The sequence below is a fragment of the Ideonella sp. genome (assembly GCF_041918995.1).
Lineage (GTDB): Bacteria > Pseudomonadota > Gammaproteobacteria > Burkholderiales > Burkholderiaceae_C > Ideonella.
The window spans coordinates 54,693-110,125 of the sequence record NZ_JAYRUN010000014.1 but is presented as its reverse complement, the minus strand read 5'-3'; the positions used below and the strand labels follow the sequence as shown (position 1 = coordinate 110,125).

Sequence of the window (55,433 nt, the reverse complement as noted above, 5' to 3'; positions counted from 1 at the left end):
CGCGGCCGAAGCCTCCGGGCAGCGCTGGCGGCGCGGCGAGGCGCTGGGCCCGCTGGACGGCGTGCCGGTGACGCTCAAGGAGAACATCGCCACGCGCGGCATGCCGGTGCCGCTGGGCTGTGCCGCCACCGAGCTGGTGCCAGCGGCCGCCGACGCCCCACCCGCCGCGCGCCTGCGCGAGGCCGGCTGCGTGCTGCTGGGCAAGACCACCATGCCGGACTGGGGCATGCTGTCGTCCGGCCTGTCCAGCTTCCACCGGCTGAGCCGCAACCCGTGGGACACGCGGCTGAACCCGGGCGGCTCCAGCGCCGGCGCCGCCGCCGCCGCCGCCGCCGGCTACGGCCCGCTGCACCTGGGCACCGACATCGGCGGCTCGATCCGCCTGCCCGCCCACTGGTGCGGCATCGTCGGCTTCAAGCCCAGCTGGGGGCGGGTGCCCATCGCCCCCACCTACGCCGGCCGCGTGGCCGGGCCCATGGCGCGCAGCGTGGCGGACGCCGCGCTGGCCATGTCGGCGCTGAGCCGGCCTGACCCGCGCGACGCCACTGCGCTGCCCGCGCAGTCCATCGACTGGCGCGCGTTGGAGCTCCCCGACGCGCGGGGCCTGCGCCTGGGCGTGTGGCTGGACGCGGGCTGGGGCAGCCCGCTTCAGCCCGCGGTGCGCGATGCGGTGCTCGCCGCGGCAGCGGCCTTCGAGGCCGCCGGCGCGACGCTGGTGCCGGTGGGGCCCTTCACCACCCGCGCCATGATCGACGGCCTGGACCGCTTCTGGCGCATGCGCTCGTGGCTGGACTACCGCCAGCTGCCACCCGAGCGCCAGGCGCGGGTGCTGCCGTACATCCGCCAGTGGATCGCGCGCGGCGAGCAGCTCAGCGGCGAGGACGTGTTCACCGGCTACAGCCAGATGCTGGCCCTGCGCGACGCCGGCCAGGCGGTGATGCAGGGGCTGCACGGTCTGCTCTCGCCGGTGAGCCCGGACGTGGCCTTTCCGGCCACCCAGGCCAGCCCGCTGGACGACCCCGAGCGGCCCTTCGAGCACATCGCCTACACGGTGCCCTTCAACTTCAGCGAGCAGCCCGCCATCGCGGTGCCGGCGGGCGTGTCGCCGCAGGGCCTGCCCATCGGCCTGCAGATCGCCGGGCACCGCCACGACGACCTGGGCGTGCTGCGCCTGGCGCGGTGGTGGGAGTGCCTGCGCCCTGCCCTGCCGGCCTGGCCCGCGCCCCCGGCGCGTGACGGGGCATCCGCTACATTGCGCCCATGACGTCGCCGACGGAATCGACCCGGCTCGTGGACCCCCGGGGCAACCGCCTGGGCACCGCCTCGCACGAGGCGGCCGACCGCGTCGAGTCCGCGCTGTGGCGCATGATGAGCTTCTACGACGCGCCCATCGCCGACCTGGCGGCGGCGCGCGAGGCCGACCCGCGCTGGGCGCTGCCCGCCACATTGCTGGCCGGCCACCTGCTGGCCCAGGGAGAGCCCGGCCATGCGCAGGCGGCCCGCGCGCTGCTGGACGAGGCCGAGCCGCTGCTGGCCGGCGCACCCGAGCGGGAACAGGCCCACCACGCCGCCCTGTGCGCCCTGGCCGACGGCCGCTGGCAGCAGGCTGCCCGCGCCTGGGGCGAGCTGCTGCTGGACCATCCGCGCGATGCCCTGGCCCTGCACTGGGCGCATGCCTGCGACCTGGCGCTGGGGGAGACCGCCGCCCTGCGGCTGCGCCCCGCCCGCGTGCTGCCCGAGTGGGACGAGGCCGACCCGCTCCACCCCTGCGTGCTGGGCCTCTACGCCTTCGGCCTGGCCGAAGGCCACCTGTACCCTCAGGCCGAGGAAGCCGGCCGCCGCGCCCTGGCCGGCGATGCGCGCGTGCCCTGGGCCGTGCTGGCGGTGGCCCAGGTGATGGACCGGCTCGGCCGTTTCGAGGACGGCGCCGCCTGGCTGCGCCAGCACCAGCCGGGCTGGGCCGACGGCAACGACTTCGCCACCCACCTGTGGTGGCAGATGGCGCTGTTCCGCCTGGAGGCGCTGGACCTGCCCGGCGTGCACCGCCTAATCGACGCACACCTCAGCGGCGCCGCGCTGCGCACGGCGCGCGAGCGGCTGGACGCCGTCTCGCTGCTGTGGCGCATGCACCTGCTGCAGGAGGACGTGGGCGCGCGCTTCACCGAGCTGCTGCGCGACTGGCCACTGGACGACAGCCACGCCGGCCACCACGCGCTGGTGGACCTGCACGTGCTGCTCGCCCTGCTCGGCGCCAGCGAGATGGTGCGCGCCGAAACCTGGGTGGCCCGCTGCGCCGAACGCGCCATGTCGCCCGAGGACGCCCGCCGCAGCAACCACGCCGTGGCCCGCGAGGTGGGCTTGCCCATGATGCGCGGCCTGCTCGCCCAGGCCCGCGGCGACGCCGACGCGGCGGTCACCGCCCTGCACGGCGCCCGCCCCCAGGCCTGGCGCCTGGGCGGCAGCCACGCCCAGCGCGAGCTCATCGACCAGACGCTGCTGGCCGCCAGCGCGGCCGCCCACCACCGTGCCGTGGGCCGCGCCCTGCTCAACGAACGCCGCATGGCCAAGCCCCTGACGCCCCTCACCCGTCACTGGGTCGAGAGAATGGGGGCCTAGGCAGCGCGTCGGCACCGCGCCGGCGCTGCCCCCACCACCGCCGAGGAGGGCCGCCATGCTGCTCGAGGGATCCTGCCATTGCCGGGCCGTGCGCTTCCGCGTCGAGTCGCACGAGCCCGTGCCCTTCCTGCGCTGCTACTGCTCGATCTGCCGCAAGACCGCCGGCACCGGCGGCTTCGCCATCAACCTCGGCGCCGACCACACGACGCTGAAGGTGGAGGGCATGGCCCATGTCGCGGTCTACCGCGCGACGATGGACGACGGGCGCCAGAGCACCGGCCACCGCCACTTCTGCCGGCAGTGCGGCACCGCCCTGTGGCTGTGGGACCCCACCTGGCCGGACCTGGTGCACCCGCACGCCGGTGCCATCGACACGCCGCTGCCCACGCCGCCCTCGGTGACGCACATGATGCTCGGCTCCAAGGCGGGCTGGGTGCAGGTACACGCCGAGGCGGGCGACGTCTGCGTCGACGCCTATCCGGACGAATCGCTGGCGCAATGGCACCGGCGCCATGGCGTGGAGAGCTAGCGAGGCCGCCACCCAAGGCCGACCGGCGAGGCGCGGAGTGCATCGTCCACGGGCGCAAAAAAGCCCGCTCGGTGGCGGGCTGATTTGCGGTACCAGGTGCTTGTCGCACTTGGTTTTTATCTTGGTGGCCTGGGGCGGAATCGAACCACCGACACGCGGATTTTCAATGTCCCCTCGGAGCTTGGGCGATCAAGCACTTAGCTGCAGCTCCGCCTCCACGATCGGCTGGCTTTCGGCACTCATGCCCTACGGGAAGCTCCCCCTTCACTCGCGTGGTTTTGTAGACCACTCTCCGAGCTACGAACGCGACAGTGCACAGGCGAGGCGGAGCAATGCGCTACTGGTGGGTGAACCAAAACCAGACCTATCAACATGAGGTGCCAGGCGGCTACCTTTGGTCTCCGAAGACGATCAAGGGCGGACGAAGGCACTATTTCTACGACACGATGACTCAGGCGTTGCCTGGAGACGTTGTCTTCTCCTTTTCGGACACCTACATCAGAGCGATTGGGGTGGTGCAGACTGCTGTCGCTACTGCTCCGCGGCCAACCGAGTTCGGCAGTGCCGGCGCTGTGTGGGCCGATGAGGGGTGGTTCCTTGCCGTTGAGTTCACTGAGCTGACAAGCCCAATCCGCCCGAAGGAGCACATTGCGTTGCTGCGCCCACTGCTGCCAGGGCACTACTCACCGCTTCAAGCCAACGGGAACGGCAATCAGGTTGTCTACCTCACCGAGCTTCCTGATCCACTTGCTAGCGCTCTAGCTAAGCTCATCGGCCCCGAGTTCGAGAGCGCAGTCAAGAGAGGTCAATCGACCGACCGTGACGCCGAGGACGATCAAGCAGAGCGCGTCCTAGAAGCGCGTAAAGACATTAGTGCAACGCAGAAGCTGCAGTTGACCAAGGCACGCCGCGGACAAGGCCTGTTCCGGTCACGGGTCGAACTGATTGAGTCTGCCTGCAGGCTCACCGGAGTCGCTGAGCATTCGCACCTAAGAGCCAGCCACATCAAGCCATGGCGCATGGCAACCGATTCGGAAAAGCTCGATGGAAACAATGGGCTGATGCTTGCCCCACACATCGACCACCTCTTCGATCAGGGGTTCATATCGTTCGCTGACGAGGGTGGCTTGCTTGTATCGCCGCAGCTCAGCGATGCGATTCAATCGGCATGGTCTGTTAGCCAGCCAGCGGTGCCTAAGCCCTTCAATGCCCTCCAGCGTGTGTACCTTGACTTCCACAGAAGGACAATCTACCGAGCGCTCTAGGGCAGCAAGTCACCTTGGCGGGGGCTTGGCTAGGAGTCGGTGGGCAGCGCGGTGACAATGCATGCTTGCGTTGCCCATGTGACGCGCGTACCCCTAGGCAACGATGGTGCAGACGCCAAAGTCAGAGACGCCCGACCGACAAGCCAATTCGGCCGACACCAGTGACGCTGCGATCGGTCGCCGGCTTCGCGAAGCTCGCGATTCCAGAGGGTTCACGCAGCAGCAGGTCAGCGCTCGGTCGAAGCTGATCGACCCAGAGGAGAAGGGCGTTTCGCGAACAGCACTCATCGGGTACGAGGCAGGAACCTCTAGGCCGGGCACACGAGAGCTTCGCATCCTCTGCGAGACGCTGCATGTCACTCCCAATGTTTTGATCTACGGATCAGAGCAACCGTTCCAAGCCTCCCATGTGGCGCTTGAGGGCCTTCGCGACCGCCGTCGCCAGCTCATTCAAGCCCTTCAAGTCGCGTTTGTCGTCATGGCCCTTCGCGACCATGAAAAGGACGCACTGTTGAGCGTTGCCCTTTCCCTCGGCGGGCATCACCTCGGTGATGAAAGACTCTCCGGACTTCGAGGAATGGCCCTCCTGCTGTCAACCAGTGTTGAAGGCGAGATTCGCTCGTTCTTCGAGGGCGTGTCAGATACAGAGTTCGACGCAATGCCCCTCTCCGAGATCGCGCAACGCCTCTCCCGCCAGCTGAGCATGAACATCGGGACTCGCCTGAGGTTCGACGAGGATGGCGACATCATCGGTGGCGAGCAGACGTACCCTGACCCCGAAGGCTAGCAAGGAGCGTAGCGCCAAAAGTTTATAAACTCGACATTGCTGTCGAGTTGGTGTACCTTTTGGGTAAAAACTCCGTATAGTTGCTCTGTCAAGTACAGCAACTTACGGAGTCTTAATGTTCGACTTTTCGAGTCTGTGTCTCTCGCCGGATCAATGCCGGGCGGCCCGCAGCTACTTCGGATGGCCGCAGGCCCGTGCCGCCGAAGAAAGCGGCCTCCCCATCCATAAGCTGAAGCGCTTCGAGGCAGGGAACTACATCCCTGACAGCGAATTCCTCGAAGCCCTGCGCACCTTCTACGAGTCGCGCGGCTTCACCTTCGACGACACCCCCGCACCGGGCGCGAGCGCCAAGAGCGCCGGCCAGGTCTTCCCCGCGGGCGTCGTCGGCGACGCCCCGGCCGCAGATGGTGCCAAGCGCTACCGCGAGCGGGCCGGCGCTGCCCGTGTCCACCACATGCGCATTGCCCTGCAGGACGAGGGCGAAATGGGCCGTGCCCTCGATCTGATCGAGGACAACGAAGAGAAGCTGGCTGAGCTGCTGCGCACCCCCATCGAAAGCGGGTTCTTCGGCCTCTCCGAGGGCACCAAGGCCCGGCACGCCGAAGCGGTGCGCCTGCTGGCGGAAAACGGCATGCTCTTCGCGCGCCTCTTCGGCCGCGAGCTGGGCGGAAAACCGGCCGTCAAGGCGCTGCACGAACCCCAGGAAGCCACCACCACGGGTGACCTGCTGCGCGCGCTCCAAGCCGACGCGCATCTTGTGGCAGCCGGCGACCCCGACGCCAAAGAGCGCCGGAAGGCTCGCAAGCCTGCCGCCAGCCTCGCCGAAGCCCTCGGCCTGAACTGATCCACGCCACCCCGGGAGGGGCTAGCGCACCGCATTCGCCGGCCCTCCCACCGATTGGGAACCCTCGCCATGAACGCCACGTTCAGTCGCGCCGCCGCATGGGCCGCGCCCCTCTTCTCTCACCTCCATGCGCGCCAACATGGCAGCGGCAAGCAGACCCACAAGCTGCCGCCGATGCCCTGCGTGCTCTGGCTGCCTGACTACTGCGCATATGTGCGCTCGGTGAACCTGCTCAATGCCAGCTTCACCACCAGCAGCCATGCGGAAGGCGCGATGCGCCTCGCCGAAGACCAAGCGCACGCCGTGGGACAAGACCTCATCGCCACGACCGGCGTTCGGGTCCAGTTGCGCGCCTTCAACCGCAACCACTGAAGGGCCGCCATGCAGACCACCCCTCAGACCATTCCTGCGCACCTGCCGCGCTTGGCCGCCCGCTACGACCTGTCAAGCGAAGACCTGGGCGATCTGGCCGAGCGCTGTGCCGCGCGGGTGCAGCGCCTGGCCGATCTGTGGGCGCACGCCGACACGCCCCCGAGCCAGGTGATGCGCACCCTGCGCCGCACGGCGAAGCGGCATGGCATCTACATGCCGCACAAGGAGGGCGCCGCCGAGTGCATCAACCGCATGTGCGACTCGGCTTGGTGGCGCCGCGCCCTGCGCAAGCGGTTCCGCGCCGTCGAGCTGCACGCCATCCAAACCGGCGCGGTGCATCGCCGCGCGTCCCCCTATGTGTCAGCGAAGGCTCTTCGACGCCATGAGCTGAACGCCTCGCGCCTGGCGGCACAAATGGACGGCCTCGAAGCCATCAACCAGACCACCGGCGAAGCGGTGCCCATGACGGAGCTGATCGAGGCGAGCCTCGCGAACCCGGCGAACCGCCGTGCGGCCCTCATGGCGCGGATCAAGGGCATCGAAGCCAGCGCGCTCGCCAAGGGGCATGTCGGCCTGTTCCTCACTATCACCTGCCCCAGCCGCATGCATGCCCGCCACGCCAAGAGCGGGGCCGCCAATGAGGCGTATGACGGCACTTACCCCGGGAAGGCCCATGCCTACCTGGGGCACGTGTGGGGAAGGGCCACGCGCCGTGCGGCGCACCTCGGCTTGATCGGCTACGGACTGCGCGTTGTCGAGCCACATCACGATGCGTGCCCGCACTGGCACCTTCTGGTGTTCACCCCGGCCGACCAGGCCGACGCCTACGCCGCAAACCTGCGCGCCTACGCGCTGGCGGATAGCCCTGATGAAGCCGGCGCGCAAGAACGCCGCTTCACCGTCGAGCGCATCGACCCGGCCAAGGGCAGCGCCGTGGGCTACGTGGCGAAGTACGTCTCGAAGAGCATCGACGGCGAAGGCGTCGAGGGCGACACCGAAAGCGACAGCGATGGCCGCAGCGCCGCCCGTCGCCAGGTCGCATGGGCGCGTACCTGGGGCATCCGTCAGTTTCAGTTCTTCGGCGTGCCCCCAATCACGCCCACGCGGGAGCTGTACCGCGTCAGCGCAAAGGGCTTGCCCGGCAAAGCACTGCCCGAGCTGCACCAGGCCTGCAAGGCCAACGACTACGCCGCTTGGCTGGCTGCGGTGGAGGCCCACGGGCTGCGCTTGGGGGTGGACTACACCGAGCGCGACAGCACGCGCTACCGCGGCGAGGTCACCAAGGCCATCAGCGGCCTCACGGTCGAGGGCGGCGACCTGGCGCAGCCGCTTTCGCTCACCACGCGCTGCGACACCTGGCGGATCGAGCCGCGCTCCAAGGTGCAGCCGCCCCCTTCGGAGCCCGCCGGCGCAGCCGGCGTCTTCTCCCCTTGGACTCGATTCAATAACTCCGCACCCATTGATGCGAAAGGACTTTTCCCGCGCAACGCACGGCGGGCGAAGTCTGAAGAGGGGGAGGAAAGGAACGAGACAGCGGTGAGAGGAAGTGTCCTGCACCGGGCACCGCTACCCGGTGCAGGACGAGGCGATTGGGAATCAGCCAGGCCGGCAGCTTAGCCGCTCGCCGAGCGCAGGCAAGAACCTTGATAAGGCGAACCCGTGTTGAACCGACTCCCCCGACAGGTGCCCCGACTGTCGACCATGCTGGAAGACCTGGGCAACCCGACCGCGCAGCAGCTTGCGCGAGCGCTTGGAGTGACCACGCGCACCGTGCAGCGCTGGCACGCCCTGGGCGAAGCGCCACGCCCCGCCATGCTGGCCCTCTTCTGGCTGACCCGTTGGGGGCGCTCGCAGGTGCACTGCGATGCCGTCAACGACGCAGCAGTGCAAGCGGGCCTGGCGAAGGCGCTACAGCGCCAGGTCGACGAGCTGCGGCGGCAGGTCGAGCACCTGCGCCGCATCGGCGACTTCGGCGCCGCCAACGACCCGGCGTCCTCGTACCGGCCGCCGCCGGTGCCCACACCTGATCCGCCCGGCGCAACCGCCGCTGCCACCCTAGTTCCCCCGGAAAACCTCGCTGAACCGACCAAAGAAACCATGCCGATTACCCAGAACAACCGCACGCGGTGCCGCCGTATACGTAACGTGGAGGAACCGGCCCGAAAGGTTCGGGCCAAGCGTTGGCAGACTTCCTGCGGCTTCCGACTGATCCGGGTCTACACGGCCGATCACAACGCCGGCCTATGGGTGACCCACATCGCACGCAAGCGTCGGGAGTGGGTCCGAGCGCCGGGCGGCAAGCGCTTTGCGCTGCGCGCGCGCCGACTCAAGCTCACCGAGGGCCGCAGCGCATGAGCTCGATGTTCCTCACGCCCGAAGAGCTGACCGAGCTGACCGGCTTCAAGCAGACCAAGGGGCACATCCGCTGGCTCGACCGCTACCGCTGGGCCTATGCGCTGTCGCGTACCGAGCAGCCTCGTGTCGCACGCGACTACTACCTGCAGCGAATGGGCCTGCGCCGCCATGGACCCAGCGAAGCCGAACAGGCTCGCCAGGCCGCGAGCCTGCAGGAACCCGACTTCTCCGCACTCGACCGACTCTGAACATGGGCCGCAAGCGCACCACCAACAAGGGCCTTCCGCGGGGCCTACAGCTGAAGAACGGGCGGTACTACCACGTGACCACCGTGGCGCCGCGCAAGTGGACTTCCCTGGGGCCAGACCGTGCGAAGGCGCTGCTGGAGTGGGCGAAGCTGGAAGGCACAGAGCCTGACCGGAGCGTGAAGACCTTCGACGTGGTCGCGCAGCGCTACGAGCTGGAGGTGATCCCCACGAAGGCCCGCCGCACGCAGATCGACAACTTGAAAGAGCTGGCACGCCTACGCGCCGTCTTCGGCCGCGTGCTGGTGGAGGCGATCAAGCCGCACCACGTGCGCGCCTACCTCGACAAGCGCGGGCAGACGGCCAAGGCGCGTGCGAACCGCGAGAAGGCCTTGCTAAGCCATGTGATCAACAAGGCCCGCGAATGGGGCTATACCGATGCGCCGAATCCCTGCCAAGGAGTGAAGGGCTTCAAGGAGTCGGGACGGGACCGCTATGTAAGCGACGCGGAGTTCCGGGCGGTGTGGGACAAGGCGGACCAGACCCTGCGCGACGCGATGGACCTCGCACTGCTGACCGGCCAGCGGCCGGCGGATGTACTCAAGATCAAGCGCGAAGACCTGCGCGACGGCGCGCTGTGGATCGTCCAGAACAAGACCGGCACGAAGCGCGCCATCGAGCTGACCGGCGAGCTGGCGAAGCTCATCGAGCGCATCAACGCCAGGCCGCGGGACCGCCTGAGCGCATTCCTCGTTCAGGACGACGATGGGCGGCCCCTGGGCACCTTCGGCCTGCGCTCACGCTTCGACAAGGCCAGGTCGCGGGCAGGGGTGGACTTTCAGTTTCGAGACATTCGAGCTAAGACGGCAAGCGACACCGGCGACTTGGCGCACTCTCAGCAACTACTGGGGCACAAGAAGCGCGATATGACTGAGCACTATGTCCGAGAACGAATCGGGCAGCGGGTCGCGCCTCTGCGGTGACTGGCACCCCTCGACACTACATGTGCCCTTTTTGTTCTGCCTTCTTCGCTTCGGCCAGAGCAGCCATTCTGCCGAGTCTCTCCTTCTTCTGCGCACGAGCCACATACCACTCTTGATCCAGTAGGTGGATGAGGTCTAGCAGTTGAAGAGCTTCGCCGGGCTCAATGTCGACGATGACATTGATGTCGCGCTCAGGATGAGCACCAATGTTGCCCACGCTCTTAACCGCCATCATCGCCGCGTACACGTCGGGGTCGCACTTCGGCTCAATTTCTCTCAGTTCATCTACCAAGCGCGACTTGGAGACGCCCCAGAAGTCTCGGATCATCCCTTGCAAGGCGCGCCGCGCAAGGGTCGCGGAAGCCTTGGGGCTGAGGCTCCGAATCAGGTAGGCCTCTCGATAATCCTCCTGCACACCTTCAGGGACCGACTTGGACAGGGGAGCAGCCGTGGACGGCAAGAAAGTGAAGGAACCAATGCCGGCAGGACGGTCCAAGTCGAATTCGACTCCGTCCGCGTACCTGTTCCCTCCCATCCCCGCATACTTGATCGACCCGTGGTAGGCGTAGACAGAGAGAACGTGCTCGCGACACTTTGCGTTTGGGCACCTGACCAACTCCGACATACCGAGGAAGCCGTCGTCTTCCTTCTCCTTGCCTTCACTCGTTCGAGCCCAGAGCGCCCACTCCTGACGCATGAGGTCGGCGCGGGATAGGGTTGAGTGATGCCCGCACACTGGGCACGTCCAGTTTTCTCGTTGGCTCAATCGACCCCCTTTGTAGAAGCTGGAGCTGATTGTAGAAAAGCCCCGGGTAGCGAACTACACGGGGCTTCTACGCAAGTGCTTGTCAGCACTCGGAAATCTTGGTGGCCTGGGGCGGAATCGAACCACCGACACGCGGATTTTCAATCCGCTGCTCTACCAACTGAGCTACCAGGCCGTAAAGCGCGAGAGTATAGCACGCGCTGGTGGGGTGTCACGCGCCGTTGCCGCGGCGGTTGCGGGTGAGGTCCACGCCGAGCTGCTTGAGCTTGCGGTACAGGTGGGTGCGCTCCAGGCCGGTCTTCTCGGCCACGCGCGTCATGCTGCCGTTCTCGCGCGCCAGGTGGAACTCGAAGTAGCTCTTCTCGAAGGCGTCGCGCGCCTCGCGCAGCGGGCGGTCGAGGTCGAAGCTCTGCTCGGCGCGCGGGCCCATGTCCACGGCAAGGGCGGACATGCCGTAGGCGTGGCCCAGGCCGTTGTCCACCGTGACCACCGTCTCGCTCAGGCCCACCACCACGGGCCCGCCGTGGCCGTGGTGCGCCGGCGCGTGGTGGCCGTTGGGGTAGGCCGGCGCGTAGCTGGCGGGGTGGCCGCCGTGCAGCGGCGCCATGGCCGGCGCGGGCGCCGCGGGCGCGGCCGGCGCCCGGGCGGGCGTGCGGGCCAGGGCCTGCTCCACCGCGCGCAGCAGCTTCTGCAGCGTGATGGGCTTTTCCAGGAAGGCGATGGCGCCGTACTTGGTGGCCTCCACCGCGGTGTCGATGGTGCCGTGGCCGCTCATCATGATGACGGGCATGCTGAGCTGGCCGCTGGCGCCCCACTCCTTGAGCAGGGTGATCCCGTCGACGTCGGGCATCCAGATGTCCAGCAGCACCAGGTCCGGACGCAGGCGCTCGCGCACGGCGCGCGCCTGCGCGGCGTTCTCGGCCAGCTCGATGCTGTGGCCTTCGTCGGTGAGGATTTCCGACAAGAGGGCGCGGATGCCCATCTCGTCGTCCACTACAAGAATCGTTGCCATGGGGTGTGGGCGGATCGCCGGGACGGGCTCGTCAGGCCGCTGTCGTGGGGGCGTCCGCGCGGGGTCCCTGTTCGCTGAAGCTGGAAAATGATAGCGAAACCTGCGCACCGCCCGGCGTGTCGGCGCCCGGGCGTGCAGGCAGGTTGACGATGCGCACATGGGCACCATGCTCGTCGGCGATCTTCTTGACGACCGCCAGCCCCAGGCCGGTGCCCTTGCTCTTGGTGGTCACGTAGGGCTCGAAGGCCCGCTTGACCACCTTGTCGGCAAAGCCGGGCCCATTGTCCGCCACCTTCAGCCGTACCACGCGCGGGCGGCCGTCGGGGTGTCTCTCGAGCTCGGTGCTGAGCAGCACCTGGGCATCGTCGCGGCCGGTGCAGGCGTCCAGCGCGTTCTGCACCAGGTTGTGGATGACCTGGCGCAGCTGGGTCGGATCCCCGCGCAGGGCGGGCAGCGCCGGCTCGCAGCGCGACCGGAGGCAGCCGCTCTCCTGCGCGTCGCCGTACAGCGCCAGCACCTCGCCGACCAGGGCGTTCAGGTCCACCGGCTGCAGCTGCGCCGCGGGCAGGCGCGCGTAGTCGCGGAACTCGTTGACCAGCTGCTTCATCGCCTGCACCTGCGCCACGATGGTGGCCACCGAGCGCGCGAGCATGGCCTGGTCGGCGGGCTCGGCCAGCTTGGCCTCGAGCTTGTGCTGCAGCCGCTCGGCCGAGAGCTGGATGGGCGTGAGCGGGTTCTTGATCTCGTGCGCCAGGCGGCGGGCCACCTCGCCCCAGGCCGCGGTGCGCTGGGCCGACACCACCTCGGTGATGTCGTCGAACACCATCAGCCGGGCCCGGCCCGGCAGGCCGGCGCCGCGCACCAGCAGCGTGGTGGGGCTGTCGTCGCGGTCGTTCAGGCGCAGCTCGAACGCGTCCTGCCAGTGGTCGCGCTCGCCGTCCTCTGGGGCGTCGCGGTGCTGGTCGTAGCGCTGCCACACCGCCTCGGCGAATTCGGCCAGCCCGGGCACGTCGCCCAGCGGCCGGCCGACGTAGGCGGACATGGGCGCACGCAGGATGCGCGTGGCGCCGGGGTTGACCGTGTCGATGCGCCGCTCGCGGTCGAACACGATGACGCCGGCGGTCAGGTTGTCCAGAATGGTCTGCAGCCGCGTGCGGGCGCTGTCCAGCTGGCGCAGGCTGGCCTCGGCCTGGCCGCGTGCGCTGCTGAGCTGGTCGGTCATGTCGGCGAAGCTGCGCGTCAGGCCGCCGATCTCGTCACGCGAGGCGAACACCGGCTTGGCGGTCAGGTCGCCCGCGGCCACCTGGCGCACACCCTCGGCCAGCATCAGCAGCGGCCGCGCCAGCTGGTTGCCCAGCACCACCGCCAGCAGCACCGCGCCGAACACCGACAGCACCAGCGACAGCGTGAGCGTGCCGATGTACATGCGGCGCAGCCCCTCGCGCGCGAGGATGCGCTGCTGGTAGTCGCGGTAGGCCGCCTGCACGATGAGCGCATTGCCCGTCAGCGCCACGGGCAGCGGCTGCACCACCATGAGCAGGCGCTCGGGATCCGCCAGCGACAGGCTGGCCGACGGGATGGTGGCCAGTGCGCGCACCCGTGCGGCCTGGCCGGCGGCCTGCGCGCTCTCGTCCTCCAGGCCCTCGATGCGGCTGGCCACACGCTGCGTGCGCACCGCCCGCAGCAGCATGGCGTCGGGCCGCTCGGTGTCCAGCATGGGCCGCGCCGCGGCGGTGACCTGCACGCGGCCGTCGGCCGCCAGCACCGCCACCTCCAGCGCGCCCAGCTGCTCGCGCAGGCGCTCCAGCGCCAGGGTGTTCACGCCGCCCGGCACCGCCAGGCGCTCGGCCGCGGTGCGGGTCTTGAGCTCCAGGTCGGTGGCCAGCGCGGCCAGGGTGTCGCGCCCCAGCGTCAGGCCGGCGTCCAGCGCGCGCTCCACCCGGGTGTCGAACCAGGCCTCGATGCTGCGCGAGACGAACTGGTAGCTCACGGTGTAGATGAGCGCGCCGGGCAGCACGCCCACCAGCGCGAAGATCCCCGCCAGCTTCAGCAGCAGCCGGCTGCCGAACTTGCGCTGGCGAAAGCGCAGCAGCAGCCGCGCGCCGGCCACGCCGATGAACAGCACCAGCACGGTGGCCACCGCGGCGTTCACCCAGAACAGCCACACGAAGTGCTGCTCGAAGCGGCTGGGCCCCTGCGCCAGCAGCGACAGCACGAACGCCAGCACCAGGCCCAGCCCGGCGGCCACGAACAGCGCCAGGCCCCAGCCCCAGCGGGACAGCAGCTTCACTCGATGCGCACCCGGCGTTGCACCGACAGCTGCCAGTCCGCCTGGGCGGCCAGATCGAGCTGCATGGGACGCGGCAGCTGGTTGTCGTCCAGCCGGTAGCTGAACTCGAGGTAGTAGCGCTCGCCGGCCTCCAGCTGGTCGAGATCGGCCACCTTCCAGCGCGCCGCCCGCGAGGCGACGGCCAGCGCCTCCTCGGCGGTGGCGAAGCTCTGGCTGAGCGTGCCGAAGCCCACGCGCCAGCTGGACGTGAGCGGCTGGTACGACAGCCGCCAGGTGCGCGTGACCCGGGCCACGCGCTCGTCGCGCCAGTACCAGCGCGAGCGGTACAGCGTGGCCTGGGCGACGAAGTAGATGGGCACGCCGCGCTGCATGGCGTCCTCGACCGCCTTGCTCAGGCCCGGGCGGGCGACGAAGTCGAGCAGGAGCTCGCCGTCGGCGCGCGACACCTCGAAGGTGCTCAGCTCGACGCCCTGGGCATGGGCCGGCCCGGGCAGGCCGACGCCCGCCAGCACGGCCAGCGCCACCGCGAGCGCCAGCGCCCAGCCTCTGCACCGCCGTCCCGCCACGCGGGCGGCAGCGGGGGCCGCAAGGGCGAAGGCCAGGACAGCGCGGGTCACGGTGGGCGGGGGGTCAGGGCTTGTGCAGCAGGGCGTAGAAGAACCCGTCGGCCAGCGCGGCGTCGGGGTTCTGCCGGTCATTGTCGGCCAGGGGCAGCAGGTGCCCCGGCGAGTCCTTGGCCACCCGGGGCCCATCGGGCGTGGCGCGTTGCAAAAATGCGTCGATCTGGCCGCGGCCCTCCGCCTGGAAGAGCGAGCACGTGGCGTAGAGCAGACGCCCGCCCGGCTTGAGCAGCGGCCACAGGGCCTCCAGCAGCTCGGCCTGGGTGCGCGCCAGGGCGCTCACGTCCTCCGGCCGGCGCAGCCAGCGGATGTCGGGGTGCCGGCGCACGATGCCCGACGCCGTGCACGGGGCGTCCAGCAGGATGGCGTCGAAGGGCTCGCCGTCCCACCAGGTGGCGGTCTGGCGGGCGTCGGCCGCCCGGGTGGCCACGCCGGGGCCGGCCAGTCCCAGGCGGCGCAGGGTCTCGTCCACCTTGGCCAGGCGGTTGGGGTCGGCGTCCAGGGCCAGCAGGTGCAGGTCCGGGCGGCGCTCCAGCAGGTGCGCCGTCTTGCCGCCCGGGGCGGCGCAGGCGTCCAGCACGCGGGCGCCGTCGGCCAGCGGCGGCGCGTCGTCCAGCAGCAGGGGCGCGGCCAGCTGGGCCGCCAGGTCCTGCACCGACACCTCGCCGGCGCTGAAGCCGGGCAGGCGGTCCACCGGGCAGGGCTCCGTCAGGATCACGGCCTGCTCCCACCCCGCACCGTCCACCGCCCGGGCGCGCAGGCCGGCCGCCGCCAGGCGCTCCAGGTAGAGCGCCCGGCTCACCCGGCGGGTGTTCACGCGCAGCACCATGGGCGGCCGCTGCTGGGCCTGGGCGAGCAGCGCCTGCCACTGCGTGGGCCAGTCGTGGCGCAGGCGCTGCACCCACCAGTCGGGGTGGTTCCAGGCGCCCAGGGGCTGGCGCCCGGCCTGCGCCACCACGGCCTCGCGCTCGCGGATGAAGCGCCGCAGCACCGCATTGATGAAGCCGGCGGCCGCGGGCACCTTGTGGCGGGCGGCCGTGACGGCCTGGTCCACCAGGGTGTGGTCGGGGTAGGGCGGGGCCTCGTCGGGCCACAGCAGGGCCAGCGCGCTGGTGAGCAGTGCGTCCACCACCGGCGGGGGCGTGCGCGGCGCCAGGTGCTCGCGCGCCGCCGCGGCCGAGCCCCAGCGACGCAGCACGGCGAAGGCCAGGGCCTGGGTGCCCGGGCGCGCGGGCGGCGGGCAGGCCGCCAGGGCATCGGTGAGCGAGCGGCCGGCGCGCACGGCGGCCACCACGTCGGCGGTCAGCTCCAGCAGGCGGGACAGCGGCGGCGAGCCGGGCGTGCCGGCGCCCGGCGAGGAAGAGGTGTTCACCCGGGTCAGTCTAGGCTACCCGTCAAGCCGCCAGCAGGATCGGCCGCGGCGCCCCACAATGCGGGTTCTTCGGCAGAGTCTGTCCTGGACAAGCCGCACTTGACCCGAGAGGCACCCCCGATGCCCCCGACCGCCCCGTCCCCCGCTTCCGCCTCCTCGCCCGTCGACACCGGCCGCACCGGCGCGCTCATCCTGCACGAGGCGGACCTGGCCCGCCTGCCGGCGTCAGAGCGCATCCGCTACCGGCTGGTCGGTGCGGACCGGCGCTACCACGCCAACGACAACATCTCGGCCTTCATCCACGACGGTGAGCTGGAGGAGCTCAAGGCCGAGGTGGCCGAGAAGATGGGCGAGGTGCTGAAGTCGCTGGTGATCGACACCGACAGCGACCACAACACGCAGAACACCGCCCGGCGCGTGGCCAAGATGTTCATCGACGAAGTGTTCCGCGGCCGCTACCAGCCCATGCCGGCGGTGACCGAGTTCCCCAACATCTCGCGCCTGAACGAGCTGATGATCGTGGGGCCCATCACCGTGCGCAGCGCCTGCTCGCACCACATGTGCCCCATCCTCGGGCGGCTGTGGATCGGCGTGCTGCCCAACGAGCACTCCAACCTCATCGGCCTGAGCAAGTACGCCCGCATCGCCGACTGGATCATGACCCGTCCGCAGATCCAGGAGGAGGCCGTGATCATGCTGGCCGATGCGCTGCAGGACCGCGTGAAGCCCGACGGCCTGGCCATCGTGATGGAAGCCGACCACTTCTGCATGCAGTGGCGCGGCGTGAAGGACAACGACTCGGCCATGACCAACAGCGTCATGCGCGGCGCGTTCCTGAAGGACGCCAACCTGCGGCGCGAGTTCCTGGCGCTGCTGACCAAGAAGACCTGAGGCCCCCATGCTCGTGCGACTCACCTATGCCAGCCGGGCGGCCCAGCCGCTGGACCCGGAGGAGCTGGCCCACATCGCGCGCCAGTCCCGTGCCCACAACCTGCAACACGGCGTCACCGGCGTGCTGTGCCAGTCGGGTGACCTGTTCCTGCAGGTGCTCGAGGGCGGGCGCGACGCGGTCAACCGGCTGTACAACCGCATCGCGCGGGACGGCCGCCACGCCGAGGTGACGCTGCTGGCCTACGAGGAGATCACCGAGCGGCGCTTTGCCGGCTGGGCGATGGGCCAGGTGAACCTGGCGCGCCTGAACCCGGGCCTGCTGCTGAAGTACTCCGAGAAGCCCACGCTCGACCCCTACGCGATCACCGGCCGTGCGGCCACGGCGCTGTTCGAGGAACTGGTGGCCACCGCGGCCATCGTCTGCCCCGGCGGCTGAGCGCCGCCCCGCGCTAGAGCCCCGGCGCCGGGCGCATGCCGAACAGTCGCGCCACGACGCGGGTGGGGAACTCCTGCACCGCGGTGCTGTAGGCCCGCGCCGCGTCGCTGAACAGCGTGCGCGCGTAGGCCAGGCGCGGCGCGAGCTCGGCCAGCTGGCGCAGCAGGGGTTGCACCTCCTCGCTGTCGCGCAGTTCGGCCCGCTGCTCCACCAGGGCCTGCAGCCGGGCCAGCGGCGACGCCAGCGCGGCCTCGGCCACCACCCATTCCATCAGCGCGCTGGCCAGCGACGGCCTGGCGCGCACCGCCTGCGCCGCCTCGCGCTGCCGGGTGTCGGCGGCGGCCAGCGCCGCGAGCGTGCCGGCCTCGTCGGCCAGGGGGCCCTGCAGCGCCACCAGCAGCGGATCGATCAGCCCGCTGCGGCGTGCCAGCAGCTCGTCGATCTGGGCCCAGGCGGCCCCCACCGCGCCGCGCAGCCGCACCAGCCGGTTGTAGGCGCCCACCACCCAGAACAGCCCCACCAGCACCACGCCGGCACGCAGCAGCCAGGGGCCCCAGCCGCGCCACACCACCTCGTCGGCGCCAAAGGCCGCCGCCGAGGCCGCCACCGCCGCCGAAGCGGCCAGGTCGATCTCGTTCATGCGGCGCCGGCGCCCGCCGCGACCCAGGCCGCATGGCCCGCGGCGCGCAGCTCGCACGCCGGGCAGTGGCCGCAGCCGTGGCCCCAGGCGTGGCGCTGGCCACGCTCGCCCAGGTAGCAGGTGTGGGTGTGCTCGGCCACCAGCGCGTTCAGCGGCGCGCCGCCCAGCTCATCGGCCAGGGCCCAGGTCTGCGCCTTGGTCAGGAACATGAGCGGCGTGTCCAGCGTCATGGGGGTGTCCAGCCCCAGCGACAGGGCCACCTGCAGCGCCTTGAGCGTGTTGTCGCGGCAGTCGGGGTAGCCGGAGTAGTCGGTCTCGCACATGCCACCCACCAGCACCGACAGGCCGCGCCGGTAGGCCAGCGCCGCCGCGGCGGTGAGGAACAGCAGGTTGCGGCCGGGCACGAAGGTGTTCGGCAGGCCGTTGGCCTGCATCTCGATGGCGCGCTCGGTCGTGAGCGCGCTGTCGCCCAGGCGGGCCAGCAGCGGCAGCTCCAGCACGTGGTCGTCGCCCAGGCGGCCGCCCCAGCCGGGGAACTGCGCGGCGATCTCGCGGCGCACGGTCTGCCGGCAGTCCAGCTCGATGCGGTGGCGCTGGCCGTAGTCGAAGCCCAGCGTCTCCACCCGGGCGTAGCGCTGCAGCGCCCAGGCCAGGCAGACGGTGGAATCCTGCCCGCCGGAGAACAGCACCAGGGCCCCGCGGGGGTCGTTCCAGTCATGCGCCATGGGGCGCTCCTTCCTTGTCGTCGTCATCGGCGCCCTGGCCGACATCCCAGCCGGGCGCCAGCCGCGCCACCACGGGCGGCGCCGGCAGCGGCTCGGGCGGCGCCGCCTGCTCACGCGGGGCACCCGGCTGCAGTGCCCGCTGCACCCAGGCCACGTCGTGCCAGCGGCCCAGCTTGTGGCCGGCCTCGCGGTAGGTGCCCACCGGCTCGAAGCCGAGGGCACGGTGCAGGCCCTCGCTGGCCGGGTGCGGCAGGGTGATGCCGGCGTACGCGCTGCGAAAGCCCTGCGCCGCCAGCACCTGCAGCAGCGCCGTGTACAGGCGCCGGCCCAGCCCCTGCCCCCAGTGCGCCCGGTGCAGGTAGATGCTGGTGGCCACCGACCAGCGGTAGCAGGGCCGCTGGGCGAAGGCGCCGGCGTAGGCATAGCCGGCCACCTCGCCGGCCCGCTCGATCACCAGCCAGGGGTGGGCGGGCAGCGTGCGCGCCAGCCGGGCCGCCATCTCCGCCGCATCCGGCGGCTGCAGCTCGAAGGTCACGGCGGTGCCGGTCACGCAGGGTGCATACACCGCGGCCAGCGCGCGCGCGTCCTCGGGCCGCGCCAGGCGGATCACGCCCGGATCTCCCCCTGGCCGAGCACGACCCACTTCATGGAGGTCAGGCCCTCCAGGCCCACCGGGCCGCGGGCGTGGAACTTGTCGGTGGAGATGCCGATCTCCGCGCCCAGGCCGTATTCGAAGCCGTCCGCGAACCGGGTGCTGGCGTTCACCATGACGCTGGCCGAATCCACCTCGCGCAGGAAGCGCATGGCGCTCGGGTGGTGGGTGGTGAGGATGGCGTCGGTGTGGTGCGAGCCATACCGGTTGATGTGGGCGATCGCCTCGTCCAGGCTGGCCACCACCTTGACGCTGATGATGGGCGCCAGGTACTCGGTGGACCAGTCGGCCTCGGTGGCCGGCACCACCCGGGCGCCGGGCACGGCACGCAACAGCGCCGCGGCCGCCGGGTCGCAGCGCATCTCCACGCCCTTGGTGGCGAACACCGCGCCGATGCGCGGCAGGAAGTCCGGCGCGCTGGCCGCATGCACCAGCAGCGATTCGGTGGCGTTGCAGGGGCTGTACTTCTGGGTCTTGGCGTTCTCGGTGACCACCAGCGCCTGCGCGATGTCCACCTCGGCATCGACGTAGGTGTGGCAGTTGCCGTCCAGGTGCTTGATGACCGGCACGCGCGCCTCCGCGGCGATGCGCTCGATCAGGCCCTTGCCGCCCCGCGGGATGACCACGTCGACGAACTCGGGCATTGCAATGAGGCGGCCGACGGCAGCGCGGTCGGTGGTCTCCACCAGCTGCACCGCCTGGGCGGGCAGCCCGGCGTCGGCCAGCGCCTGCTGCACCACGCGCCACAGCGCGAGGTTGGAGTGGATGGCCTCGGAGCCGCCACGCAGGATGCAGGCGTTGCCGCTCTTGATGGCGAGCGAGGCGGCCTCGATGGTGACGTTGGGCCGGCTCTCGTAGACCATGCCGAACACGCCCAGCGGCACGCGCATCTGGCCCACGCTGATGCCGGTGGGGCGGCGCTTGACGCCGGTGATCTCGCCGATCGGGTCGGGCATGGCGGCCAGCTGCTCGCAGCCCTGCGCCACCGTCTCGATGACAGCCGGGGTCAGGCGCAGGCGGTCCACCATCGGCGCGGCCAGGCCCGCCGCCTCGGCCGCGGTGATGTCGCGTGCGTTGGCCCCGGCCAGCGCCGGGCCGTCGGCGCGCAGGCGGCGCGCCAGCGCCGTGAGCGCGGCGTCCTTGGCACGGGTGCCGGCGCGGGCCATGACCGTGCTGGCGTCGCGTGCGGCGGCGCCCAGGTGCGCCATGTAGGCGGGAATGTCGTCGTGCGGGCTCATGCGGGAATTGTCCCCGAAGCGCCCGCGCGGCGCCGGCCCTGCGCCGGGGGCCGGCCGCTGGCGCACGCTAGAGCAGGTAGGCCGCCGCCCGACGCAGGCGGGCCTCGGCCTCGCCGTAGGCACCGGCGCGTTGCTCGGCACGCGCGGCCGCCAGCTCGGCCTCCACCAGCAGGCGGGCCAGCAGCGGCGCCGCTTCCGGCCGCGCCGCATCGGGCGACTGCCGCCACATGGACCGCACCGCCTCGAAGCGCTCGGGTTCCCCGGCCTCCGCCTGCATCAGGGCCAGCGAGGTGAGGGCCTGGGCGCGCTCGGTGCCGCGCAGGGCGTCCGCGGCGGTGGCCAGCTGCGCGGTGGCCTGGTGCAGCTCGGTCGTGCCCAGGGGCCCCACCCGCGCGGCGAACTCGCGCAGCTCGTCGGCCTGGCGCGCGGCACCGCCGTGCTGGCCCCAGGCCCGCAGGGCGTCGGCCAGCAGGCGTTCGCCGCGGGCCCGCTCGCCCAGCAGCACGCTGGCGCGGGCGCGCAGCCCCTGCAGCTGCAGCACCGCCCGCGGGCTGCGCGCCTGGCTGCTGAGCGAATCTAGCTGCCCGCCCAGCGAGCGCGCGGCGGGCCAGCGCCCCAGGCGCGCATGCCGCGCGAGCTGCGCCACGAGCAGGTCGCCCGTGTGCACCAGCCAGTCGTCGATGGCGGCCTGGCGCTGCGTGCGGTCGGCCACGCCCTTGAGCGCCTCGCCGGCGTCCGCCAGCAGCGCCAGCGCGAGGGAATCGGGCATGCCCTCGTGCTGCGCCAGCACGGTGGCCACCCGGCCCACCAGGGCCGCCCGCGCGGCGGGCGACTCCACCGCCTGCAGCGACTGGCGCAGCAGGACCACGCCCCGATCGAGGGTGGCCCCGCGCTGCTCGCCCAGGGCCCAGGCCGCCAGCAGCACCTCGGCGCGCTGCGACAGGGCGGCGACGGCCGGATCACCGCTGCGCGCGGCGTGCTGGCGCAGCGCCGCCAGCACCTCCCGCGCGCGGGCGGCCTGGCCGAACTCGGCCAGCTGCTCGGCCAGCGCCGCCGTGAGCGAGGCCTGCACCGCCGCGGGCAAGGGCGGCGGCGTGGCGGCGGGCGCCCCCTCCGGCGGCGCGGCCGGGCCGGCCGGGCGCGCGGCGCCGCCCAGCAGCGCCGGGGTGGCGCCCGGGGCGGCCGGCGCGGCCCCCTGGGCCTGGGCCACCGCCTGCGCCAGCGGCAGCACCCGGCCCTGGCTGCGCTCGGCCTCGGCCAGGCGCAGCAGCGATTCACCCTCGCGCAGGTCGTCCGCAGCGGCCGGCGCGGACGCTGCCCCCGCGACGGCCGAGGCCTCGGCCAGCGCGGCGGGCGCGTCCACCGTGGCCAGCACGCGGTCGATCATCTGCACCGACTCGCCGTGGCCAGGGGCCGGCAGCGCGGGCGACGACATGCGGCCGAGCACGAACGCCAGGCCGGCGACGCCCACCAGCGCGACGGCGGCCAAGCCGCCCCGCCGCCGCGGGCGCGCAGGGGCGGCGGCAGGCGGCAGGTCGCGCGCGGGCGCCCGGGTGTCCGGGCGATCGGTGCCGGTCGCCGGGACGGCCGGGCGCGGGGCGCCGGGCCCGGGCAGGTCGGCGGCATCGCCGTGCAGGTCGAAAGACAGCGTCGACGGGTCGTCGTCGGGCAGGGCGATCACCCGCGCGCCGGCCACCCGCCGTTCGGCCACCGGGACGTCGGGGGTGTCCGGTACCTCGGGGGCCTCGGGGGCCTCGGGGGCCTCCTCCTCGGGCGCCGCGGTCGGGGCCCAGCCGCGGGTGTCGTCCGCCGGATCACGGGGCGGCGCGGCCGGGCCGGGGGCCGGCGCCGCGGCGGGCCGCAGTGGCTGCACCGGCTGCACCTCCACCTGCAGCCCGGCCTGGGCCAGCTGGTGTTCGGTCTTGCGGGCGCGCGCCTCGTCCACCGAGCGGCGCACCTGCACCACGGGGGCCTGGCGCAAGGTGGTCACGATGCGCCGCGCCTGCTCCGGGGTGAGCCCGGAGCGGGCCACCATGCGCCGACCCGCCTCTTCCACGGCCAGCCCGCCCGGCAGACGCACATAGACGTCGAACAGGGGAGCGGCGCAGTCCGGCGTGGCAGATCGCGGGTCCATGGTGGGCGAGGCAGGGGAACGGGCGATTCTTCCACGCCCCCCATGGCGCGCGCCCTCCGGGGCGACCCCCGCCCGGCGCCAGGGTGTTAGCGGTTGAAACCGTGCAGCAACGCCAGCCAGCCCGGCGCCGTCATCACGAAAGCCAGCGTGGACATGACGTTGACCGCCGTGGTCTCCGCCTCCAGTGCCCGGTAGCGCTGGGAGAACATCAGGGCGTTGGTGCCCGCCGGCAGCGCGGCCAGCATGACCACGATGTCCAGCGGCAGGCCGCGCAGCCCGAACACCCCGGCCGCCACCGCCCACACCAGCGCCGGCTGCACCACCAGCTTGAGCAGCGTGAGCCCCAGGGCACCGCGCAGCGAGCGCGGCAGGCCCATGTACGCCAGCGACATGCCGATGAGCGTCAGGCACAGCGGCACCACCGCGCTGCCCAGCACCTGCAGCACCTCGTCCACCGCCGTGGGCAGCGGCACGCCGGTGGCCTGCCAGGCCATGCCCGCCAGCACCGGCAGCACCACCGGGTGGATGACCGTGTTGCGCAGCGTGGACAGCAGCACCGGTGCCAGCCGCGCACGGCCTGCCGCCCCCTGGGACCGGTCGTGCGCCAGGTCCAGCTCGACCACCGTGGTGATGACCAGCAGCAGGATCAGGGCGTGCACGCTCACCAGCGCCAGGTGCAGCCCGAGCCCGGTCTCGCCGAACACGCCGGCCACCAGCGGGATGCCGATCTGCAGCGAGTTGCCGAAGGCCACGGTGATGGCGCGCACCGCCGGCCCGGCCACCGGCAGGCCGCGCTCGGCGCGGCGCCAGCGCTGCGCCGCGTAGTGCAGCAGCATGAAGGCCACCACCGGCACGAAGAAGGCCGCCACCATGGGCCACGGCAGCGCCGCCGGGTCCAGCCGTGCGGTGGTGCGAAAGAACAGCGCGGGGGCGAAGATGAAGAAGGCGGCGTTGGACAGCACGCGCGCGGGCTCCAGCTCCGGCGGGCCCAGCCAGCGCAGCCGCCCCACCAGGTAGCCCAGCCCGACGATCAGCACGATCGCCAGCAGCTTGTTCGCGATCACGGCCGACATGGCCCCATGATGCCGCCCGGGCAGCGCCGCGGCCATGTGGAAGGGCACATGCGGCCGTCCGGAAGAAGCTGCTAGGCGCTGCTAAGGTGCCGCCATGGACACACATGCTTTCGAGGGCCCGGTGGGCGTGATGGGCACGGGCGCCGTGGGCGGCTACTACGGCGCCATGCTGGCGCGGGCCGGCGTGCCGGTGGTCTTCATCGGCCGGCCGGCCCAGGTGGCCCGGCTGCGCGACGACGGCCTGCGTCTGCAGACCGCCGCCTGGGACGAGCGCCAGCGCGTGACCGCCAGCGACGAGCCCACCGCCCTGGCGCCGTGCCGGCTGGTGCTGGTGTGCGTGAAGTCGGGCGACACCGAGGCCGCCGCGGCGCAGCTGGCCCCGGTGCTGGCGCCGGGCACGGTGGTGCTGAGCCTGCAGAACGGCGTGGACAACGCGGAGCGGCTGGCCGCGGCACTGCCCGCCTGCACGGTGGCCCCGGCGGTGGTGTACGTGGCGGCCGAGCTGGCCGCCCCCGACCATGTGCGCCACCACGGCCGCGGCGAGCTCGTGCTGGCCCGCTGGGCCGCGCGCGGCGGCGTCCCCACGGCCGAGGCGGTGCAGGCGCTGTGCGCGCGGGCCGGCGTGCCCGTGCAGCTGGCCGAGGACGTGCGTGCCGCGCTGTGGAGCAAGCTGGTGCTCAACTGCGCCTACAACGCGCTGTCGGCCATCACGCGGCTGCCGTACGGCCGCCTGGTGCAAGGCGCCGGGGTGGGCGAGGTCATGCGGGACGTGGTGGCCGAATGTCAGGCGGTGGCCGCGGCGGCCGGGGTGGTGCTGCCGGACCCGTGGCCCGCCGTGGAGCGCATCGCCGCCACCATGCCGGGCCAGTACTCGTCCACCGCCCAGGACCTGATGCGCGGCAAGCCCAGCGAGATCGAGCACCTGAACGGCCACGTGGTGCGCCTGGGCGAGCGGCTGGGCGTGCCCGTGCCGGTCAACCGCACCCTGCTGGCGCTGGTGCGGCTGATCGAATCGCCACCGCCCGGCGCGGCGGCAGCCGGCACGCGGGCCGGGTAGCATCGCGCCCGCGCGCCGTCGCCCTTCGCGACGCGTGTCGCATCACCGTCACCCGGGCGCATCCGGCGCCCGAACTCCAGGGAGCCTTCTTCATGACCACCCGTCACCTGCTGGCCGCCGCCGTGCTGGCCGCCCTCGCCCACTCCGCCGCCTTCGCCGACGGCCTGCGCCCCGTGGTGGGCTTCTCCCTCACCGGCGGCGGCAAGACGCTGCTGAAGGTGGAGACCGAGGACGACGGCGAGCAGCGCGTGTCCAGCGGCGGGCTGGTGCACCTGTTCGGCGGGCTGGAGTACCAGGCGCCGGAGTCGCCCTTGAGCTTCCAGTTCAACGTCGGCTACCACGTCGACGGCATCGGCGCCGAGAACGGTGACGCCAACTTCAGCCGCGTGCCGGTGGAACTGCTGGCCTTCTGGCACGTGGACCCCGCCGTGCGCCTGGGCGGCGGCGTGCGCAAGGCCACCGGCTCGCGCTTCACCAGCTCCGGGGCGGCCGACGTGGGCGACTTCAACATGCGCTCCACCGTGGGCTTCGTCCTGCAGGCCGAGTACCTGTTCCCGGGCGGCGCCACCGCGTTCGCCCGCTACGTGGACGAAAGCTACAAGAGCAACCGGCTGGTGGGTGGCGAGGTGAGCGGCAACCACGCCGCCGTGGGCATGGCCTACCGCTTCTGACGCGGCCACCGGGCGGCCGGCGGCGCGGCCGGAGGGCCCCTCCTAGAATCGAGGGGTCTTCCGGAGAACCCCCGTGGCCGCCACCATCCTGCAATCCCTTCCCGCCGGCGAACGCGTCGGCATCGCCTTCTCGGGCGGCCTGGACACCAGCGCCGCCGTCCACTGGATGCGCGCCAAGGGCGCCGTCCCCTGCGCCTACACCGCCAACCTGGGCCAGCCGGACGAATCCGACTACGAGGAGATCCCGCGCAAGGCCAAGGCCTATGGCGCCGAGATCGCCCGCCTGATCGACTGCCGCGCCCAGCTCGTGGCCGAGGGCATCGCCGCGCTGCAGAGCGGTGCCTTCCACATCAGCACCGGCGGCGCGACCTACTTCAACACCACTCCGCTGGGGCGCGCCGTCACCGGCACCGCGCTGGTGGTGGCCATGCGCGAGGACGGCGTCAACATCTGGGGCGACGGCTCGACCTTCAAGGGCAACGACATCGAGCGCTTCTACCGCTACGGCCTGCTGGCCAACCCGGCGCTGCGCATCTACAAGCCCTGGCTGGACCAGCGCTTCATCGACGAACTCGGCGGCCGCAAGGAGATGAGCGAGTACCTCATCGCCAACGGCTTCGACTACAAGATGAGCGTGGAGAAGGCCTACTCGACCGACTCCAACATGCTGGGCGCCACGCACGAGGCGAAGGACCTGGAGTTCCTGAACGCCGGCATGCACATCGTCAAGCCCATCATGGGCGTGGCCTTCTGGCGCGACGACGTGAAGGTGGCCGCCGAGGCCGTCACCGTGGCCTTCGAGGAAGGCGTGCCGGTGGCGCTGAACGGCCAGCGCTTCGGCAGCGCGGTGGCGCTGTTCGAGGAGGCGAACCGCATCGGCGGCCGCCACGGCCTGGGCATGTGCGACCAGATCGAGAACCGCATCATCGAGGCCAAGAGCCGCGGCATCTACGAGGCCCCCGGCATGGCGCTGCTGCACATCGCCTACGAGCGCCTGGTCACCGGCATCCACAACGAGGACACGATCGAGCAGTACCGCATCAACGGCCGCAAGCTCGGGCGGCTGCTCTACCAGGGCCGCTGGTTCGACCCGCAGTGCCTGATGCTGCGCGAGACCGCCCAGCGCTGGGTGGCGCGCGCCGTCACCGGCGAGGTGACGCTGGAGCTGCGCCGCGGCAACGACTACTCCATCATGAACACGGTGAGCCCGAACCTCACCTACGCGCCCGAGCGCCTGAGCATGGAGAAGGTGGAGGACGCGCCCTTCACGCCGGCCGATCGCATCGGCCAGCTGACCATGCGCAACCTCGACATCACCGACACGCGCGACAAGCTGGGCATCTACACCCGCACCGGCCTGCTGGGCGCCGCCTCCGACGGGTCCATCCCCCTGCTGACGGGCAGCGACGCGCCGCTGGCGGATTGATCCGGCCCGCGCTCGGGGTTCCATGCATTCCTGCGTCCGCTGACTGGGCAGCGCCGGCGGCCGCAGGACACGACGACAGGCGCCGCCCATCTCAAGGCACACCGAAAGGAAGAACGATGGGAACCGGAGGGAGGACGTGGGGGCTCAACCCCGCGTGGGTGCTGCTGCGCGCCGTGGTCATGGGCGCGCTGGCCGTCGCGATGACGGCCTGCGGCGGCGGGGGCGGGGGCGGCGCGCAGGAGAACCTGGTGCTGACCTACGACTACGGCGACGCCAACATGACGGAGCTGCTGGTGCTGCGCGAGCAGACGCTGCCCGCGCCGCGCACGGACGGCCTCGGCTCGAACACGCCGCACTTCGAGATCGTCTCAGGCGTGCTGCCCACCGGCATGCAGCTCGACAGCCGGACCGGTGTCGTCAGCGGTCGACCCACTGTCGTGGGCCGCACGTCTGCAGTCGTCCGCATCACCGTGGACGGGTACAGCGGCCACCTGGACGCGGACCTGCATCTGCAGGTGCAGCCGTTCTATGCCATGTACCTCACCGACACGGTGGCCGGGCAGATCGGCTTGCCGATCGAAGGCGTGACGCCCCAGGTGCCGGACAGCTACGACGCCGGCGTGACCGTGCGCTTCGCTCTCGCCAACGGCACTCGCCTGCCCCCGGGTCTGAGCCTGAACGCGACCACGGGCGCGATCAGCGGCGTGCCGACCGAGGTGGGCAGCTTCTCGGCGGAGATCGACGCCTCGGCCACCCATGGCGACACGCGCGTGACGGCAAGCACGACCCTCTCGTTCTTCATCGAACCGATCACCGACGTGTTCTTCCTGTACGACGGCTTCGACGTCCCCGGCGGTGCGGCAGTCAACGTGGCGCCCATCGTCTCGAAGACAGGCAGCGACACATTCAGCGGCTACCGCCTGGCCAACGGCGCGGACAGCCAGCACGGCTTGCGTGTGGATGCCGCGACGGGCGTGGTCACCGGCACCGCCCCGGCCACCGCGGGCCGTTACGAGATGGAGATCGAGGCCACGCTGACCAGGGGCTCGCTGACGGAGCTCCGGCAGGCGACGTTCACCATGATCGTCTACTGAGGCGGGCTGGCCGGCGCCATGGGGACGCCGGCCGGTGCCGCCTTGGGGGTGGCTTGACCGCCGCGTTCTCCTCGATCATCGTCGCGCGCAGCGCAGAGCCGCAGCGCACGCACCGGCCGATGGTCGGCGGGTGCAGACGACAACAGGAGGGAGCGCCCATGTCCAAACCACTGTCTCGCGCGGCGGGCGCCGCCGCGCGTCGGCACTTCCACGCCGGCCTCGCCGGTGCCTTGCTCGGCGCGGGCGCCGCGCCCGTGCTGGCCGCGCACCCGCAGGCGCGCGTCGGCGCGCCCGTGGCGCGTGGCCGCTTCGGCCTGACCGCGGATTTCCAGTTGCCGCGCCCCGCCCACCTGCACGTGGTGCCGTTCGACCGCACCCTGTATTCCGAGGGCGCGGACTGGGCGCTGCAGCCCGACGGCATGCTGCGCATCCAGACGACGGGGCTGTACCGCGTGGCCCTGTGCCTCGACTGGGTGGCCCAGCAGGGCACCGACGTCGACCTGCGCCTGTACGGCATCCGGCGCAAGGTGGTGGGTGGCCCGCCCGGGGCCTCGCAGAAGGACGATCGTCTCGCTTCGGTGTCCGTGCCCGGATCGGACGCCCCGCGCCTGGCGCGCTTCCGCGGCAGCTGGACGCCTGGGCGCGTGCCCGCCGGCGCCACGGTGGCGCTGGAGGTGGCCGTGGCACCGGCCGGCACGGTGTCCGTGGGCGACGCGGTCGTCGCCTCGCACACGGCGCTGCAGGACGCGATCGTGGGCCAGGCCGCCGCCGACGTGCTGAGCGTGCGCGGTCGGGTGGTGGCACCCGACCGCGTGCGGGTGGTGCTGCACAACACCGGCCTTCAGGCCGACGTGGACGTGCCGGCGGGCGAACTGCGCGTCATGGCCATCAACATGACGCACAGCAGCGGCGACTCAGCCGACGCCTGGCACGTGGTGCACACGCCGCTGGAGGCGCTGAATGCCGGCGAGCTGGTCTACGCCATGGCGCGCAACCGCAGCATCGCCGGCGACATGGTCCAGGCCAGCGCCACCAGCTTCCTGCACATCGAGCGTCACGCCTGAGGCGTCCGCCGGCGGCCGGCATCCACCACCTGCTCGCCGTCCGCCTTGACGAAGGGCGGCAGCGGCGGCACGGGCAGCAGCTCCAGCACCGTCTCGGACGGCCGGCACAGGGCCGTGCCGAGCGGCGTGCGCACGAGGGGCCGGTTCAGCAGCACCGGGTGCGCCTCGATCGCGTCGAGCAGCTGCTCGTCGGTGAGCGCCGGGTCGCCCAGGCCGAGCTCGGCGTAGGGCGTGCCCTTCTCGCGCAGCACCGCGCGCACGCCCACGCCCATCTCGCGCAGCAGCGCGCGCAGCTCGTCGCGCGTGGGCGGCGTCTTCAGGTACTCCACCACGCGCGGCTCGATGCCGGCGTGGCGGATGAGGGCCAGCACGTTGCGGCTGGTGCCGCAGGCCGGGTTGTGGAAGATCGTGACGGTGGCGTCCATGGGGTGGCTCCGGTCAGGCCGCCGTCTTCTTGGCGGCGGCCTTCTTCGCCGCCGCCTTGGCCGGCGCCTTGGCGGCGCGCGGCTCGAACTCGAAGCCCACCTTGCCTTCCTTCTTGTCGTAGGCCAGGAAGGCCTTGAACTTGCGCTTGGTCTTGTTGGAGACGAAGTTCTCCAGCAGGTCGGTCTTGCCGGTGGTCAGCAGCTTGTGCACCTGCTCGTGCGACACCGGCTGGGTGAGGATGATCTTGCCGGTCTTGAAGTCGCAGGTCACGTGGGCGCCGACGGCGTGCTCGCACACGTAGTTGCTGCCGTGCTCGTACACATGGCCCTGGCACTTGGGGCAGGCGCCCAGGCTGGACTGGCCGGAGAAGTCCACCGGCTCGCCGTCGTCCTTGGCCTTGTCGTCCTCGCCGAAGTCGAACTCCAGCTTCCAGTTGGCGATCTCGTCGTCGCGCACCAGGCGCAGCTCGGCCGTGAAGGGCCAGCCGGCCTTGGAGCGGAAGCCCTCCAGGGGGCCCACCCGTTTGTCGCGCAGCAGGGCCTCCGCCTCGGGCAGCTCGAAGCTGCGGCCGCCGGGGATCTTGGTGATGCTGAAGTCGCAGGCCTCGCAGGCGAAGCGGCGGTAGTTCTCCTTCACTGTGCCGCCGCAGTGGGGGCACGGCGTGGCCAGCGTCGCATAGTCGCCGGGGATGGTGTCGCGGTCGTATTCCTTGGCCTTCTTGACGATGCGCTCGGCCATGCGGGCGATGTCCTGCATGAAAGCCGACCGCGAGAGCTGGCCGTGCTCGATCTGCGCCAGCTGGTACTCCCAGTTGCCGGTGAGCTCGGGCTTGGTGAGGTCCTCCACGCCCAGGCCGCGCAGCAGCGTCATGAGCTGGAAGGCCTTGGCGGTGGGCACCAGCTCGCGGCCCTCGCGCAGCATGTACTTCTCGAGGATCAGGCCTTCGATCACCTGCGCGCGCGTGGCCGGGGTGCCCAGGCCCTTCTCGGCCATGGCTTCGCGCAGCTCGTCGTCGTCGATGAGCTTGCCCGCGCCTTCCATGGCGGACAGCAGGGTCGCCTCGGTGTAGCGCGCGGGCGGCCGCGTGACGAGCGCGACGATGTTCACGCCCTCGTTGCTCACCGCCTCGCCCGGCTGCACCGGCACGAGGTTGGCATCCTCGTCCTGCGCCTCCTTGCCGTACACCGCCAGCCAGCCGGCGTTCACCAGCACCTTGCCGTTGGTCTGGAACTGGTGCTCCGCCACCCGCGTGATGCGGGTGGTGACCAGGTACTCGGCCGAGGGGTAGAACACGGCCAGGAAGCGCTTGACCACCAGGTCGTAGAGCTTGGCCTCCGCCTCGGTGAGCGCCTTGGGCGCCTGCAGCGTGGGGATGATGGCGAAGTGGTCCGACACCTTGGCGTTGTCGAACACGCGCTTGCTGGGCCTGATATAGCCCTCCTTCAGCGCCTTGGCCGCGTGCGCACCGAGCGCCGCCAGCGGGCCCGGCAGGTCCTCCTCGGCCAGCATCTGCGCGGTCTGCTTCACCACGGCCAGGTAGTCCTCGGGCAGGTGGCGCGAGTCGGTCCGGGGGTAGGTGAGCACCTTGTGCTTCTCGTACAGCGCCTGGGCCAGCGACAGCGTGGTCTTGGCCGAGAAGCCGAAGCGCGAGTTGGCCTCGCGCTGCAGGGTGGTCAGGTCGTACAGCCCGGGGCTGGCCTGCGTGCTGGGCTTGGCCTCCTCGGTCACCGTGCCGGGCTGGCCGCGCACCGCCGCCGCGATGGCCTCGGCCTCGGCGGCGCTCCAGACGCGGTCGGCGCGGCGGTCCGGGTCCTCGTTCTTCTTGAACTTCGGGTCGAACCACTTGCCCTCGTAGTCGCCCGCGGCGGCGCCGAAGCCGGCCTTGATCTCCCAGTAGTGGCGCGGCACGTGCTTGCGGATCTTCTCCTCGCGCTCCACCACGATGGACAGCGTGGGCGTCTGCACGCGCCCCACGGTGGTGAGGAAGAAGCCGCCGTCGCGCGAGTTGAACGCGGTCATGGCGCGGGTGCCGTTGATGCCCACCAGCCAGTCGGCCTCGCTGCGGCTGCGTGCGGCGTCGGCCAGGCCCTGCATCTGCTGGTCGCTGCGCAGCCGGTCGAAGCCGTCGCGGATGGCCTGCGGCGTCATGCTCTGCAGCCACAGGCGCTGCACCGGCTTGTCGATGTGGCCCTTGGCGCCCGCGGCGTACTGCACGATGAGGCGGAAGATCAGCTCGCCCTCGCGCCCCGCGTCACAGGCGTTGATGAGCTCGGTGATGTCCTTGCGCTTGACCAGGCGCACCACCGCCTGCAGGCGGCTCTTGGCCTTGTCGATGGGGGCCAGCTCGAAGTGCGGCGGCACCACCGGCAGGTGGGCGAAGCTCCACTTGCCGCGCTTGACGTCGTATTCCTCCGGCGCCTTGATCTCCACCAGGTGGCCCACCGCCGAGGTGACCACGTAGCGGTCGTTCTCGAAATGGTCGGCCGCCTTCTCGAACTTGCCGGACACGGGCGTGAGCGCCCGCACGATGTCCTGGGCCACGCTGGGCTTCTCGGCGATGATCAGTGATTTGCTCATGGGTTCGGGGTCTGCGCGGGTCGCGTGCGGCCCGTGCCTACAATTTGCCTTCTCGCGTGTGTGCGCACGTGTGGCGCGCATGTGTGTCGTGCACGCGGGCACGCACGGCGCCCGCGCGTGTGCGCACGCGCCCACAGATTCAATGTACCCAATGAAGCCGGTCAAGCAAGCCCGCCCCTCCCGTCGCCCCACCGCCGACGCCGCCAACGAGGCGGCCGCCCCGCGCGGCCGCCGCCTGCAGGTGCGCCGCAGCGGCGTGCACGGCAAGGGCGTGTTCGCCCTGCAGGTGCTGGAGCCCGGCGAGACGCTGATCGAGTACACCGGCGAGGTCATCTCCTGGGACGAGGCGCTGCGGCGCCATCCGCACGACCCCACCCAGCCGGACCACACGTTCTACTTCCAGCTCGACGACGGCGAGCGGGTGATCGACGCGCTGTACGGTGGCAACGCCGCACGCTGGATCAACCACGCCTGCGATCCCAACTGCGAGGCGGACGAGGAGGACGGCCGGGTCTTCATCAAGGCGCTGCGTCCCATCGCCCCGGGCGAGGAGCTGTTCTACGACTACCGGCTGTCCATCGACGAGCGGCTGACCCCGGCGCTCAAGAAGCGCTTCGAATGCCGCTGCGGCTCGCCCGACTGCCGCGGCACGATGCTGCTGCCCAAGCGGGCCGCCCCGCGCGCCCCCCGCCAGGGAGGCCGCCGGCCATGACCGCCACGCCGCCCAACGACACCTGGGGCATCGAGGCCCTGTGGGAGCAGCTGCTGCCGCTGCTGCCGGGCCTGTCCATCGAGGTGGCCGAGCGCCTGGGGTCCACCAACGCCACGCTGGTCGACCGCCTGCGCCAGGCCGGCCGGGGCGCGCGCGACGGCCGCGGCCACGCGCCGCGGGCCGAGGACCTGGAACCGGCGCTGCTGGTGGCGGTGGAGCAGACGCAGGGCCGCGGCCGCCTGGGCCGCCACTGGCAATCGGCCGCCGGCGCATCGCTCACGTTCTCGCTGAGCCGCGTGCTGGAGCGCGCCGACTGGTCGGGCCTGTCGCTGGCCGTGGGCGTGGCGCTGGCCGAGGCGCTCGACCCGGCGGGCCGGCACCTGGCGCTCAAGTGGCCCAACGACCTCTGGCTGCGCCCGGCGTCGGACGAGACCGGCGCCGGCCGCAAGCTGGGCGGCATCCTCATCGAGGCGATCGGGCTCGGTGAGCACCGCGTGGCGGTCATCGGCATCGGGCTGAACGTGCGGCCCGTGCCGGGTGCCGAGGGCTCGGCCCACCTCAACGAGCTAGACGCCACCTGGACCGCGCCGCGTGCGCTGGCGGCGGTGATGCCGGCCGTGGCGCAGGCGCTGCAGCGCTTCGAGGCGCAGGGCTTCGCCGCCTTCGAGGCCGCGTACGCCGCGCGCGACCTGCTGCGCGACCAGCCCGTGACGACCACCGACCCCGCCTGCCCGCAGGGCCTGGCCACGGGCGTGGAGCCCGACGGCGCCTTGCACGTGCGCACGCCCGACGGCCAAGCGCACCGCGTCATCAGCGGCGAGGTCAGCGTGCGCCCGGCGGCGGCGCCGCCGGCCTGACCGGCCCCGCGATGCTGCGTGCGCTGGTCGCGGCCCTCCTGGTGGCCAACCTGCTGTTCTGGGCCTGGCACCACCCGCCGGTGGCCCAGGCGCTGGGGCTGGGCGGCCAGGCCGAAGGGCGGGAACCCGAGCGCCTGCAGCGGCAGGTGCGCCCCGAGGCCATCCGCGTGCTGCCCGCCGAGCGCGGCGGCGCGCCCCGCGAGGTGGCCGTGCAGGCGGCCCTGGCCGGCGAGCCGGGCCCGGCCAGCGCGCCGGCGCCCGGCCCGGCAGGCGCCGGCGTGTGCGTGGAGGCCGGCCCCCTGGGCGAGGTGGCCGCCCAGGCCGCCCTGCGCGAGCTCACCGGCGCCGGCGTGGCGGCCGGCGCCTGGGTCGACATGCAGCGGGAGCTGCCGGGCCGCTGGGTCGTCTACATGGGCCGCTACACCGACCGCGAGGCCATGCGCCGCAAGGGCGAGGAGCTCGCCGGGCTGGGCGTGACCGCCACCGAGCTGCGCCGCCCGGCCGAGCTGGCGCCGGGCCTGGCGCTGGGCGAGTTCGGCGCCCGGGCCGATGCGCAGGCCCGGCTGGACCGCCTGCAGGCGCGGGGCGTGCGCACGGCGCGCCTGGTGCAGCTGCCGTCGGCCGGCGTCGAGCACCGCCTGCGGGTGGACCGCCTGGAGCCGGCCGCCGCGGAGCGCCTGGCGGCCCAGTCCGCCCGCCCGGGGGCGACGCGCTGGCAGCCCTGCGCGCCCTGATCGCCCTGATCGCCCTGATCGCCCTGGGCACCCTGGGCGCGGCAGCGCACCGCCGTCAGAGCCGGCGGTGTGCCAGGGCCGGCAGCTGGCGGCGCACCGCGGCCCGTCGCGCCAGCGGGGCGTCCGCCGCGGCGACGCCCTCGCCCTCGGCCTGCACGGCCAGCACCTCGCCCCAGGGGTCGATGACCATGCTGTGGCCCCAGGTGCGGCGGCCGTTCTCGTGCTGGCCGCCCTGGGCGCTGGCCAGCACGTGGCACTGGTTCTCCACCGCCCGGGCGCGCAGCAGCAGCTCCCAGTGCGCCTGGCCGGTGGTCCAGGTGAAGGCGGCAGGCACCACCAGCAGGTCGCAGGCGGGCTGCATCAGGGCCCGGTACAGCTCGGGAAAGCGCAGGTCGTAGCAGATGGACAGGCCCACCCGCAGGCGGCCGGCCTCGTCCTCCACGTCGAAGGCCACCGGCTGCTCGCCGGCTTCCAGCACGCGGCCCTCGTCGTAGTGCTCGCTGCCGTTGTCGAAGGCGAACAGGTGGATCTTGTCGTAGCGGGCCACGCGCTCACCGGTGGGGCCGTAGACACAGCAGGCGTTGCGCACATGGTCGGGCGTGGTGCCCCGGATGGGCAGGGTGCCGCCCACCAGCCAGAGGCCATGGCGGCGCGCCGAGTCGGCCAGGAAGCGCTGGATCGGCCCGTCGCCGTCGGCCTCGGCGATGGCCAGCTTGTCGTCGTCGCGCTGGCCCATGAGGCAGAAGTACTCCGGCAACGCCACCAGCCGCGCGCCCTGGGCGGCGGCCTGGGCCACCCACCGGCCGGCGGCCTCGAGGTTGCGGGCCACGTCGGGCGTGGAGACCATCTGGACGGCGGCGATCTTCATGGCGTGGATTGTGGCGCCGAGGCCGACGCGGCGGGGGCGGCCTCGAAGTCGGGCAAGGGGGCATCGGCGCGGCGTTCCAGGGTCTGCACCTGCGGGTCGGCCCAGGGGCCGGTGACCTGCAGCTCGCGCGTGCCGGCCTGCATCAGCGGCTTGCGCAGGAACAGCTGCGCCAGGAAGGTGCCCAGCCCGACGGCGGGGTTGATGGCCGCGTAGGCCAGCGACGCCGTGCCGGCGTTGATCTCCGGCACGATCACCATGTGCAGGTCCTGCGTCTCGTGCTGCAGGTCGGCCTCCCCCTCGATGAGCACCGCCGCCTGCACGCCACGGATGCGCAGGTTGTTGGTGCGCGCCACCCCGCGCGAAAGGGCCACGTCGCCGGCCAGCTGGTCGAACGCGAAGCCCTGCTGGAACACGTCGCGGAAGTCCAGCGTCAGCCGCCGCGGCAGGGCCTGCAGGCTCAGCACACCCAGCAGCCGCGCCGCCCCCGGCTCGGCCTTGAGGAAGCGGCCGCCTTCCAGCGACACCTGCCCGCGGCCATCGAGCGTGGGCCAGTCGGGCCACAGCGGCGCGCCGGTCCAGCCGAACTGCCCCTGCAGGTGGCCGCGCCCGCCCCGCACCTGGCGCCCGCCGCCCAGCGTCTCCAGCACGTCGCCGGCGTCGGACACGTCGAGCCGGCCCTCCAGCGCCATGCGCCGGCGCACGGCGCTCCAGCGGCCGCTGGCGGTGAGCCGGCCGTCCTCGCCCAGCCAGGCCAGGCGCTGCAGCTGCCAGTCGCGCGGCGCGGCGCCCGCGGCGTCCACCGGGCGGCCCTCCAGCTCGATGCGCCCGAGCGGGCGGCCCTGCCACTGCAGGGCGTCGACCTGGAGATCGAGTGCCGGCCAGTCGGGGACGGCGGCCAGCGCCTCGCCCACCGCCGAGCGCGCCGCCGGCGCCGGGGCCGCCCCGGCGGGGCCGGCCGCGGGCACCGCCAGCCGGGCCAGCCGCGCCTGCCAGCGGGCTGCCGTGCCGCCCGCGCCGGGCCGCCATTCCACCTGTCCCTGCACCGCGTCGCCCTGCAGCTGCGCCTGCCAGGCGACGGTCTCCCGCGCGGCCGACTCATGCGGGCCGCGTCGCTGGGCCTGTGCCTGCAGCGCCCCCCATCGCCGGCCGGCCGCCTGCATGTCCGCCGTGCGCAGGACGGCCTCGGTGGGCAGGTACGCGTCGGCGCCGCCCCATTCGGAAGCCCGAGCCGCGTGGCCACCGGGCGGCGCGCCGGACGCGACCGCATGGCTGGCGCCCGGGCTGCCCGCCTGCCCGTGGGCGCCGGCGGGCGCCGCGCCGGTGAGCGCCTGCCAGCGTGCCCACCAGGCATCGGCCGGCAGGCTCGGCAGCTCGACCGCGGCCACCACGCTGCCGGGCGGTGCCGGCGGCAGGCTGGCCGAGCCGGCCGCCAACGCGCCGCGCAGCACCCGCGTGCCCTGTGCGCCGTGCTCGCGCTGGTATTCCGCGCGCAGCACCGTGCCCAGCTCCACCTGCAGCACGTCGGACGGCGCGGCGGCCTCGGCGGCGGCGCGCGGCGGCAGGGCCTGGGTCTGCACGCGCAGCGGCCAGGTCGCCTCTGCCGGCTTGGCAAAGGGCGGCGGCAGGTCGATCGCCAGGCCGGTGAGCGGGCTGGTGACCAGCAGCTCGGTCAGGCCGCGCTGCACGCCCAGCTGCAGGCGGTAGGGCGCCTGGCCGCTGGCCGCGCCGGCCAGCCGCGTGATCCAGCCCAGCTCGCCGGCCTGCCGCAGGCCCTCGGCCGTCGCCGTGCCCTGCGCCTGGAAGCGCACCACGCCATCGGCGCCCAGCCCGCCCTCGAAGGCCAGCTCGCCGCCCAGCGCCCGTGCCGTGCCGGGCGCGATCGTGAAGCCCCGCTCGGTGAAGTCGATGCGGGTGCGCGCCCCCAGCACGGGCGGGATGTCGGCGCGCAGCCGCACATCGTTGCCCGCCAGCGCCACGCTGCCCCGGACGCGGGTGTGGTGGCTGTCGTGCAGGGGGATGTGCAGGGCCAGCTGCAGGTCGGCCGCACCGCTGCCGCTGGCCTGCTGCAGGGCGTGCGACAGCCAGCCTTCGATGGGCGTGGCCGCCACGTAGCGCAGGGCGTCCGTCAGCGGGCCGCGGCCGCCGCCGGAGATGACCAGGGTGGCGTCGTGCGCCAGGTCCGCGATCTCTCCCTGCACACCCTTCAGCTCGATGCCCCACAGCCGGGCGCGGGCGTCGCGGATGCGCATGGCGCCGCGGTCGAACTCCAGGCCACCGTTCACCTGGGTGAAGGCCGGCCAGCGGGATTCGCCGCCCGTGAGCACCGCCGGCACGTAGGCCAGGGTGACGTCCTCGGCCTGGGCGGTGACGAGGAACTCGCCCTGCTGCCCGGGCTGCGCGAAGGGGAAGTCGTGCAGGTCGCCGCGCAGGCGCAGGCGCACCTGGCGCGCCGTGCCGCCCTGCACGGCCCCGGCCACGTAGGCGCGCGTGGCCGCGGGCAGCTGCAGCGGCAGGTAGCGCGCCACGCGGGCGGCCTGCGCGCGCTCCAGCTGGCCGCTGAGGTCGATCACGCCCGGCAGCCGGCGTCCGGGTCCGCGCCCCGGCGCCTCGCCGGTGTGCCAGTGCAGCTGCAGCGTGCCCTTGGCATCGGCGTTGGCGAAGCGGGCCTCGACCACGCGCAGGTCGATGTCCGGCAGCGGCCCCGCCGCGGACGCCGCCGCACCGGCCGTGGCCACCGTGGACGGCCGCTGCAGGCGCCAGACCAGCCGGCCGCTGAACTCGTCCAGCGGCAGCACCGGGTCGTCGAAGACGCCGGGCAGCTCGACCGCGCCGTCGCGGATCTGCAGCCGCGCCTCGCCGCCCGACTCGTTGGCATCGAGCTCCACCCGGGCCCCGTGCCAGCCCGGGCGGCCGACGCGGCCGGCGTCCGGCGCAGGCAAGGACGCCACCGCCAGGTCCTGCGCGCGCGCCTTCAGGCGGTAGCGCGCGGGCGCACCGGGCGGCCCGATCCAGCTCGCCTGCAGGCCCTCCACCACGCCCTGCGGCGCCAGCTCGCCCAGCACCCGCTGCCAGCTGGCCGGCAGCGGCAGCCGCTCGGCCACCCCCGCCATGAGGGCCAGGTCGAGCCGGTCGGCAGTGAGCTCACCCCCCGCGATGGGGCGGTCGGACCAGCCCACCTCGTCCATGGGCTGCGGCTGGCTCAGCTGCAGCTGCAGGCGGCTGGCGGGCCAGACGCCCCCATCCGCCGTGGTGAACTGCAGCCCGTCGGCGGCCACGCGCAGCTGGCCGGCGCTGCGCTCGATGTCCAAGCGGCCACGCAGGCCGGCCACGGCCAGCGGCTCCAGCGCGGGGGTCAGGCGCACCGCCACCGCCTCCAACGCGGTGTCCACCGTGAGGCGGCGCCACTGGCCGCGCCCCACGTCCAGCCAGGCGCGGGCCGCCCCCCGGCCGGCGCGCAGCTCGACCGGCAGGCTGACGTGGGCCGCCAGCCGGGACAGGTCCACGCCCGGCAGGTCGGCGTACACGGTGCCCGACCAGCGCGACCAGTCGCTGCGGTCGGCCAGCAGCGGCTGCGTGAAGCGGCCCACGACCGAGAAGCGCGCACCCACGCCGTCGTCCGGCGTGGCGTCGATGCGCAGCTCGTGGCGGCGCAGCCCGTTGCGCAGCACCACGTCGGCATCACGCAGCGCCACCGGCGGCGCGCCGCGCCACTCGTCGATCCAGCGCACGCTGCTGCGGCGCAGCACGAGCTCCGGCTGGTCGAGCAGCCAGTCCAGTGCCTCGCCGCCCTCGCCGGCGGCCGCGGGGGCGGGCCCCGCGCGGCCCAGGTCCAGGCCGGCCACGTGCACGCGGCCCAGGCGGTCGCGCCGCACCTCCAGCGACAGGCCGTCCAGGTGCAGCTGGGAGAAGGTCAGGCGCCAGCGCAGCAGGGTGCTGGGCGACAGCGCCGCGTCCACCCGCGGCAGGCGCAGCCGCTCGGCACCGGAGGCGTCGGCGATCACCACGTCGCGCAGCTCCAGCGCAGGCACCCAGCCCGCGCTGCGCACACCCACCTGGCCGATGCGCACGGGAAGCCCCAAGGCCTGGCTGGCCCGCTCCTGCAGCTGCGGACGCCATTCGTCGATGTGCGGCAGAATCCCCCAGTGCAGAGTCAGCCACGCGATCAGGACGATGCTCCACAGGGTGAACACCCCCAGCATGGCCCAGCGCAGGGCCCCTCTCGACACCGCTGCCGCGGCCCCGGCCCAGCGGCGGCGTGTGCCGTCGTGGCCGGCGTCGTCTGCGCCGGCGGGCCGGCGCGGTGATCGGGGGAACTTCAAGGGCATGGGCAATACCGGGGGGCAGGCCCCGGCGCCAGCCTCAACGTGGAGCGGCACCTGCCGTCCCGGCGTTCAGCCGGGCGAAGGCGCCAGCGAGCCAATCTAGCACAGACCCCTCGTGGCACTGACCGGTTCCCCCTCGTCGGACGAGACCGCCGACACGCTTGACGGCCCGACCGCGCCCGGCGCGTCGGCCGAGCACAGCCGCTTCGTCCAGCGCATCCGGCGGCGCTATGCCACCGAGCTGTCCTGGCTGCCCCCCGGCCTGCCCGACACGGCCGGGCTGCACGCCCTGATCGACACGCTGCTGGCCGCTGGTCGGCCGCTGCCGGCGGCCCTGCGGGTGGCGCGCCAGCTGGTGATCGAGCGCCTGGTGGTGCACGACGTCGAGCAGCAGGCGAGCCTGGCCAACGTGACCACCACCATGACGCTGCTGGCCGAGGTGACGCTCGACCGCGCCCTCGCCCAGGCGCGCGCCGAAACCGATGCCCGCCACGGTGCCCCGCTGGACGCCGACGGCCAGCGCATCGACTTCTGGATCGTCGGCATGGGCAAGCTGGGGGCGCGCGAGCTCAACGTCTCGTCCGACATCGACCTGATCTACGTGTACGAGGACGCCGGCCAGACCGCCGGCGGCCCGGCGGGCGTGATTTCCGCCCATGAGTACTTCTCCCAGGTGGCGCGCCAGCTCTATGCGCTCATCGGCGACGTCACCGACGACGGCTTCGTCTTCCGCGTGGACCTGGCGCTGCGGCCCAACGGCAACTCGGGCCCGGCGGTGGTGAGCCTGGCGATGCTGGAGGAGTACTTCCTCGTGCAGGGCCGCGAGTGGGAACGCTTCGCCTGGCTGAAGAGCCGGGTGGTGGCGCCGCGCGAGAGCGTGCTCGACGGGCGCGCGCTGGCGCTGCGCTCGCTGGTCACGCCCTTCGTCTACCGCAAGTACCTCGACTACGGCGTGTTCGAGGGCCTGCGCCAGCTGCACCGCAAGATCCGCGACGAGGCGCAGCGGCGCGCCGCCGGCCGGCCCGAGCGCGCCAACGACGTGAAGCTGTCCCGCGGGGGCATCCGCGAGATCGAGTTCATCGTGCAGCTGCTGCAGGTGGCACGCGGCGGCCAGTTCCCGGAGATCCGCACGCGCTCCACGCTGAAGGCGCTGGACCGCCTGGCGGCCGGCGGGCTGATGCGCACCGAGGCGGCCCGGCAGCTGGCCGACGCCTACGTGTTCCTGCGCCAGGTGGAGCACCGCATCCAGTACCTGGACGACCAGCAGACCCACCTGCTGCCCACGGGCGACGGTGACCTGGCCTGGATCGCCGCCAGCATGGCGGCGCGGCTGCCAGCGGCCAGCGCCTGTGCGCCCGGCGACCCGCCCTGCTGCCGCCTGCTCGACCGCCTGTGCAGCGTGCGCGAGCTGGTGGCCACCGAGTTCGACGCCCTGCTGCACGACGGCCGGGCGCCGGCGGGCGCGCGGCCGGGCAACGGCGGGTGCCGCCAGTGCGGCGACGGCCCCCTGGCCATCGACAGCGAGGAGCTGGCCGAGCGCCTGCCGCCGGAGCTGGCCGAGCGGGTGCGCGCCTTCGCCGCCCGCCCGCGTGTGCAGGCCCTGCGCGACGAGAGCAGGCTGCGCCTGGGCCGCCTGGTGCAGCGCGCCGCGGAGGGGCTGGCGCGCGGCGAAGGCACGCTGGAAGCCGCCGTGCGCCTGCTCGACTGGGTGGAGCCGCTGCTGCGGCGCGAGAGCTACCTGGCGCTGCTGGTGGAGCGGCCCGAGGTGCAGCGGCGCCTGCTGCGCCTGCTGGGGCTGGCGCGCTGGCCCATGCGCTACCTGATCCGCCACCCCGGCGTGATCGACGAGCTGGCCGACGAACGCCAGCTGCGCGAGCGCTTCGACCGGGCCGGCTTCGTGGCCGACCTGGAGGAACGCCATGCCGCCTGGGTGCGCTCCGGCGAGGCCGACGAGGGCTCGCTGCTGGACACCCTGCGCCGGGCGCACCACGCCGAGGTGTTCCGCACCCTCGTGCGCGACGTCGAGCAGCGCATCACGGTGGAGCAGGTGGCCGACGACCTCTCCTCGTTGGCCGACGCGGTGGTGGACTGCACCCTGCGCTGGGCCTGGGGCCACCTGAAGCAGCGTCACCGCGATGCGCCGCGCTTTGCCGTCATCGCCTACGGCAAGCTGGGCGGCCTGGAGCTGGGCTACGGCAGCGACCTCGACCTGGTCTTCCTGTTCGACGACGCCGGCGAGGACGACCCCTACCGCGCGCAGGAGGTGTACGGTGCCTTCGTGCGCAAGCTGATCGGCTGGCTCACGCTGCGCACGGCCGCGGGCGAGCTGTTCGAGATCGACACCGCGCTGCGGCCCAATGGCAACTCGGGCCTGCTGGTCACGTCCATCGACGCCTTCGAGAAATACCAGCGCGGCCGCGGCAGCAACACCGCATGGACCTGGGAGCACCAGGCGCTGTCGCGGGCCCGCTTCTGCGCGGGTGCGGCCGACCTGGGCGAGCGCTTCGAGGCCACGCGCCGCGAGGTGCTGGCCATGCCGCGCGAGCGCGAGGCCCTGCGCGCCGAGGTGCAGGCCATGCGCGAGAAGGTGCGCGCCGCGCGCCCCGTGCCGGCCGGCCGGTTCGACGTCAAGCACAGCGACGGCGGCATGATGGACGCCGAGTTCGCGGTGCAGACGCTGGTGCTGGCCGAGAGTGCGCGCCACCCCGAGCTGCTGGACAACGCCGGCAACATCGCCCTGCTGCGGCGGGCGGAGGACGCCGGCCTGCTGCCGGCCGGCGTGGGCACGGCCGCGGCCGACGCCTACCGCGAGATGCGCCGCGCGCAGCACCGCGCACGCCTGGACGAGCAGCCCACGCAGTTCGACCCGGCCGAGCTGGCCACCGAGCGGGCCGCCATCCAGGCGCTGTGGCGCGCGGTCTTCGGCGCCGGCGGCGGCCCGGCGGCCGGATGAGCGACCGCCGGGCCCACCTCGACACCCTGGCCATCGTCAGCCTGGTGGGCTGTGCGGCGCTGTGGGGCCTGAACCAGGCCGCCACCAAGGTGGCCGTGGCCGAGATCCCGCCGCTGCTGCAGGCGGCCGCGCGTTCCGCGGGTGCCGCGCTGCTGCTGGGCTTGTGGGCCGCGTGGCGGCGCATCCCGCTGGCGCCGCTGGCGGGGCCGGGCCTGCGGGCCCCGGCGCTGCTGGCCGGTGGCCTGTTCGCGGCCGAGTTCGGCTGCATCTTCGTCGGCCTGCAGTACACCAGCGCCTCGCGCATGGCGGTGTTCATCTACCTCGCGCCTTTCTTCGTGGCGCTGGGCATGCCCTTCATCGCCGCGGGCGAGCGGCTGCGCGGCTGGCAGCTGGCCGGGCTGGGGCTGGCCTTCGCCGGTGTGGTGCTGGCCTTCGGCGAGAGCTTCGGCGCGGGCGCGCCCGCGGGCAGCCGCCAGGGCTGGGGCGACGCGCTGGGCGTGGTGGGCGCCGCGCTCTGGGCCGGCACCACCTTGTCCATCCGGGCCACCCGCCTGGCCGGTGCCCCCGCCGAGCAGACGCTGATGGCGCAGCTGGTCGTGTCCGCCCTGGCGCTCGGCGCAGCCGGGGTCTGGGCCGGGGAGTCCTGGCCCGCACACGTCAGCGCACTGGCCTGGGGCTCGCTCGCCTTCCAGACGGTGGTGGTCACCTTCGCCAGCTACCTGCTGTGGTTCTGGCTGGTGCGCCACTACGCGGCCACGCAGATCAGCACCTACACCCTGCTCACCCCCGTGTTCGGCCTGGCCGCCGGCGTGGGCCTGCTCGGCGAGCCGCTCACCTGGCGCATCGTCGTGGCGCTGGTGGCCGTGTCGGCGGGCATCGCGCTGGTGACACGGCGGCCGCGCGGCGCCACGTAGACTGGCCGGCCCGTCCCCACCCTGTCCGGAGAGACCCATGATCACCCTGTGCGGCTTCGCGATCTCGAACTACTACAACAAGGTCAAGATGGTCCTGCTGGAAAAGGGCCTGGCCTTCGAGGAGGAGACCGTGCCGCCCGGGACCAAGACCGAGGCGACGCTCGAGGCCTCGCCGCTGGGCAAGGTGCCGTTCATCCGCACCGCGCAGGGCACGCTGTGCGAGAGCGAGGTGATCGTGCAGTACCTGGAGCGCACGCACCCGCATCCCGCGCTGCTGCCGGACGACCCGTGGGGCGCCGCCAAGGTGCACGAGCTCACCACCTTCATCGAGCTGCACCTGGAGCTGGTGGTGCGCGATCTCTACCCGCAGGCGTTCTTCGGCGGCCGGGTGAGCGAGGAGACACAGGCGGCCGTGCGCAGGAAGCTCGTACGGCACATCGCCGGCTTCAAGCGCCTGGCGCGCTTCGGCCCCTACGTGGCCGGCGAGACCTTCACCAGCGCCGACTGCGCCGCCTACGTGTCGCTGCCCCTGGTCGCCATGGCCAGCCAGGCGATCTACGGCACCGACCTGCTGGCCGAAGGCGGCGTGGACTGGAAGCCCTACATCAAGCTCGTGGGGCAGCGCCCGTCGGCGCAGCGCGTGTCGGCCGACCGCAAGGCCGCGCAGGAGCAGCAGCTGTCGGCGATGCGCGCCCGGTAAGGGCGTCGCCCGCGGAGGCGGGCGGCCGGCGGGCCGCGCCGCTCAGGGCGACGGCGGCAGGGCCGCCAGCGCGCGGCCGATGCCGCCCAGCTCGGCCATGCGCACCACCCCGGGCAAGCGCACCGACGCCGCTGCCGAGCCGCCCAGCCAGATCACCGTGCTCGCAGGCAGCCGCTCGCGCAGCTGCTGCAGGCCCTGGCGCAGCCAGCGCGCCGGCAGGCAGCCCGTGGCGCTCAGCCCCACCACCTGGGTGTGGTGCCACTGCGCCGCCGCCACGATCTCGTCCACCGGCGTCTGCGGGCCCAGGTTCACGCACCAGGCGCCCTCCAGCGCACACATCGCCTCGGCCATCAGCAGCCCCAGCCCATGCGGCTCGCCCGGCAAGGTGGTCAGCAGCACCCGCGGCGCCACGCCCGGCACCGGCTCGGGCAGGCTCAGCAGGCCCTGGCGCAGCACGCCATGGGCCACCTCGGTGAACAGGTGCTCCTCGGCCACGCGCAGCTCGCCGCGCATCCATGCCTGGCCCACCGCGGTGGTCAGGGGCGCCATCACCTCGGTGACGAACGCCGCCAGCCCCAGACGGCTCTGGGCCTGCTGCAGCAGGCGGCGCAGGGCAATGCCATCGCGGCGGGTCAGCGCCGCCAGCGCGGCCGCCAGGGTGGGCGAGGCGGCGCCGGTGGGAGCGGGCGGGGTGCCCGGCGCGGACGCCGGCGCCCCGCCGGAGAGCAGCGCCGCGCGCGCCGCGTCGTCCAGCGGCACCACCTTGCCCGGCCGGTGGCCGGCGCGCATCAGCGCCGCGATCTGGCGCAGCCGGTCGACCTGCGCGGCCGGGTAGACCCGCTGGCCCTGGGCGTCGCGCTGCGGCACGGGGAAGCCATAGCGCCGCTCCCAGACCCGCAGCGTGTCCTTGCCAAGGCCCGTGTCGCGCTCGACCTCGGCGATGTTCAGCCCCGTCTCGGGGCCGGCAGGGGGCGGGGCGTCAGGCAGCAATGGGTCGGACATGGCGTGATTCTGTCATGGACAACTCCCGTGCAGGTTCTCGAATTTCTGTCTATCATCGCGGCCATTGAGTTTTTGTCTAGGACAAATAATGTGCCCGACCCGCGCGCTGACGCCCCGTCACCCCCGTTGGCTGAAAGACCATGACGCGGCACGGAACTTCGCCGCCCGGGCAGACTCCATCGCCTCAGGAGCCCGTGCCCCGGCACCCGCTCCCGGCCGCTGGCACCGCTGCCAGCCGCCCATGGTTTTCGGCCGCGCAGCCTGCCAGCACCGCTGGTTGTCCCCCGGGAGCGCCTCTCCTCCTCCCTCCCTCCCTCATTCGCTTTCGGGCGCTGCGCGGCTCTCTTCTCTGCCCCACGCGGGGGGCCCGGCATGACGCCCGCCCGCCGCGTCGCGGTGATCGGTTCGGGTGTCGCCGGCCTGTCGGCCGCCTGGCACCTGGCGCATGAGGCCCCCGGCTGCCAGGTCACCCTGTTCGAGGCCGACGGCCGCCCGGGCGGCCATGCCCACACCGTGCCGCTCACCCTGGACGGCCGCACGCATGGCGTGGACACCGGCTTCCTCGTGTTCAACGAGCGCACCTACCCTGGGCTGATCGCCTGGCTGGAGCGCCTGGGCGTGCCCTCGGCCGGCTCCGACATGTCGTTCTCGGTGCAGTCGCCCGCGCACCGGCTGGAGTGGAGCGGCAGCGACCTGAACGCCGTGTTCGCCCAGCGCCGCCGCCTCGCGTCGCCCCGTTTCTGGGGCATGCTGGCCGACATCCTGCGCTTCAACCGCCTGGCCACGGCCATCGCGCTGCGCGGCGACGACCGCGCCCTGACGCAGCAGAGCGTGGGCGACTTCCTCGCCCAGCACGGCTTCGGCCGCCTCTTCCGCGACGCCTACTTTCTGCCCATGATCGGCAGCATCTGGTCGTGCCCCACGGCCCAGATGCTGGAGTTCCCGGTCGGCACGCTGATCCGCTTCTGCCACAACCACGGCCTGCTGCAGGTCAATGACCGGCCGCGCTGGTTCACCGTGCAGGGCGGCTCCGCCACCTATGTGCAACAGGTGGTCGCCAGCCTGCGCGACGTGCGGCTGGCCACGCCCGTGCGGGCCGTCAAGCGCCTGCCGCCCGGGCCCGCCGGCGGCCAGGCCGGCGTGTGGGTCGAGACGGCCACCGGCGGCGAGCGGTTCGACGCGGTGGTGCTGGCCACGCACGCGCCGCAGGCCCTGGCGCTGCTGGGTGACGCCGCCTCGGACGAACGCGAGGTGCTGGGCGCCGTCCAGACCCAGCCCAACCGGGCCGTGCTGCACACCGACGCCGCCCTGCTGCCCCGGGCCCGCCGCGCCTGGGCCGCCTGGAACTACGAGGCCGCGCCCGGCGAGCGCCCCGACCGCGTGTGCCTGCACTACCTGATCAACCGCCTGCAGCCGCTGCCGTGGCAGCGCCCGGTGATCGTGTCGCTCAACCCCGTGCGCGAACCCGACCCGTCGCAGGTGCACGGCGAGTTCCACTACGCCCACCCGGTGTTCGACGCCGCCGCCATCCGCGCCCAGCAGCGGCTGCCGGGGCTGCAGGGCCGGGGCGGCGTGTGGTTCTGCGGCGCCTGGACACGCTACGGCTTCCACGAGGACGGTTTCCTCTCCGGGCAGGCCGCCGCGCGCGACATCGCCGCGCGCACCCAGGCCGCCGGCACGGCGCAGGTGGCATGAGCCCGCCGGGCCGCCCCAAGGGCGAATACCGGAGGGCGCAGCCCGAAGGTCTCCCCATGAGCCCGCCGGGCCGCCCCAAGGGCGAATACCGGAGGGCGCAGCCCGAAGGTCTCCCCATGAGCCCGCCGGGCCGCCCCCAGGGCGAATACCGCAGGGCGCAGCCCGACGGGGCCGCCGTGGGCGCCGCCGGGCTCGGCGTGGCCCAGCCGCTGCTGGGCGTCGGCGAGGTGCGCCACGCCCGGCTGCGGCCGGTGCAGCACGCCTTTGCCTATCCCACCTGCTTCCTGCTGCTGCCCATGCGCCGCCTGCGCGAGCAGCCCGTCGACGCACTGCACCGCAACCGCTTCTCCGCCTTCGGATTCCACGACGCCGACCACGGCGAGGGCGGGCCCGACAGCCTGGCCTGGTTCGAGGCCCTGCTGGCCCGGGCCGGCGTGGCGGACGCGGACGGCGAGATCTGGCTGCACACGCTGCCGCGCATGTGGGGACACCGCTTCAAGCCGGTGAGCTTCTGGTACGCGCACCGCGCGGACGGCTCGCTGGCCGCGGTGCTGGCCGAGGTGAACAACACCTTTGGCGAGCGCCACTGCTACCTGCTGCAGGGTGATGGCCTGGCCTGGGGCCGCGAGATGGAGGCGGCCAAGGTCTTCCACGTCTCGCCCTTCTGCCGCGCCAGCGGCCGCTACCGGTTCCGATTCCTGCGCACCGCACCCGGCGACGGCCATGCCGGCCGCACCGTGGTGCGCGTGGCGCACGACGACGCCGAGGGCCCGCTGCTGCTGACCAGCGTCAGCGGCCGGCTGCAGCCATTGACCGGCGCCAGCCGGCGCGCCGTGCTGCGGCGCATGCCCTGGCACGCCCTGGGCGTGGTGCTGCGCATCCACTGGCAGGCGCTGCGCCTGTGGTGGCGCGGCGTGCCCGTGTTCTCCAAGCCGGCACCGCCGGCGCACGCGGTCAGCCGCGGCGCCGGACCGTCCCGCGCCTGACCGCCCTTTTTCCTGCCCTGCCCGACAAGCCGCATGAACTCCGACACCACACTGGCCTCCCTGCCCGGCGCCGCCACGGCGGCGGCACCGTCCCTTCACGCCGTGCCCGCCGCCGCGCGCACCGCGCTGGCGCTGCTGCGGCGGCTGCAGGTGGGCACCCTGCACCTGGAGGGGCCCGGCGGCTTCAGCCAGGTCTGCGGCCGCGGCGAGGCCCCCCATGCCACCTTGCGCCTGCACGACTGGCGCACCTGCGCCTGGACACTGCAGCGCGGCGACGTCGGCTTCGGCGAGGCCTACCTGGAAGGCGGCTGGAGCACGCCCGACCTGCCGGCCCTGCTGCGGCTGCTGATCGCCAACCGGGAGGTGCTGGAGCAGGCCGTCTACGGCACCTGGTGGGGCGCGCTGTGGCGCCGCGTGCGCCATGCGCTGCACCGCAACACGCGGGCGGGCAGCCGCCGCAACATCGCGGCCCACTACGACCTCGGCAATGCGTTCTACCGCCTGTGGCTGGACGACACGCTCAACTACTCGAGCGCCTGGTTCGACGGCCGCACCGACCAGAGCCTGCCCGCGGCCCAGCGCGCCAAGATGCGCCGGGCGCTGGCCGAGTGCGGCCTGCAGCCGGGACAGCGCGTGCTCGAGGTGGGCTGCGGCTGGGGCGCGGTGGCCGAGCAGGCCGCGCGCGACGGGCTGCAGCTCACCGGCGTCACGCTGTCCACCGAGCAGCTCGCCCACGCGCAGGCGCGGCTGGCCGCGCAGGGCCTGCGCGCCGACCTGCGCCTGCAGGACTACCGGGACATCCCCGAGCGCGACTTCGACGGCATCGTGTCCATCGAGATGTTCGAGGCCGTCGGGCGCGAGTACTGGGCCGGCTACTTCCGCAGCCTGCACGAGCGGCTGAAGCCGGGCGGCCGCGCCTGCATCCAGACCATCACCATCCGCGACGACCTGTTCGAGCGCTACCTGCGCGGCACCGACTTCATCCAGCAGTACGTGTTCCCGGGCGGCCTGCTGCCCAGCCCCTCGGCGTTCCGCGCGGCAGCGGAGGCGGCCGGCTTCCAGGTGGTCAACGAGCTGCATTTCGGCGGCGACTACGCCGAGACCCTGCGCCGCTGGCGGCGCAGCTTCCTCGCCCGCGAGGGCAGCGTGCGCGAGCAGGGCTTCGACGAACGCTTCGTGCGGCTGTGGGACTTCTACCTCGCCTACTGCGAAGCGGCCTTCGACACCGGCAACACCGGCGTGGTGCAGTTCACCCTGCAGCGGGCCTGACACCATGCGCCGCCGCGCCGTGCTGCCCCTGCCGCTGCTGCTGGCCGCCCCGCCGCTGCCAGGCACGGCGGCGCACGCCACCCCGGCGCCTGACCTGCCCGAGGAACTGCGTGGCGAATGGCCGGGCGCGGTGCTGGCGCAGCCGCAGGGCCGCAGCCGCATGCGCGTGTTCGGCCTGGCGATCTACGACATCGCGCTGTGGGCGCCGCAGCCGGTGACCGAGGCGGCCGAGCTGCCCGGCCAGCCCCTGGCGCTGTCGCTCACCTACCTGCGCGCGCTGGACGGACGGCGCATCGCCGAACGCTCGCTGGTCGAGATGCGGCGCGGCGGGCCGGTGGACGCCGCGACCGCCACCCGCTGGCTGGCCACCATGGCGCAGCTGTTCCCGGACGTGGCCGAGGGGGACCGCCTCACCGGCGTGCTGCGCCCGGGCAGCGGCGCGCGCTTCCACCTGAACGGCCGGCCGCGCGGCGACTGGCCGGACCCCGCGGCCGCGGCGCGCTTCTTCGGCATCTGGCTCGCGCCCTGGACCTCGGCCCCCGACCTGCGCCGCGCGCTGCTGGGCGGATCGCCATGACGGCGGCCCCCACCGGCGCCGCCGCGCCGCCGCTGGCCGGGCCGTCGCAGGGCCTCGCCTACGGGCTGCTGGGCCTGCCGCTGGCCTTCGTGGCACTGCCGCTGTACGTGCACCTGCCCGCGCACTACGCCGGCCGCTTCGGGGTGGAGCTGGCCACGCTCGGTGCGCTGCTGCTGGCGGTGCGCGCGCTGGACGCGGTACTCGACCCCTGGATCGGCGCCTGGGCCGACCGGGCGCTGCGCGCGGGCCGTGCCGCCCGCCTCGGCGCCGCGGCGGCGGGCGCGGCCGCGCTCGCCCTGGGCTTCCAGGCGCTGTTCTTCCCTCCCGCGGCGATGGCGGCGGGGCCGGGCCTGCTGGCCTGGGCAGCCGCCACCCTCAGCGTCGCGTGCCTGGCCTACAGCGGCCTGGGCGTGCTGCACCAGGCCTGGGGCGCCGCGCTGGGTGGCGACGCGCCGGCGCGCGCCCGCGTGGTGGCCTGGCGCGAAGGCGCGGCGCTGGCCGGTGTGGTCGCCGCCAGCGTGCTGCCCGGCCTGGCCGGGATGGACACCACGCGCACGGTGCTGGTGGCCGCGCTCGCCGCGGCCGTCGCCGCGCTGGCGCTGGCGCCCACGCCCACGCCCGCGGCGGCCGGCCCGCCCGGCCTGTCGGTGCGCACGCTCGTGGGCCCGTGGCATGACCCGCGCTTTCGGGCGCTGATGGCCGTGTACCTGCTCAACGGCGTGGCGGGCGCCATCCCGGCCACCCTGGTGCTGTTCTACATCCGCGACCGCCTGCAGTGGCCGGCCGGCGAACCGTGGCTGCTGGGCCTGTACTTCATCGCGGCGGCGGCGTCGCTGCCGCTGTGGGTGCGCGCCGTGCGCCGGGCCGGGCTGGCGGCGTGCTGGGTGGCCGGCATGGGGCTGTCCATCGTGGCCTTCGTCGGCGCGGCGGCGCTGGGCCCGGGCGACGGCGCGGCCTTCGCGGTGGTGTGCGCCGCCAGCGGCCTGGCGCTCGGGGCGGACCTGTGCGTGCCGCCCGCGCTGCTGGCCGGCGTGCTGCGCGGCCCGGGGGCGGCCGCCGGCCAGCCGGGCGTCGCCTTCGGCTGGTGGCAGGCCGCCACCAAGCTCAACCTGGCGCTGGCCGCGGGCCTGGCGCTGCCGCTGCTGCAGGCGCTGGGCTACACGCCCGGCGACACCGACCCGGACGACACCACCGCCCTGGCGCTGGTGTACGCGCTGCTGCCCTGCGGGCTGAAGGCCCTGGCGCTGCTGGCGCTGTGGCGCGCCCGACTTCACCGATGGGAGACCCCCGCATGACCCCCACCCCACCGGCCGCGGCGACGCGGCGACACGTGCTGCGCGCCGCCGGCGCCCTCGCCGCCGCGGGCGTGCTGCCGCTCGGCCTGGCCGGCTGTGCCACGCCGGTGCCCGACGACTACCGCGCCGAGCGGCCCGTGCTCGACCTGAAGCGCTACTTCGACGGGCCCCTCACGGCCCACGGCCTGGTCACCGACCGCGGCGGCCGCGTGACGCGCCGCTTCCGCGTCGCCCTGGTCGGCCGCTGGCAGGGCGACGAGGGGGTGCTGGAGGAGGACTTCGTCTACAGCGACGGCGAGACCCAGCGCCGCGTGTGGCGCATCACGGCGCACGGCGACGGCCGCTACACGGGCCGCGCCGACGACGTGGTGGGCACGGCCGAGGGCGTAGCGCGCGGCAACGCGCTGAACTGGCGCTACACCCTGGCGCTGCCGGTGGACGGGCGCACCTGGCACATCGACTTCGACGACTGGATGTTCCTCATGGACGAGCACGTGATGATCAACCGCGCACGCATGAGCAAGTTCGGCGTGACGGTGGGCGAGGTGCTGCTGTCCTTCCACAAGCCCTGAGCCCTGAACCCTGCCCCCTTTGCGCATGCCCGCCAACCTTCCCCTCACCGACTGGACCGGCCGCGTGGCCTGGCTGGTCGGCGCGTCCACCGGCATCGGCCGTGCGCTCGCCCATGCGCTGCACCGCCGCGGCGCCACCGTGATCGTGTCCGCCCGCGGCGCCGCCGCCCTGCAGGCCTTCGCCGACGGCCACCCGGGCGCGCAGGCGCTGCCGGTGGACGTGACCGACCCCGCCGCCGTGCAGGCCGCCGCGGCGGTGCTGCTCGCCCGGCACGGGCGCCTGGATTTCGTGCTGTTCGGCGCGGCGGTGTACCAGCCGATGCGCGCCGACCGCTTCGACCTCGACATCGCCCTGCGCCACCAGCGGGTGAACGTGGAAGGCGCGCTCAACCTGGTGGCCGCCGTGCTGCCGGCCCTGCGCGCCCAGGCCGCCGCCGGCACGCCGGCGCACCTGGCGCTGGTGGCCAGCGTGGCGGGCTACCGCGCCCTGCCGCTGGCCCTGGCCTACGGGCCCACCAAGGCGGCGTTGATCCACCTGGCGCAGTCCCTGCACCTGGACCTGTGCGGCACCGGCCTGGGGGTGTCCGTGGTGAACCCCGGCTTCGTGCGCACGCCGCTGACCGCCGGCAACGACTTCCGCATGCCCGCGCTGCTGGAGCCCGACGAGGCCGCCGAGGCCATGCTGCGCGGCTGGGCGCGCGGCGAATTCGAGATCCATTTCCCGCGCCGTTTCACCTGGCTGCTCAAGGTCCTGCGCTGGCTGCCCACCGGCACCTACGAGCAGCTGGTGCGGCGCGCCACCGGACACTGACGCCATGCCCGCCCTGCGCCCCGATCTCCCGCACCTCGAGCCGCATGTCGCGCGGCTGGTCCAGTTCTACGAGCAGCTGGGCCCGGCCGACCTGATGCGGCTGCACACGCTGTACGCGGACGACGCCTGGTTCAAGGACCCCTTCAACGAGGTGACCGGGGTGGACGCCATCCGCGCCATCTTCACGCACATGTTCGATGCGCTGGAGCAGCCCCGCTTCGCGGTGCGCCAGGTGGTGGGCGGTGGCGCCGACTGCGCGCTGACCTGGCGCTTCCATTTCGGCCTGCGCGGCCGCACGATGCACATCGACGGCGCCAGCGTGCTGCACTTCGACGCCACCGGCCGCGTGGACCGGCACCGCGACTACTGGGATGCCGCCGAGGAGCTGTACGCCAAGCTGCCGGTGCTGGGCGTGCTGATGCGGGCGCTGCAGCGGCGCCTGGCCACGCCGCCAACGCGGTCGAGCGCCTGAGCGCGCTCAGCCCGCGAGCAGGCGGTCGGCCAGCTCGGTCAGGCTGGCCACCACCCAGGTGCCCTGCGTGCCCTCGGCCGGCGAGGGCGCATGGGCGTGGCGGATCCACGCGGTGTGGAAGCCCGCGGCCCGGGCGCCTTGCACGTCGAGCAGCCAGTCGTCCCCCACATGCAGCAGCTCGTGCGGCGCGGCCCCGAGGCGGCGCGCGGCCTCCTGGAAGATGCGCCCGTCCGGCTTGCCGATGCCGAACTCGCGCGCCGACACGGTGCCCCGGAAGTGGCGGCCATAGGGCTGGCGGCCGAGATCGGCATTGCCGTTGGTCAGCGCCAGCAGCGGCCAGCGCGCGGCCAGCCGGGCCAGTGCCTCGGGCACGCCGGGGTAGGGCTGCAGGGTGTTGCGCGCCTCGAAGAAGGCCGCAAACGCGGCATCGGCCATCAGCGGGTCGTGGCCGCAGCGCTGCAGCGCGATGCCGATGCTCACGTGGCGGATGCGGGTGAAGTCGTGCGCCCAGTCCGGGTGGTCGCGCGCCACGTCGTCGCGCAGCAGGCGCAGCGCCTCGGTGTCGAAGCGCTCGGCCACGGCCGGCGCATGGCGGGCCAGCCACGCATGCAGCGCGGCCTCCGCCTGCTCGATCACCGGGGCGATCGGCCAGAGCGTGTCGTCCAGGTCGAGCGTGATGCCGCGCAGGCCCGCCGGCAGCGCCGCGCTCACCGCATCCACCCCTTGCGCCGGAAGTAGATGAGCGGCGCGGCGACCGAAGCCACCATCAGCGCCAGCGCGAAGGGGTAGCCCCAGGTCTGGTCCAGCTCGGGCATGTGGCGGAAGTTCATGCCGTACACGCTGGCGATGAGCGTGGGCGGCAGCAGCGCCACCGAGGCCACCGAGAAGATCTTGATGATCTTGTTCTGGTTGATGTTGATGAAGCCGACGGTGGCGTCCATCAGGAAGTTGATCTTGTCGAACAGGAACGCGGTGTGCGAGTCGAGCGAGTCGATGTCGCGCAGGATCTGCCGCGCCTCCTCGAACTGCTCGGCGTTGAGCATGCGGCTGCGCATCATGAAGCTCACCGCGCGCCGGGTGTCCATCACGTTGCGGCGGATGCGGCCGTTCAGGTCCTCCTCCTTGGCGATGGCGGCCAGCGCCTCGCCCGCGGCGCGGTCGTCCACGTCCTGCTTGAGCACGCGCGCGCTCACCTTCTCCAGGCTGTCGTAGATGCCCTCCAGGGCGTCGGCGGAGTACTCCGCGTCCGCGTCGTACAGCTTGAGCAGCACGTCCTTGGCGTCCTCGATCAGCGCGGGGATGCGACGGGCGCGCAGGCGCAGCAGGCGGAACACCGGCAGGTCCTCGGCATGCACCGAGAACAGCACGTTGCTGTGCAGGATGAAGGCCACGCGCACGTTGCGCGGCGTGACGTCGTCGTCGATGAGGAAGTCGGAGCGGATGTGCAGCTCGCCGTTGTCCTCCTCGTAGAAGCGCGCCGATTCCTCGAGGTCGTCGTCGACGATGTTGTCGGGGATGCGCAGGCCGAAGCGGCCGTGGATCCAGCCGATCTCCTCGGCGGTGGGCGCTTCCAGGTCCACCCACACCGGGTGCACCTCGGCCAGCTCGGCGGCCGAGTCGATCTCTTCCTGCAGCAGGCGGCCGGAGAGTCGGCCTTTGTCCAGCGTGAAGACGTTGAGCATGGGGGCTCCAGCGGAATCCACCGGCCAGGCAGGCGGCGGACGGGCTCTCAAGGGGGTGGGGTGCGACCGCCTACCCCGGCGAGCGGCGCGGCCCGGTCAGGCGGGCCGCGTGGGGCTGGAGCAGGCGGTCACCGAGGGTGGGGACTTTCCACGGTGGGTGCGCAGTGCAATGGCAAACGTTTGATTATCGCCCCGTGGCAGCGGGCCCCCGCGTGGGCGGGCCGGTGTCGAAGCGACGAAAACCGGCAGTCTACCCGGCCTGTTCGCACAGCCCTCGGCTTGCCAAGGGCAGGGGCGGGGAGCACACTGGATTCGACCGGTGGCGCCATCCCGGCGCCACGAATCCCCCCGGCTGGGCCTGGCCGGAGCGGTCCTTGCAACCCCGTCTTTTGAAGGAGGCCTAGGATGAACTTGACGATCAGCGGACACCACCTCGACGTGACCCCGGCTCTGAGAGAGTACGTGCTCACCAAGCTGGAACGGATCACGCGCCACTTCGACCAGGTGGTGGATGTCAACGTGCTGCTGACGGTGGAAAAGAACAAGGAGAAGGAACGCCGCCAGAAGGCGGAGGTGACCCTGCATGTGAAGGGCCGCGACATCTTCGTCGAGCAGTCGCACGAGGACCTGTATGCCGCGATCGACCAGCTGATGGACAAGCTGGACCGCCAGGTGGTGCGCCACAAGGACCGCGTCCAGGACCACCACCACGAGTCGGCCAAGCGCCAGCCCGAAGCCAACCCCTGAAGGCCCTGCGCCTTCCCTGACAGCAGGCGGCCCGCGGGCCGCCTTGTCATTTGTTGAGCACTAATCCCACCCGGGCAGAGTGTCGAATCGCTAGACTGTTGTTGC

At 73.0% G+C, this 55,433-nt stretch carries 51 protein-coding genes and 1 tRNA gene (1 of these 52 only partly in view); 33 read left to right on the top strand and 19 right to left on the bottom strand.

Features of this window, described 5'->3' with window-relative positions; translation table 11 throughout:
* From ACE3UN_RS13990 to ACE3UN_RS13940, 11 genes are all read left to right on the top strand, one after another.
* On the top strand, window positions 1-1,264 hold the 3' portion of the coding sequence (locus tag ACE3UN_RS13990; protein WP_374675576.1) for an amidase. The gene continues 164 nt to the left of window position 1, outside the view; 1,264 of the gene's 1,428 nt are visible here — the last part of the coding sequence; its start codon lies beyond the left edge, outside the window; its stop codon occupies window positions 1,262-1,264.
* A complete protein-coding gene (locus ACE3UN_RS13985) occupies window positions 1,261-2,616 on the top strand; it encodes a tetratricopeptide repeat protein (protein ID WP_374675575.1) in 1,356 nt (451 codons plus the stop codon). The genes ACE3UN_RS13990 and ACE3UN_RS13985 overlap by 4 nt, the downstream gene beginning before the upstream one ends.
* A gap of 55 nt (window positions 2,617-2,671) precedes the next feature.
* Complete coding sequence (locus ACE3UN_RS13980) at window positions 2,672-3,145, top strand: GFA family protein (protein WP_374675574.1); 474 nt, start codon at window positions 2,672-2,674, stop codon at window positions 3,143-3,145.
* Window positions 3,146-3,477: 332 nt separating this feature from the next.
* Window positions 3,478-4,410, top strand: coding sequence for an HNH endonuclease (locus tag ACE3UN_RS13975; RefSeq protein ID WP_374675573.1), 933 nt, complete (start codon window positions 3,478-3,480; stop codon window positions 4,408-4,410).
* 103 nt (window positions 4,411-4,513) lie between these two features.
* Window positions 4,514-5,197 (top strand): helix-turn-helix domain-containing protein, encoded by a 684-nt coding sequence (locus tag ACE3UN_RS13970; RefSeq protein ID WP_374675572.1) that lies wholly within the window; start codon window positions 4,514-4,516, stop codon window positions 5,195-5,197.
* A 115-nt stretch (window positions 5,198-5,312) separates the two neighbouring features.
* Complete coding sequence (locus ACE3UN_RS13965) at window positions 5,313-6,041, top strand: hypothetical protein (protein ID WP_374675571.1); 729 nt, start codon at window positions 5,313-5,315, stop codon at window positions 6,039-6,041.
* Window positions 6,042-6,110: 69 nt separating this feature from the next.
* Window positions 6,111-6,413, top strand: a complete 303-nt coding sequence (locus ACE3UN_RS13960; RefSeq protein WP_374675570.1) for a hypothetical protein — start codon at window positions 6,111-6,113, stop codon at window positions 6,411-6,413.
* A gap of 9 nt (window positions 6,414-6,422) precedes the next feature.
* Window positions 6,423-8,030 carry a replication endonuclease gene (locus tag ACE3UN_RS13955; protein WP_374675569.1) on the top strand — a complete coding sequence of 536 codons (1,608 nt, stop codon included), beginning with the start codon at window positions 6,423-6,425 and terminating at the stop codon, window positions 8,028-8,030.
* 84 nt (window positions 8,031-8,114) lie between these two features.
* A complete protein-coding gene (locus ACE3UN_RS13950) occupies window positions 8,115-8,768 on the top strand; it encodes a hypothetical protein (RefSeq protein WP_374675568.1) in 654 nt (217 codons plus the stop codon).
* Window positions 8,765-9,016 (top strand): DUF4224 domain-containing protein, encoded by a 252-nt coding sequence (locus ACE3UN_RS13945; protein WP_374675567.1) that lies wholly within the window; start codon window positions 8,765-8,767, stop codon window positions 9,014-9,016. Before ACE3UN_RS13950 ends, ACE3UN_RS13945 begins: the two co-directional genes overlap by 4 nt.
* A gap of 2 nt (window positions 9,017-9,018) precedes the next feature.
* On the top strand, window positions 9,019-9,996 hold the full coding sequence (locus tag ACE3UN_RS13940; protein WP_374675566.1) for a tyrosine-type recombinase/integrase: 978 nt from the start codon (window positions 9,019-9,021) through the stop codon (window positions 9,994-9,996).
* A gap of 16 nt (window positions 9,997-10,012) precedes the next feature.
* Here ACE3UN_RS13940 and ACE3UN_RS13935 read toward each other — a convergent pair whose 3' ends face one another.
* From ACE3UN_RS13935 to rsmB, 6 genes are all read right to left on the bottom strand, one after another.
* Window positions 10,013-10,492: a DUF4145 domain-containing protein gene (locus ACE3UN_RS13935; RefSeq protein ID WP_374675565.1), complete on the bottom strand. Its 480-nt coding sequence runs from the start codon at window positions 10,490-10,492 to the stop codon at window positions 10,013-10,015.
* 369 nt (window positions 10,493-10,861) lie between these two features.
* A tRNA-Phe gene (locus tag ACE3UN_RS13930) sits at window positions 10,862-10,937 on the bottom strand.
* Window positions 10,938-10,973: 36 nt separating this feature from the next.
* Window positions 10,974-11,774, bottom strand: coding sequence for a response regulator (locus ACE3UN_RS13925; RefSeq protein ID WP_374675564.1), 801 nt, complete (start codon window positions 11,772-11,774; stop codon window positions 10,974-10,976).
* A gap of 31 nt (window positions 11,775-11,805) precedes the next feature.
* Window positions 11,806-14,064 carry an ATP-binding protein gene (locus ACE3UN_RS13920; RefSeq protein WP_374675563.1) on the bottom strand — a complete coding sequence of 753 codons (2,259 nt, stop codon included), beginning with the start codon at window positions 14,062-14,064 and terminating at the stop codon, window positions 11,806-11,808.
* Window positions 14,061-14,681 (bottom strand): DUF4390 domain-containing protein, encoded by a 621-nt coding sequence (locus ACE3UN_RS13915; RefSeq protein ID WP_374675562.1) that lies wholly within the window; start codon window positions 14,679-14,681, stop codon window positions 14,061-14,063. Before ACE3UN_RS13915 ends, ACE3UN_RS13920 begins: the two co-directional genes overlap by 4 nt.
* 13 nt (window positions 14,682-14,694) lie before the next feature.
* Window positions 14,695-16,056, bottom strand: a complete 1,362-nt coding sequence (gene rsmB, locus ACE3UN_RS13910; RefSeq protein ID WP_374675561.1) for a 16S rRNA (cytosine(967)-C(5))-methyltransferase RsmB — start codon at window positions 16,054-16,056, stop codon at window positions 14,695-14,697.
* Between the two features lie 120 nt (window positions 16,057-16,176).
* Between rsmB and folE the strand changes: the two genes are divergently transcribed.
* Window positions 16,177-16,947, top strand: a complete 771-nt coding sequence (gene folE, locus ACE3UN_RS13905) for a GTP cyclohydrolase I (protein ID WP_374675560.1) — start codon at window positions 16,177-16,179, stop codon at window positions 16,945-16,947.
* A gap of 7 nt (window positions 16,948-16,954) precedes the next feature.
* A complete protein-coding gene (locus ACE3UN_RS13900; protein WP_374675559.1) occupies window positions 16,955-17,383 on the top strand; it encodes a BLUF domain-containing protein in 429 nt (142 codons plus the stop codon).
* A gap of 13 nt (window positions 17,384-17,396) precedes the next feature.
* On the opposite strand, the gene ACE3UN_RS13895 is transcribed toward ACE3UN_RS13900, so the two are convergent.
* The 6 genes from ACE3UN_RS13895 to ACE3UN_RS13870 form a co-directional block, all read right to left on the bottom strand.
* A complete protein-coding gene (locus ACE3UN_RS13895; protein ID WP_374675558.1) occupies window positions 17,397-18,023 on the bottom strand; it encodes a LemA family protein in 627 nt (208 codons plus the stop codon).
* Window positions 18,020-18,748 carry a 7-cyano-7-deazaguanine synthase QueC gene (gene queC, locus ACE3UN_RS13890; protein WP_374675557.1) on the bottom strand — a complete coding sequence of 243 codons (729 nt, stop codon included), beginning with the start codon at window positions 18,746-18,748 and terminating at the stop codon, window positions 18,020-18,022. The genes ACE3UN_RS13895 and queC overlap by 4 nt, the downstream gene beginning before the upstream one ends.
* Window positions 18,738-19,358 carry an N-acetyltransferase family protein gene (locus tag ACE3UN_RS13885; RefSeq protein WP_374675556.1) on the bottom strand — a complete coding sequence of 207 codons (621 nt, stop codon included), beginning with the start codon at window positions 19,356-19,358 and terminating at the stop codon, window positions 18,738-18,740. The genes queC and ACE3UN_RS13885 overlap by 11 nt, the downstream gene beginning before the upstream one ends.
* Window positions 19,355-20,638 (bottom strand): glutamate-5-semialdehyde dehydrogenase, encoded by a 1,284-nt coding sequence (locus ACE3UN_RS13880; protein ID WP_374675555.1) that lies wholly within the window; start codon window positions 20,636-20,638, stop codon window positions 19,355-19,357. The genes ACE3UN_RS13885 and ACE3UN_RS13880 overlap by 4 nt, the downstream gene beginning before the upstream one ends.
* A 67-nt stretch (window positions 20,639-20,705) precedes the next feature.
* Window positions 20,706-22,772, bottom strand: a complete 2,067-nt coding sequence (locus ACE3UN_RS13875; RefSeq protein ID WP_374675554.1) for a hypothetical protein — start codon at window positions 22,770-22,772, stop codon at window positions 20,706-20,708.
* A gap of 86 nt (window positions 22,773-22,858) precedes the next feature.
* A complete protein-coding gene (locus ACE3UN_RS13870) occupies window positions 22,859-23,845 on the bottom strand; it encodes an AEC family transporter (protein ID WP_374675553.1) in 987 nt (328 codons plus the stop codon).
* 94 nt (window positions 23,846-23,939) lie between these two features.
* Here ACE3UN_RS13870 and ACE3UN_RS13865 point away from each other — a divergent pair, with 94 nt between their 5' ends.
* From ACE3UN_RS13865 to ACE3UN_RS13845, 5 genes are all read left to right on the top strand, one after another.
* The gene (locus ACE3UN_RS13865; RefSeq protein ID WP_374675552.1) at window positions 23,940-24,902 is read left to right on the top strand and encodes a ketopantoate reductase family protein; all 963 of its coding nucleotides are present in this window, start codon (window positions 23,940-23,942) and stop codon (window positions 24,900-24,902) included.
* Window positions 24,903-24,994: 92 nt separating this feature from the next.
* Entirely contained in the window at window positions 24,995-25,573 is a 579-nt protein-coding gene (locus ACE3UN_RS13860; protein ID WP_374675551.1) for a hypothetical protein, read from the top strand.
* Window positions 25,574-25,646: 73 nt separating this feature from the next.
* Entirely contained in the window at window positions 25,647-26,999 is a 1,353-nt protein-coding gene (gene argG / locus ACE3UN_RS13855) for an argininosuccinate synthase (protein ID WP_374675550.1), read from the top strand.
* A 116-nt stretch (window positions 27,000-27,115) separates the two neighbouring features.
* Window positions 27,116-28,093 (top strand): Ig domain-containing protein, encoded by a 978-nt coding sequence (locus tag ACE3UN_RS13850; protein ID WP_374675549.1) that lies wholly within the window; start codon window positions 27,116-27,118, stop codon window positions 28,091-28,093.
* A gap of 158 nt (window positions 28,094-28,251) precedes the next feature.
* Window positions 28,252-29,157 carry a hypothetical protein gene (locus ACE3UN_RS13845; RefSeq protein ID WP_374675548.1) on the top strand — a complete coding sequence of 302 codons (906 nt, stop codon included), beginning with the start codon at window positions 28,252-28,254 and terminating at the stop codon, window positions 29,155-29,157.
* Here ACE3UN_RS13845 and arsC read toward each other — a convergent pair.
* On the bottom strand, window positions 29,148-29,582 hold the full coding sequence (gene arsC / locus ACE3UN_RS13840; RefSeq protein WP_374675547.1) for an arsenate reductase (glutaredoxin): 435 nt from the start codon (window positions 29,580-29,582) through the stop codon (window positions 29,148-29,150). The two genes, ACE3UN_RS13845 and arsC, sit on opposite strands and share 10 nt — an antisense overlap.
* Window positions 29,583-29,595: 13 nt before the next feature.
* Complete coding sequence (locus tag ACE3UN_RS13835; RefSeq protein WP_374675546.1) at window positions 29,596-32,160, bottom strand: DNA topoisomerase III; 2,565 nt, start codon at window positions 32,158-32,160, stop codon at window positions 29,596-29,598.
* 151 nt (window positions 32,161-32,311) lie between these two features.
* Between ACE3UN_RS13835 and ACE3UN_RS13830 the strand changes: the two genes are divergently transcribed.
* From ACE3UN_RS13830 to ACE3UN_RS13820, 3 genes are read left to right on the top strand one after another with little or no spacing between them, the layout of a single operon-like run.
* Window positions 32,312-32,872, top strand: coding sequence for an SET domain-containing protein (locus ACE3UN_RS13830; RefSeq protein WP_374675545.1), 561 nt, complete (start codon window positions 32,312-32,314; stop codon window positions 32,870-32,872).
* On the top strand, window positions 32,869-33,729 hold the full coding sequence (locus ACE3UN_RS13825; protein ID WP_374675544.1) for a biotin--[acetyl-CoA-carboxylase] ligase: 861 nt from the start codon (window positions 32,869-32,871) through the stop codon (window positions 33,727-33,729). Before ACE3UN_RS13830 ends, ACE3UN_RS13825 begins: the two co-directional genes overlap by 4 nt.
* An 11-nt stretch (window positions 33,730-33,740) precedes the next feature.
* The gene (locus ACE3UN_RS13820) at window positions 33,741-34,463 is read left to right on the top strand and encodes a hypothetical protein (RefSeq protein WP_374675543.1); all 723 of its coding nucleotides are present in this window, start codon (window positions 33,741-33,743) and stop codon (window positions 34,461-34,463) included.
* A 55-nt stretch (window positions 34,464-34,518) separates the two neighbouring features.
* Here ACE3UN_RS13820 and ACE3UN_RS13815 read toward each other — a convergent pair whose 3' ends face one another.
* Together ACE3UN_RS13815 and ACE3UN_RS13810 are read right to left on the bottom strand one after the other, a co-directional pair.
* The gene (locus ACE3UN_RS13815; protein ID WP_374675542.1) at window positions 34,519-35,331 is read right to left on the bottom strand and encodes a carbon-nitrogen hydrolase family protein; all 813 of its coding nucleotides are present in this window, start codon (window positions 35,329-35,331) and stop codon (window positions 34,519-34,521) included.
* Window positions 35,328-39,656 carry a YhdP family protein gene (locus tag ACE3UN_RS13810; protein WP_374675541.1) on the bottom strand — a complete coding sequence of 1,443 codons (4,329 nt, stop codon included), beginning with the start codon at window positions 39,654-39,656 and terminating at the stop codon, window positions 35,328-35,330. The genes ACE3UN_RS13815 and ACE3UN_RS13810 overlap by 4 nt, the downstream gene beginning before the upstream one ends.
* Window positions 39,657-39,774: 118 nt before the next feature.
* Here ACE3UN_RS13810 and glnE point away from each other — a divergent pair, with 118 nt between their 5' ends.
* From glnE to ACE3UN_RS13795, 3 genes are read left to right on the top strand one after another with little or no spacing between them, the layout of a single operon-like run.
* Window positions 39,775-42,606: a bifunctional [glutamate--ammonia ligase]-adenylyl-L-tyrosine phosphorylase/[glutamate--ammonia-ligase] adenylyltransferase gene (gene glnE / locus ACE3UN_RS13805; RefSeq protein ID WP_374675605.1), complete on the top strand. Its 2,832-nt coding sequence runs from the start codon at window positions 39,775-39,777 to the stop codon at window positions 42,604-42,606.
* On the top strand, window positions 42,603-43,520 hold the full coding sequence (locus ACE3UN_RS13800) for a DMT family transporter (RefSeq protein WP_374675540.1): 918 nt from the start codon (window positions 42,603-42,605) through the stop codon (window positions 43,518-43,520). Before glnE ends, ACE3UN_RS13800 begins: the two co-directional genes overlap by 4 nt.
* Before the next feature lie 37 nt (window positions 43,521-43,557).
* Window positions 43,558-44,220: a glutathione S-transferase gene (locus ACE3UN_RS13795; RefSeq protein WP_374675539.1), complete on the top strand. Its 663-nt coding sequence runs from the start codon at window positions 43,558-43,560 to the stop codon at window positions 44,218-44,220.
* A 42-nt stretch (window positions 44,221-44,262) separates the two neighbouring features.
* On the opposite strand, the gene ACE3UN_RS13790 is transcribed toward ACE3UN_RS13795, so the two are convergent.
* Complete coding sequence (locus ACE3UN_RS13790) at window positions 44,263-45,222, bottom strand: MerR family transcriptional regulator (RefSeq protein ID WP_374675538.1); 960 nt, start codon at window positions 45,220-45,222, stop codon at window positions 44,263-44,265.
* A 372-nt stretch (window positions 45,223-45,594) separates the two neighbouring features.
* Between ACE3UN_RS13790 and ACE3UN_RS13785 the strand changes: the two genes are divergently transcribed.
* From ACE3UN_RS13785 to ACE3UN_RS13750, 8 genes are all read left to right on the top strand, one after another.
* Entirely contained in the window at window positions 45,595-46,917 is a 1,323-nt protein-coding gene (locus ACE3UN_RS13785; RefSeq protein WP_374675537.1) for an NAD(P)/FAD-dependent oxidoreductase, read from the top strand.
* A gap of 116 nt (window positions 46,918-47,033) precedes the next feature.
* Entirely contained in the window at window positions 47,034-47,903 is an 870-nt protein-coding gene (locus ACE3UN_RS13780) for a DUF1365 domain-containing protein (protein ID WP_374675536.1), read from the top strand.
* A 33-nt stretch (window positions 47,904-47,936) separates the two neighbouring features.
* A complete protein-coding gene (locus tag ACE3UN_RS13775; protein WP_374675535.1) occupies window positions 47,937-49,172 on the top strand; it encodes a class I SAM-dependent methyltransferase in 1,236 nt (411 codons plus the stop codon).
* Window positions 49,173-49,176: 4 nt separating this feature from the next.
* Window positions 49,177-49,749 carry a chalcone isomerase family protein gene (locus tag ACE3UN_RS13770; RefSeq protein WP_374675534.1) on the top strand — a complete coding sequence of 191 codons (573 nt, stop codon included), beginning with the start codon at window positions 49,177-49,179 and terminating at the stop codon, window positions 49,747-49,749.
* The gene (locus tag ACE3UN_RS13765; protein ID WP_374675533.1) at window positions 49,746-51,044 is read left to right on the top strand and encodes an MFS transporter; all 1,299 of its coding nucleotides are present in this window, start codon (window positions 49,746-49,748) and stop codon (window positions 51,042-51,044) included. The genes ACE3UN_RS13770 and ACE3UN_RS13765 overlap by 4 nt, the downstream gene beginning before the upstream one ends.
* Entirely contained in the window at window positions 51,041-51,616 is a 576-nt protein-coding gene (locus ACE3UN_RS13760) for a DUF3833 domain-containing protein (protein WP_374675532.1), read from the top strand. The genes ACE3UN_RS13765 and ACE3UN_RS13760 overlap by 4 nt, the downstream gene beginning before the upstream one ends.
* A gap of 25 nt (window positions 51,617-51,641) precedes the next feature.
* Entirely contained in the window at window positions 51,642-52,427 is a 786-nt protein-coding gene (locus ACE3UN_RS13755) for an SDR family NAD(P)-dependent oxidoreductase (protein ID WP_374675531.1), read from the top strand.
* Window positions 52,428-52,431: 4 nt separating this feature from the next.
* Window positions 52,432-52,899: a nuclear transport factor 2 family protein gene (locus ACE3UN_RS13750; protein WP_374675530.1), complete on the top strand. Its 468-nt coding sequence runs from the start codon at window positions 52,432-52,434 to the stop codon at window positions 52,897-52,899.
* Between the two features lie 6 nt (window positions 52,900-52,905).
* Here ACE3UN_RS13750 and ACE3UN_RS13745 read toward each other — a convergent pair whose 3' ends face one another.
* Entirely contained in the window at window positions 52,906-53,619 is a 714-nt protein-coding gene (locus tag ACE3UN_RS13745) for an HAD family hydrolase (RefSeq protein ID WP_374675529.1), read from the bottom strand.
* On the bottom strand, window positions 53,607-54,581 hold the full coding sequence (gene corA / locus ACE3UN_RS13740) for a magnesium/cobalt transporter CorA (RefSeq protein ID WP_374675528.1): 975 nt from the start codon (window positions 54,579-54,581) through the stop codon (window positions 53,607-53,609). Before corA ends, ACE3UN_RS13745 begins: the two co-directional genes overlap by 13 nt.
* 405 nt (window positions 54,582-54,986) lie before the next feature.
* Here corA and hpf point away from each other — a divergent pair, with 405 nt between their 5' ends.
* Window positions 54,987-55,328, top strand: coding sequence for a ribosome hibernation-promoting factor, HPF/YfiA family (gene hpf / locus ACE3UN_RS13735; protein ID WP_374675527.1), 342 nt, complete (start codon window positions 54,987-54,989; stop codon window positions 55,326-55,328).
* Window positions 55,329-55,433 lie beyond the last annotated feature (105 nt).

Coding starts and splice junctions, on each gene's coding strand:
- ACE3UN_RS13900 (WP_374675559.1), top strand. CDS start 16,955: ATGCTCGTGCGACTCACCTATGCCAGCCGGGCGGCCCAGCCGCTGGAC.
- folE (WP_374675560.1), top strand. CDS start 16,177: ATGCCCCCGACCGCCCCGTCCCCCGCTTCCGCCTCCTCGCCCGTCGAC.
- ACE3UN_RS13790 (WP_374675538.1), bottom strand. CDS start 45,222: ATGTCCGACCCATTGCTGCCTGACGCCCCGCCCCCTGCCGGCCCCGAG.
- ACE3UN_RS13865 (WP_374675552.1), top strand. CDS start 23,940: ATGGACACACATGCTTTCGAGGGCCCGGTGGGCGTGATGGGCACGGGC.
- ACE3UN_RS13965 (WP_374675571.1), top strand. CDS start 5,313: ATGTTCGACTTTTCGAGTCTGTGTCTCTCGCCGGATCAATGCCGGGCG.
- ACE3UN_RS13775 (WP_374675535.1), top strand. CDS start 47,937: ATGAACTCCGACACCACACTGGCCTCCCTGCCCGGCGCCGCCACGGCG.
- arsC (WP_374675547.1), bottom strand. CDS start 29,582: ATGGACGCCACCGTCACGATCTTCCACAACCCGGCCTGCGGCACCAGC.
- ACE3UN_RS13810 (WP_374675541.1), bottom strand. CDS start 39,656: ATGCCCTTGAAGTTCCCCCGATCACCGCGCCGGCCCGCCGGCGCAGAC.
- ACE3UN_RS13750 (WP_374675530.1), top strand. CDS start 52,432: ATGCCCGCCCTGCGCCCCGATCTCCCGCACCTCGAGCCGCATGTCGCG.
- ACE3UN_RS13850 (WP_374675549.1), top strand. CDS start 27,116: ATGGGAACCGGAGGGAGGACGTGGGGGCTCAACCCCGCGTGGGTGCTG.
- ACE3UN_RS13815 (WP_374675542.1), bottom strand. CDS start 35,331: ATGAAGATCGCCGCCGTCCAGATGGTCTCCACGCCCGACGTGGCCCGC.
- ACE3UN_RS13835 (WP_374675546.1), bottom strand. CDS start 32,160: ATGAGCAAATCACTGATCATCGCCGAGAAGCCCAGCGTGGCCCAGGAC.
- queC (WP_374675557.1), bottom strand. CDS start 18,748: ATGGCGCATGACTGGAACGACCCCCGCGGGGCCCTGGTGCTGTTCTCC.
- ACE3UN_RS13795 (WP_374675539.1), top strand. CDS start 43,558: ATGATCACCCTGTGCGGCTTCGCGATCTCGAACTACTACAACAAGGTC.
- ACE3UN_RS13845 (WP_374675548.1), top strand. CDS start 28,252: ATGTCCAAACCACTGTCTCGCGCGGCGGGCGCCGCCGCGCGTCGGCAC.
- ACE3UN_RS13970 (WP_374675572.1), top strand. CDS start 4,514: ATGGTGCAGACGCCAAAGTCAGAGACGCCCGACCGACAAGCCAATTCG.
- ACE3UN_RS13875 (WP_374675554.1), bottom strand. CDS start 22,772: ATGGACCCGCGATCTGCCACGCCGGACTGCGCCGCTCCCCTGTTCGAC.
- ACE3UN_RS13760 (WP_374675532.1), top strand. CDS start 51,041: ATGACCCCCACCCCACCGGCCGCGGCGACGCGGCGACACGTGCTGCGC.
- ACE3UN_RS13870 (WP_374675553.1), bottom strand. CDS start 23,845: ATGTCGGCCGTGATCGCGAACAAGCTGCTGGCGATCGTGCTGATCGTC.
- ACE3UN_RS13955 (WP_374675569.1), top strand. CDS start 6,423: ATGCAGACCACCCCTCAGACCATTCCTGCGCACCTGCCGCGCTTGGCC.
- hpf (WP_374675527.1), top strand. CDS start 54,987: ATGAACTTGACGATCAGCGGACACCACCTCGACGTGACCCCGGCTCTG.
- ACE3UN_RS13985 (WP_374675575.1), top strand. CDS start 1,261: ATGACGTCGCCGACGGAATCGACCCGGCTCGTGGACCCCCGGGGCAAC.
- ACE3UN_RS13960 (WP_374675570.1), top strand. CDS start 6,111: ATGAACGCCACGTTCAGTCGCGCCGCCGCATGGGCCGCGCCCCTCTTC.
- corA (WP_374675528.1), bottom strand. CDS start 54,581: ATGCTCAACGTCTTCACGCTGGACAAAGGCCGACTCTCCGGCCGCCTG.
- ACE3UN_RS13940 (WP_374675566.1), top strand. CDS start 9,019: ATGGGCCGCAAGCGCACCACCAACAAGGGCCTTCCGCGGGGCCTACAG.
- ACE3UN_RS13765 (WP_374675533.1), top strand. CDS start 49,746: ATGACGGCGGCCCCCACCGGCGCCGCCGCGCCGCCGCTGGCCGGGCCG.
- ACE3UN_RS13755 (WP_374675531.1), top strand. CDS start 51,642: ATGCCCGCCAACCTTCCCCTCACCGACTGGACCGGCCGCGTGGCCTGG.
- ACE3UN_RS13785 (WP_374675537.1), top strand. CDS start 45,595: ATGACGCCCGCCCGCCGCGTCGCGGTGATCGGTTCGGGTGTCGCCGGC.
- ACE3UN_RS13950 (WP_374675568.1), top strand. CDS start 8,115: ATGCTGGAAGACCTGGGCAACCCGACCGCGCAGCAGCTTGCGCGAGCG.
- ACE3UN_RS13945 (WP_374675567.1), top strand. CDS start 8,765: ATGAGCTCGATGTTCCTCACGCCCGAAGAGCTGACCGAGCTGACCGGC.
- ACE3UN_RS13780 (WP_374675536.1), top strand. CDS start 47,034: ATGAGCCCGCCGGGCCGCCCCCAGGGCGAATACCGCAGGGCGCAGCCC.
- ACE3UN_RS13820 (WP_374675543.1), top strand. CDS start 33,741: ATGCTGCGTGCGCTGGTCGCGGCCCTCCTGGTGGCCAACCTGCTGTTC.
- ACE3UN_RS13975 (WP_374675573.1), top strand. CDS start 3,478: ATGCGCTACTGGTGGGTGAACCAAAACCAGACCTATCAACATGAGGTG.
- ACE3UN_RS13895 (WP_374675558.1), bottom strand. CDS start 18,023: ATGAACGAGATCGACCTGGCCGCTTCGGCGGCGGTGGCGGCCTCGGCG.
- ACE3UN_RS13770 (WP_374675534.1), top strand. CDS start 49,177: ATGCGCCGCCGCGCCGTGCTGCCCCTGCCGCTGCTGCTGGCCGCCCCG.
- ACE3UN_RS13825 (WP_374675544.1), top strand. CDS start 32,869: ATGACCGCCACGCCGCCCAACGACACCTGGGGCATCGAGGCCCTGTGG.
- ACE3UN_RS13830 (WP_374675545.1), top strand. CDS start 32,312: ATGAAGCCGGTCAAGCAAGCCCGCCCCTCCCGTCGCCCCACCGCCGAC.
- ACE3UN_RS13980 (WP_374675574.1), top strand. CDS start 2,672: ATGCTGCTCGAGGGATCCTGCCATTGCCGGGCCGTGCGCTTCCGCGTC.
- ACE3UN_RS13880 (WP_374675555.1), bottom strand. CDS start 20,638: ATGAGCCCGCACGACGACATTCCCGCCTACATGGCGCACCTGGGCGCC.
- ACE3UN_RS13800 (WP_374675540.1), top strand. CDS start 42,603: ATGAGCGACCGCCGGGCCCACCTCGACACCCTGGCCATCGTCAGCCTG.
- ACE3UN_RS13925 (WP_374675564.1), bottom strand. CDS start 11,774: ATGGCAACGATTCTTGTAGTGGACGACGAGATGGGCATCCGCGCCCTC.
- ACE3UN_RS13860 (WP_374675551.1), top strand. CDS start 24,995: ATGACCACCCGTCACCTGCTGGCCGCCGCCGTGCTGGCCGCCCTCGCC.